The sequence below is a fragment of the Rhizobacter koreensis genome, from assembly GCF_013366375.1.
Taxonomy (GTDB): Bacteria; Pseudomonadota; Gammaproteobacteria; order Burkholderiales; family Burkholderiaceae_C; genus Schlegelella_A; species Schlegelella_A koreensis.
Genome location: NZ_JABWMJ010000002.1, coordinates 111,423 through 169,093, shown reverse-complemented (window position 1 = coordinate 169,093; position 57,671 = coordinate 111,423). Strand labels below are relative to the sequence as shown.

Genomic DNA, 57,671 nt, shown 5'->3' with positions numbered 1-57,671 from the left:
CGGGCTCGGCTCGATCGCGGCGTCGCAGACGAAGAAGCTCGAGTTCCCGGCCGGTACCCTGCTGATCCAGCTCGGTGGGCCCGGCATGCGGATCGGCATGGGCGGCGGCGCGGCGAGTTCGATGGCGGCGGGCGCGAACGCCGCCGAGCTCGACTTCGACTCGGTGCAGCGCGGCAACCCCGAGATCGAGCGGCGCGCCCAGGAGGTCATCAATCATTGCGCCGCGCTCGGCGAGTCGAACCCGATCCTCGCGATTCACGACGTCGGCGCCGGCGGCCTCTCGAACGCGTTTCCCGAGCTCGTCGACGGCGCCGGGCGCGGTGCGCGCTTCGACCTGCGCCGCGTGCCGGTCCAGGAGCGCGGCCTCGCGCCGAAGGAGATCTGGTGCAACGAGAGCCAGGAGCGCTACGTGATGGCGGTGGCGCCCGAGTCGCTGCCGCTGTTCGACGCCATGTGCGTGCGCGAGCGCTGCCCTTACGCGGTGGTCGGCGTCGCGACCGACGAACGTGAACTCGTCCTCGGCGACATCGACATCGGCGTCGCGGCGGGCGTCGACGGCACCGGCACACCGGCGGCCGAGCGCGCCGCCGCGCAGGTCGCGTCCGAGGGAGCCAGCGACAGCGGCCGCGTCATCGACATGCCGATGGACGTGCTGCTCGGCAAGCCGCCGAAGATGACGCGCGACGTCCGCCGGCTCGCCGTCGACGTGCCCGCGTTCGACCTCACCGGCGTCAAGCTGGCGCGCGTCGCGTTCGACGTGCTGCGTCACCCCACCGTCGCGAGCAAGCGCTTCCTCATCACGATCGGCGATCGCACCGTCGGCGGCCTGTCGCACCGCGACCCGATGGTCGGGCCCTGGCAGGTGCCGGTCGCCGACTGCGCCGTCACGCTCGCCGACTTCAGCGGCTTTCGCGGCGAAGCGATGGCGCTCGGCGAGCGCGCGCCGGTCGCCGCGCTGGACGCGCCGGCGTCCGGCCGCATGGCGGTCGGCGAGGCGATCACCAACCTTCTCGCCGCGCCCATCGAGCTCGAGCGGGTCAAGCTGAGCTGCAACTGGATGGCTGCGTGCAGCGACGACCCGGCGGCGCCCGGCGACGACGCCGCGCTCTACGACACGGTGCGCGCGGTCGGCATGGAGCTCTGCCCGGCGCTCGGCATCAGCGTGCCGGTCGGCAAGGACAGCCTCTCGATGCGCACGCGCTGGAAGGACGACTCCGGCGCCGCGCGCCAGGTCACGGCGCCGGTGAGCCTCGTCGTCACCGCCTTCGCGACGCTGGCCGATGTGCGGCCGACGCTGACCCCGCAGCTGCTGCCCGGCGACACGACGCTGGTGCTGATCGACCTCGGCGCGGGCCGCATGCGGATGGGCGGGTCGATGCTCGCGCAGGTGCTCGGTCAGGTCGGCGGGGCGACGGTGCCCGACCTCGACGACGCGGCGCCGCTGAAGGCGCTGGTCGCTGCCGTCAACGAGCTGCGCAGTGCCGGATTGGTGCTCGCGTACCACGACCGCAGCGACGGCGGGCTCTGGGCGGCGGTCTGCGAGATGGCGTTCGCCGGGCATCTCGGCGTCAGCCTCAATGTCGACCTGCTGGTCACCGAGAGCGACGGCATCGCAGACAGCCGCGCCGAATACGGCGACTCGAAGAACTGGGCCGGACAGGTCAGCGCCCGCCGCGACGAGCTGACCCTGCGCGCTCTCTTCAACGAGGAGCTCGGCGTCGTGCTGCAGGTGCCGACCGCGCGCCGCGACGAGGTCATGCAGACGCTGCGCAAGCATGGCCTCAGCCGCCACAGCCACGCCATCGGCAAGACCAACCCGCGCGGCGTGGTCGAGGTCTGGCGCGACGCCAAGCCGGTGTTCAGCGCACCGCTCGTCGATCTGCATCGGGCCTGGGACGAGGTGAGCTGGCGCATTGCGCGGCTGCGCGACAACCCGGCGTGCGCCGACGCCGAGCACGCGGTGGCGGGCCGGCCCGACGACCCCGGGCTGCACGTGCACGTCGTGGTCGACGGCCAGGTGCAGGACGCCGACGCGCCGCCGCTCGCGGCGCCCATGCCCGGCGGACGGCGCCCCAAGGTCGCGATCCTGCGCGAGCAGGGCGTCAACAGCCACGTCGAGGTCGCGTACGCGATGGATCGCGCCGGCTTCGAGACCTTCGACGTCCACATGAGCGACCTGCAGGCCGGCCGGGCACGGCTCGACATGTTCCAGGGCTTCATCGCGTGCGGCGGGTTCAGCTATGGCGACACGCTCGGTGCCGGCGAGGGCTGGGCGCGCTCGATCCTGTTCGATCCGCGCCTCGCGGACCAGTTCGCGGGCTATTTCGGCCGCCCGGACACGTTCGCGCTCGGCATCTGCAACGGCTGCCAGATGCTGGCTGCGCTCGCCTCGATGATCCCCGGTGCCGACGCCTGGCCGCGCTTCACCCGTAACCGGAGCGAGCAGTTCGAGGCGCGCGTCAGCCTGGTGGAGGTGCTGGCGTCGCCGTCGATCTTCTTCGGCGGCCTCGCCGGCAGCCGCCTGCCGATCGCGACCGCGCACGGCGAGGGCTTCGCCGACTTTTCGCAGCGCGGCGACGCCGCGCGGGTGCAGGCGGCGCTGCGCTTCGTCGACCACCACGGCCAGCCCACCGAGGCCTACCCGGCGAACCCGAACGGCAGCCCCGGCGGGCTCGCCGCGGTGACGACCGCCGACGGCCGCTTCACCGCCGTGATGCCGCACCCCGAACGCGTGTTCCGCAACGTGCAGCTGAGCTGGACCTCGGGGGCGCGCGACGCGCCGAGCCCCTGGCTGCGGATGTTCGAGAACGCGCGGCGCCGGGTCGGCTGAGCGGTCCCGCGGCTTCGGTACGACCTGGGCACCGGCGCGACGGCCGGCGAGCGCGCGCTGCGCCATCGTTGCGCAGGCTGACTCGATCGAGGTTCCGGCGGCGGATCCCGAGCGTCGCGGGTGCAGCCGACCCCCGGACTCAGCTTCGGCAGTGTGAGTCGCCGCCGTGCAGCGCGGCGTCCACCGTCTCCACGATCTGCTCGACCGGCGCGGGTTTGCGCACGAACGCGTCGTAGGCGCCGAAACGCTGGCTGACCGCCGCCTCGGGTAGCGAAGTGTGCAGAACCACCTTGACGCCGGCGGTCTCGGGCTCGGCACGCAGCTGGCGCGCGACCTCGAGTTCGGCGGGCTCGGGCTCGATGGGCAAGTCGAGCAGCACGACGTCGGGAACGTCGGCGTGGATCTGCGCGCGGGCCGCCTCGGCGCTCGACGCCGTGCTGACGCGGAAGCCCGATACGCGCAGGCTCATGCCGAGCAGCTCGAGCGTGTCGGTTTCGCGGTCGACCAGCAGGATGTGGACCGCGTCGGGACGTGCGCCGGTCACGGCCGCGTCGCGGTCCTGCCTGTTGCCTGGTTGCCCCGTCACCTCGATCACCTTCCGAATGCGTGATCCAAAGGCAAGCCGCGCGCCTGCGCGGCATGGCCGTGAGGTAGATTCCCGCCATGACCGGAACATCCCGTACGGACGCCGACGTTCTGCTCACGGTGTTCACGCAGTCGCACGACTACGCCGTGATCCGCATCGACGTCGACGGCCGCATCGAGGGCTGGCTCGGCGCCGCCGCGCGGATGTTCGGCTACGCCGCCGACGAGGCGATCGGGCGCGACTTCTCGAGCCTCTTCGTCGAGGAGGACGTGCGCCTCGGTCTCGATCGCCAGGAGATCGCCGTCGCCACGGCGAGCGGGCGCTCCGAGGACGATCGCTGGCACATCCGCAAGGACGGCAGCCGGTTCTGGGGCAGCGGCGTGCTGCAGGCGGTGCTCGACAACGACGGCAGCCCGGTCGGCTATTGCAAGATCCTGCGCGACCGCAGCGACTGGCGCACCCGCACCAAGACCCTCGAGAACGAGGTCGAGCAGCTCTCGGCCGACCTGCGGCGCCGCACCGAGTTCATCGTCTCGATGATCCACGAGCTGCGCAACCCGCTGGCGCCGATCTCGGCGGCGATCCACCTGCTGGACGTCTCGCGCGAACCGGCGGTCATCGAGAAGGTCGGCGAGGTGCTCAAGCGCCAGATGGGCGTGCTGACGCGCCACCTCGACGATCTGTATCAGGCGTCGCAGGCGGCAGTGGCCACGATGAGCCTCAAGCTCGAGCCGGTGGTCGTGAACGCGGCGCTCGCGGCGGCCGTGAACGACGAGCGCCAGGCGGCTCTCGACCGCGGGCTCGACCTCAAGCTGGTGCTGCCTGCGGGCGAGATCGTGATCGACGCCGACCCGCAGCGGCTCCAGCAGATGATGCAGAACCTGCTGAGCAACGCGATCAAGTACACGCCGGCGGGCGGCCGCATCGTGGTGTCGCCCACCGTCGAGGCGACCTCGGTCGCGATCCGCGTCGAGGACACCGGCGTCGGCATCGCCCCGGAGATGCTGCCTCGCATCTTCGAGCTCTTCACGCGCGAGGAACAGTCGCAGGGCGACACCGCGCCGAGCGGCCTCGGCGTGGGCCTCGCGATGGTCAAGACGTTCGCCGATCTGCACGGCGGCAGCGTCGAGGCGCGCAGCTTCGGCAAGAACCGCGGCAGCGTGTTCGTGCTGCGCCTGCCGCTGCGGGGCTCGGCCGCCTCCGCTCGCGCGGTCGACGCCGCCCGGCCGAGCGGCGCGGCCTGACGCCGGTCGCGGCGGCTCAGCCGCGCGCCGCGAGCGCGCCCACCATCGCGATCAGCTCGGCCGGCTCGACCGGCTTCACCAGGTGCGCCTGGAAGCCCGCGCGCAGGATTTCGACACGCTCGTGCGGACGCGCGAGCCCGGTGAGCGCGATCGCGGCGAGCGGCTGGTGCGCGAGCGAGCGGTCGGCGCGCAGCTCGCGGATGAAGACGTAGCCGTCCTTGCCCGCCATGTGGATGTCGGAGAGCACCACCTGCGGCGGCTCCGTGCGGATCATCGCCAGTGCCTCGTCGGCGGTGGCAGCCGCGCGCACGCGCGCGCCGGCGCCTTCGAGCAGGCGCTGCATGAAGCCACGGGTGTCGGCGTCGTCGTCGACGAGGACGACCCCGGTGGCAGCGAGCGGCAGCGCGGCGGGCGCGGCCACCGGCGGCGTCGGCGCGCGTGCAGGCGGCGCAGCGACCGCGCTGACGGCGATCGGGAACTCGACGCTGAACCGCGACCCCGCACCGCGGCCGGCGCTCTCGGCACGCAACGTTCCGCCGTGCAGCTCGACCAGGCTCTTCACGATCGACAGGCCCAGCCCGAGACCCGTTCGCTCGCGCTGCGCGATCGTGGCATCGGCCTGCCAGAAGCGGTCGAACAGGTACGGCAGGTGTGCCGGGTCGATGCCCGCGCCATCGTCCGCCACCTCGATGTGCACGCGCGAGCCGGCGCGCGAGAGGCGCACCTCGACGCGGCCGCCCTTGGGAGTGAATTTGACGGCGTTCGAGATCAGGTTCCAGACGATCTGCTGCACCCGGGCCGGGTCGGCGTGGACGATGCCGGCGCGGTCGTCGAGCGCGTGGGCCAGGGCGATGCCCTTGGCGAGCGCGGAAGGACGCGCGGTGTCGAGCGCCGCCTCGACGATCGGCGCGAGCTCGACCGGGCGCGGGCTGACGCGCATCTTGCCGCTGACGATGCGCGAGACGTCGAGCAGGTCCTCGATCAGCTGGCCCTGGATCTGCGCGTTGCGCGCCACGGTGTCGAGCGCGCGCTCGCGCAGCACCGGGTCGGCTTCGGTGCGCGCGAGGCGGGTCCAGCCGGTGATCGCGCTGAGCGGCGTGCGCAGCTCGTGAGACACGAGCGCGAGGAACTCGTCCTTCGCGACGGTCGCCGCTTCGGCGGCGCGCCGCGCCTCGACCAGCGCGGCTTCGAATTCCTTGCGGTGCAGCATCGTCATGACCGCGCAGTGGTTCAGCGGCTCGGCGCCGCCGATCTCGCGCGCCGCGCTCAGCAGCACCGGCAGGTCGTTCCCCGACGCGCTGCGCAGCAGCAGGTGCACCTCGTCGGCGCGGCCGTGCAGCTTGAGCAGCGGAAAGAGGTGGGTGCTCTGGAACACACGCGACGCCGGCGCGAGCAGGCGGTCGACGTGCATGCCGACGAGCACGCCGGCGGTCATCTCGAGCCACTCGTGCAGGCGCCGGTTGGCCTGCCGGATCGTGCCGTCGTCGGCGAACGTCAGAAGGCCGACCGGCGCGTGGTCCGCGGCGTGCAGCGCGGCGGCGTCATTCAGCGCCGTTCCCCTGCGCCAAAAAGTCGCGGATCGCGTCGATCGTCGGCTCGGGGTGGCTCATGTGCGGGCAGTGACCGGTCACGTCGAGCACGACGAGCTCGCTGTTCGGCAGGTGCTCGCGCATGTAGCTGCCGACGGAAAGCGGCGCCACCGCGTCGTCGCGCACCTGCAGGATGAGACTCGGCACCTGGCCCTTCGGCAGGTCGGCGCGGTTGTCGGAAAAGAAGGTGGCGCGCGCGAACGCCTTCGCGGCGATCGGGTCGGTCGAGCAGAAGCTTGCCTCGAGCTCCCGGGTGAGCGCCGGGTTCTCGGGATTGGCCATGACCACCGGCGCCAGGTACGAGGCCCAGCCGATGTAGTTGTGGTCCATCAGGGAGAGCAGGCCCTCGATGTCGGCGTGCTCGAAGCCGCCGACGTACGCCCCGTCGTTCAGGTAGCGCGGCGAGGGCGCGACCATCACCAGCTTGGAGAAGCGGGCCGGGTTCCGGATCGTCGCGAGCAGGCCGATCATCGAGCTGACCGAATGCGCCACCAGGGCCGCGCCGTCGAGGTCGAGCGCGTCGGCGACGTCCAGCAGGTCGTGCGCATAGCCGTCGAGCGAGCCGTAGCGCAGCGCATCGAAGGCCGCGAAGTCCGACTTGCCGCAGCCGACGTAGTCGAACAGCACCGTGCGGTGCGTGGTCGCGAACGCCGGCTGCACGAAGCGCCACATGTTCTGATCGCAGCCGAAGCCGTGCGCGAACACCATGGTAGGCCCGTCGGCGTTGCCGCCGACGCGCACGTTGTTGCGAAAGAGAACGGAGTCGTTGACGAGCATCGGCTTCCTGGAGGCGGAGGGGCGGGACGAGCCGCAGGGCCAGAGCCGCGCGTCGACCGGTGATGGTAGTCCCGCGCCGCACCGAACCCGGCGATGCCCTTACCGCCTGAGGACGAGCGGTCGGCCGACGCGGGCGCGCCTGGCGGCATTCGGCGTGCGGCACGGCGCTGCGCCGCGATAATCGTCGCTTTTCAACGCACGAAAACCGCCATGAGCCTGACTCGCCGCGACTGGATGACTTACACGGCCGGCCTCGCCTGGGCCGGCCTGGGCCACGCCGCCGACCGCCGGTTCGACCCGCAGCCGAGCGCCTGGCGCGGTTTCGAGCTCACCACCCGCATCGAGCTGGCGCGCGCCGAGGGCGGCTCGCAGGTCTGGCTGCCGGTGCCGTCGATCGAGAGCAGCTGGCAGCGCTCGGGCGAGAACCGCTGGACGACCAACGCGGTCGAGGCGGCGATCGTGACCAGCGACGCCAACGGCGTGCGCATGCTGCACGCGAGGTTCGCCCCGGGCAGCGTGCCCGTCGTCGAACTGGTGAGCCGGTTCGAGACACGCAACCGTGTCGCCGACGCGGCGCAGCGCGGCAAGGCCGACGCCGACGTGGCGCGCTGGAAGCAGCCCACCGCGCTGATGCCGACCGATGGGGTCGTCGCCAGGACGGTCGCGCGGATCGTCGATGCCAGCGACAGCGACCTCGTCAAGGTGCGCAAGATCTACGACTGGATGGTCGCCAACACCTACCGCGAACCGTCGGTGCGCGGCTGCGGCGACGGCAACGTCAAGGCGATGCTCGAGACCGGCAACTTCGGCGGGAAGTGCGCCGACCTCAATGCGATGTTCGTCTGCCTGTGTCGTGGCGCCGGCGTCGCCGCACGCGACGTCTACGGCATCCGCATCGAGCCGTCGGCGTTCGGCTACCGCGAGCTCGGCGCCTCGTCGAGCAAGCTGCAGGGAGCCCAGCACTGCCGCGCCGAGGTGTTCCTGCAGGATGCCGGCTGGGTCGCGATGGACCCGGCCGACGTCGGCAAGGTGATGCGCCAGGAGACCAGCGACTGGATTCGCGACGCCGGCCATCCGCTGGTCGCGCCGGTCCGGAAGGCGCTGTTCGGCTCGTGGGAAGGCAACTGGGTCGGCTTCAACAGCGCGCACGACGTGGTGCTGCCCGGCTCGGCCGACCGCACGCCGCTGCCGTTCCTGATGTATCCGCAGGCCGAGGACGCCGCCGGCCGCTGCGACGCGCTCGACGCCGACGCGTTCCGCTACACGATCAGCGCGCGCCGCGTCGATGCCTGATCGGGCGAGCCGGCCGCGTTCGGCGCGCGGCGATCGCCGCGCCCCGGAGCCGCGCGCGTGAGTGCGGCGCCCGCCGAGCGCCGCGACCTCGAAGGCCGGCACATCGTGCTGGGCCTCTCGGGCGGCGTCGCCTGCTACAAGGCGGCCGAGCTGACGCGCGGCCTCGTCAAGGCCGGCGCGACCGTTCAGGTCGTGATGACCGAAGCCGCCGAACACTTCATCGGCGCGGCCACGATGCAGGCGCTGTCGGGGCGCCCGGTCTACACGAGCCAGTGGGATGCGCGCGAGCCGAACGGCATGGCGCACATCAACCTGACTCGCGAGGCCGATGCGGTGCTCGTCGCGCCGGCGAGCGCGGACTTCCTGTCGCGTCTCGTCACCGGCGCCGCGCCCGAGCTGCTGAGCCTGCTCTGCCTGGCGCGGCCGATCGAGCGCTGCCCGCTGCTCGTCGCGCCGGCGATGAACCGCGAGATGTGGGCGCATCCGGCGACCCAGCGCAACGCGGCGCAGCTGCGCGCCGACGGCACCGCGATCCTCGGCCCCGGCAGCGGCGACCAGGCGTGCGGCGAGGTCGGCGACGGCCGGATGCTCGAGCCCGAGGAACTGCTCGACGCGCTCGTCGCGCAGTTCCAGCCGAAGCTGCTCGCGGGCCGCAAGGTCCTCGTGACCGCCGGCCCAACCTTCGAGCCGCTCGACCCGGTGCGCGGCCTCACCAACCGCTCGAGCGGCAAGATGGGCTTCGCGATCGCGCGTGCCGCCGCCGAAGCGGGCGCCGACGTGACGCTGGTCGCCGGGCCGGTCGGTCTCGCGACGCCGGCGGGCGTGACCCGCATCGACGTCGAGACCGCGCAGCAGATGCACGACGTCGTGGTGCCCGCCGCCGCCTCGCACGACGTGTTCGTCGCGACCGCGGCGGTGGCCGACTGGCGCGCCGTGAACGCCGCCGAACACAAGATCAAGAAAGGCACGGGCGGCGTGCCGGCGCTCGCGCTGGTCGAGAACCCCGACGTGCTGGCGGCGGTCGCGCGCTTGCCCAAGCCGCCGTACTGCGTCGGTTTCGCGGCCGAGACCGAGCACGTCGTCGAGAATGCACGCGCCAAGCTGGCGCGCAAGAACATCCCGATGATCGTCGCCAACGACGGCCCGGCAGCGTTCGGCAGCGACGCCAACCGAGTCACCCTGGTCGACGCGCATGGCTCGCGCGAGCTGCCTGCCGCCGACAAGCTGACGCTGGCGCGTCGGCTCGTCGGCGAGATCGCGGCGCGACTCGCGTGAGCGGGCGCCGCTTCTCGTGGGCGGGGCGCCGGGCGTTGCCGTCGGCCGCAACGCGTCGTCGCGGGCGCAGCGCCACCTGATTCCGCACCCGGCGGCAGCGCCGGGCACCGAGCTCGAACCGCATCCGGCTGCAGCGCCGCCCTCCACGATGACCCGCGTCGACGTCCGCATCCTCGATCCCCGCATGGCCGATCAGCTCCCGGCCTACGCCACGACCGGCAGCGCCGGGCTCGACCTGCGCGCCTGCCTCGACGCGCCGCTCGAGCTGCGCCCCGGCGACGCACACCTCATCCCGACCGGCATCGCCGTGCACATCGGCGACCCGGCGCTCGCCGCGATGATCCTGCCGCGCTCGGGGCTCGGCCATCGGCACGGCCTCGTGCTCGGCAACCTGGTGGGGTTGATCGACTCCGACTACCAGGGGCCGCTGATGGTGAGCTGCTGGAACCGCGGCAGCGCGACCTACACCGTGCAGCCGATGGAACGAATCGCGCAGATGGTGATCGTTCCGGTGGTGCGCGCCACCTTCCGCGTGGTCGACGCGTTCGACGCGTCCGATCGCGGCAGCGGCGGCTTCGGTTCGACCGGACGCGGGCTTGCCAGCGCGACGGGAAGCGACGCGTGACAGCAAACGGGCGCCCGCAAGGCGCAAACCGCAGACATGGCGGCAGCTATGGCGCGGACTTGCAACGCGGCGGGCGCCCGTGGGCTGATCACCCTGCGGGCCGAGGCGGCGCGTGGCTTCCCGTCGCGCTGACAGGCCCTAGCTGACCGACGGCGCGCCTCCTCTCACGAAATCACCGGTGGCCGCGCGCCACCCACAGGCAGAATCGGACCTCCATGAAGAAGTCGGTCCTGGCGGCGATCGCCGTCGTCGCGCTGGTCGCCATCGGCGCCGGCTATATCGTGTCGCGTCAGGACCCGACGGTGACGGCCAATGCGCCGGGCGCGGCCGGGCGGGGTGCTTCGGGCGCGGCCTCCGGCGCCGGCGGTGCCGCGGTCAGCGTGACCACGGTGCGTGCCCAGCAGCGCGACGTCGACGTCCAGCTCGAGGCCACCGGCACCGTCACCGCGCTCAACAGCGTCGACGTGCGCCCGCAGGTCGCCAGCACCATCACCAAGGTCCACATTCGCGAGGGCCAGTTCGTCAAGGCCGGCCAGCTGCTGTTCACGCTCGACGCGCGCGCCGACGAGGTCAACGTCACGCGCGCCAGGGCCCAGCTCGCCAAGGACATGGCGGCGCTCGCCGACGCGCAGCGCCAGCTCGCGCGCAGCAAGGAGCTGTTCGCGCAGAACTTCGTCTCGCAGGTCGCGGTCGACACCAACCAGACGCTGGTCGAATCGCAGCAGGCGGTGGTCGCCGCCGACCGCGCGGCGATCGAGGCGGCGCAGGTGGGCCTCTCGTACACGCGGATCGCCGCGCCGTCGGCGGGGCGCGCCGGCGCGATCAACGTGTTCGCCGGCAGCAGCGTCGCGCCGACGGGCAACCCGCTCGTCACGATCACCCAGCTCGACCCGATCGCCGTCGCGTTCAGCCTGCCGCAGCGCCACCTGAGCGATGCCTTGCAGACGCTGCGCAGCGGCGGCGGCCGCGTCGAGGCGGTCGTCCCCGAGGGCCGCGGCACGCTGGTCGGCAAGCTGCAGTTCGTCGACAACGCGGTCGATGCGGCGTCGGGCACGGTACGCGTGAAGGCGCAGTTCGCCAATGCCGACGAGCGGCTCTGGCCGGGCGCCTTCGTCAACGTCCGCCTCGCGGTGCAGACGCTCAAGGGCGCGATCGTGGTGCCGCAGGCGTCGGTGATCACGAGCCCGACCGGTCGCATCGTCTACGTGGTCGAGGCGAGCGGCAAGGCGGCGGCGCGCCCGGTCGAGCTCGTGTACGCCGCCGGCGAAGACGCGGTGGTCACCGGCGTCAAGCCCGGCGAGCGCGTGGTGCTCGAAGGACGGCAGAACCTGCGGCCGGGCAGCAACGTGGTCGAGCGCGGCGGCGCCGGCACGCGCGGCGGGCGTGGCAACGGTGCCGCGTCGGGTGCGGCCGGCGGTCGTGGCGACGGCGGCGCGCGCGTCGGCATGGCCGCGGGTGGTGCCGGCGGCCCCGGTAGTCGCGGTCAGGCCGGGGCGCCGAACGCGACGTCGCCGACCACCGCCCCGTAACGAGGAGGGCGCATGAACCTCTCGGAGCTGTTCATCCGGCGGCCGGTGCTCACCGTGCTGCTGAACGCGGCGATCGTGCTCGCCGGGATCATCGCGTACACGCGCATCCCGGTCGCCGCGCTGCCGAGCTACAACACGCCGGTCATCAACGTGACCGCGCGCCTGCCGGGCGCCAGCCCCGAGACCATGGCGACGTCGGTCGCGCTGCCGCTCGAGAAGCAGTTCGCGACGATCCCGGGGCTGAGCATCATCAGCTCGAACAACACCCTCGGCAACACGTCGCTGACGCTCGAGTTCGAGGAGGGCCGCGACATCGACGCCGCGTCGGTCGATGTGCAGGCGGCGCTGCTGCGGGTGCAGCGCGACCTGCCGCAGGACATGACCGCGCCGCCGGCCTACCGCAAGGTAAACCCCGCCGACGCGCCGGTGCTGTTGCTGGCGCTGACGTCGCCGTCGCTGAGCCTGTCGGACCTCAACGACTTCGCCGAGCACCTGATCGCGCCGGGCCTGTCGACGCTGAACGGCGTCGCCCAGGTCAACATCTACGGCCAGAAGCGCTACGCGGTACGCGTGGGCGTGAACCCGGAGGCGCTGTCGGCGCGCGACATCAGCCTCGACGAGCTGACCAACGCGCTGCGCGCCGCGAACGCGAACACGCCAGTGGGCACGCTCGAAGGGCCGCGTCAGACGCTGACGCTGCAGGCCAACCGGCAGCTGCGCAACGCCGCCGAGTTCGCCGACCTCATCGTCAGCAACCGCAACGGCAATCCGGTGCGGCTGCGCGACGTCGCGCGGGTGGAAGACAGCTTCGAGACCACCAAGACGTCGGCGACCTTCAACGGCGAGAACTCGATCACCCTCGCGGTGCTGCGCCAGCCCGACGCCAACACGGTGCAGGTGGTCGACTCGGTGCGCGCGGCGCTGCCGGGGTTCCAGGCCCAGCTGCCGCAGTCGGTGCGGGTCGACCTCGTCAACGACCGTTCGGTGTCGGTTCGCGAGGCGCTGCACGACGTCAGCCTGACGCTGCTCGGCACGATCGTGCTGGTGGTGCTGGTGATCTTCCTGTTCCTGCGCCGCTTCGTCGCGACGGTGGTGCCGACGCTCTCGCTGCCGGTGTCGCTGCTCGGTGCAGTCGCGCTGCTCTGGGGGTTCGGCTACACGCTCGACAACATCTCGCTGCTCGGCATCACGCTCGCGGTCGGCCTGGTTGTCGACGACGCCATCGTGATGCTCGAGAACATCATGCGGCACATCGAGCATGGCGAGAAGCCGTTCCAGGCGGCGCTGCGCGGCTCGCGCGAAGTCGGCTTCACGATCATCTCGATCTCGACGTCGCTGGTGGCGGTGTTCATCCCGATCTTCTTCATGCCGGGCGTGATCGGCCTGCTGTTCCACGAGTTCGCGGTCATCGTGTCCCTGGCCATCATCGCGTCGGCGTTCGTCTCGCTGACGCTGGTACCGATGCTGGCGAGCCGGTTCCTCAAGGACGAGGCGACGATGAAGCGGCCGGGCGCCATCGTGCGCTCGTTCGAGCGCGGCTTCGACAAGCTGCTCGGCGGCTACACCCGGAGCCTCGACTGGGCGCTGGCGCGGCGCAAGCTCGTTGGCTTCGTCGCGCTGCTCACGTTCGTCGCGACCGGCGTCCTCTTCGTCATGATCCCCAAGGGCTTCTTCCCGCAGGAGGACATCGGCCAGATCTCGGTCAGCACCGAGGCCGCCGAGGACACCTCGTTTCCGGCCATGGTTCAGCTGCAGAACCGGGTCGTCGAGATCATGCGGGCCGACCCGAACGTCGCGACGGTCAACTCGTTCAACGGCGGCAGCGGCGCGCAGAACACCGGCCGCATGTTCCTCAACCTCAAGCCCCGCGGCGAGCGCGCCGAGATGAAGGAAGTCATCGAGGGCCTGCGCCGGAAGCTGCGCGACGTGCCGGGCATCACCGTCTTCATGCGGCCGATCCAGAACCTTCAGCTCGGCGGGCGCCAGAGCAAGGCGCAGTACCAGTTCATCCTGCAGAGCGTGAAGGCCGACGAGCTGAGCGACTGGGCGGCGCGCCTGATGGAGCCGATGCGCAGCGACCCGAAGTTCCGCGACGTGACGAGCGACTCGCAGCTGCGGGGCCTGCAGGCATCGCTCAAGATCGACCGCGACCGCGCCAACACGCTCGGCGTGTCGATCGAGGCGATCCGCTCGGCGTTGTTCAGCGCGTTCGGCGAGCGCCAGGTCTCGACCATCTACACGCCGGTCGACAGCTACCAGGTGATCATGGAAGTGGCGGCCGACGCCAAGCAGAACGAGAGCGCGTTCAACAACATCTTCGTGCGCTCGAGCACCGGCGCGCTGGTGCCGCTGTCGAGCTTCACCACGGTGGATCGCAGCGTCGGGCCGACCTCGATCAACCACGTCGGGCAGCTGCAGGCGGTGACGCTCTCGTTCAACCTCGCACCGAACGTCGCGCTCGGCGACGCCACTGCGGCGATCGAGCGGTACCGCGAGCAGATCGGCCTGCCGGCCTCGATCATCACGCGCTACGGCGGCGACGCCGCGGTCTTCAAGAGCTCGCAGGGCAGCCAGGCGATCCTCATCATCGCGGCGCTGCTCGTGATCTACGTGCTGCTCGGCGTGCTCTACGAGAGCTATGTGCACCCGCTGACGATCCTCGCCGGGTTGCCGTCGGCGGCGGTCGGTGCGCTGCTGATGCTGAAGTTCTTCGGTCAGGACCTCACGCTGATCGCGATGATCGGCATCCTGCTGCTGATCGGCATCGTGAAGAAGAACGCGATCATGATGATCGACTTCGCGCTCGACGCGCAGCGCACGCAGGGCATGTCGGCGCCCGAGGCGATTCGCGAGGCCTGCGTGCTGCGCTTCCGGCCGATCATGATGACGACGCTGGCGGCACTGATGGGCGCGCTGCCGATCGCGCTCGGCCTCGGCGCCGGTGCCGAGCTGCGGCAGCCGCTCGGCCTCGCGGTGGTCGGCGGCCTGGTGTTCTCGCAGGCGATCACGCTCTACATCACGCCGGTGATCTACCTCGCGCTCGACCGCTTCAGCGGCAAGGGTCCGGTCACGACGCCCGAGGGCACCACCGAAGCCGCCGGAGTCGCGGCGTAGCCGGGCGACGGGCGAACGCTGCCGGCCGGCACGCGCCAGCCGCGCGGGTCAGTGCAGCAGGCCGCGTTCGGCGGGGTGACCGCCGATGCTGAACGTGGTCTGACCCACCGAGCGGGCGTCGATCTCCTCGTCGGTTGCCTCGCGGATGTCGCGCAGCACCAGCGACAGGCGCAGCGCGATGCCCGCGAGCGGATGGTTGCCGTCGAGCACCACGTGGTCGGGGTAGACCTCGGTGACGGTGTAGATCGCGTCTGGCGGCATGTCGGGCGTCTTCGCGCCTTCGGGCGGGCCTTCGAACTGGATGCCGGGCTCGACGTTCTCGGGGAAGAGCGCGCGGTCCTCGAAGAACACGAGGTTGGCGTCGTACTCGCCGAACGCGTGCTCGGGCTCGAGATGCAGGGTGCTCTCGAAGCCGACCTCCTGGCCGTCGAGCGCCTCCTCGACCTTCTCGAGGAGGTCGTCGCCGCCGAAGAAGAACTCCACCGGCTCGGTCAATTCGTCGATCAGGTTGCCCTGCGCATCGTCGAGTCGCCACGTGAGGGTGACGACACAGGGTGCGGTTACATGCATCGATCGATGATCGCACAATCGCCCGATGGACATCACCCGCCGGACGGCGCTGCTCGGCGGACTGGCGCCACGCACCTTCATGCGGCGCCATTGGCAGAAAGCGCCTTTGCTCGTCCGCCAGGCGATCACCGATCTGGCGGAATTGCCCGACCGCGACGCCCTGTTCGAGCTTGCCGGCCGCGACGGCGTCGACGCGCGCCTGGTGGTGCGCGGCGCACGCTGGCGCGTGCGCCAGGGGCCGTTCGCGCCCGGCACGCTGCCGTCGCCGAGCAAGGCCGGCTGGACCGTGCTCGTCAACGCGGTCGACGAGCATTCCGATGCGGCGCGTGCGCTGCTCGACCGCTTCCGCTTCATCCCCGACGCGCGCGTCGACGACCTGATGCTGTCGTACGCGACCGATAGCGGCGGCGTCGGTCCGCACGTCGACTCGTACGACGTGTTCCTGCTGCAGCTGCACGGCACTCGGCACTGGCGCATCGGCCCGGTCGCCGATCCGGCGCTCGAGCCGGGTTTGCCGCTGAAGATCCTCGCGACGTTCGAACCCACCGCCGAATGGCGCCTCGAGCCGGGCGACATGCTCTACCTGCCGCCCGGCTGGGGCCATGACGGCATCGCCGAAGGCGAGTGCATCACGGCGTCGATCGGCTTTCGTGCGCCGAGTCGCAACGCGCTCGCCAACGAGCTGATCGAGCGCATGCTCGACGCCGCCGAGGACGACGACGATGCCGCCTACGACGACCCGGCACAGCCGGCCACGGTCGAGCCCGCGCGCGTGCCGGAGCGGCTCGCGCGCTTTGCCGACGCGGCGATCGAGCGCCTCGTCGGCGACGCCGAGGCGCGCGCCTGCGCGCTCGGCGAGATCCTGAGCGAGCCGCGGCCGAGCGCCGTCTTCGAGCCGGGGCGGCCGCCGCGCCGCGGCACCGCGCGCCTGCGCAACCCGGTGCAGCTCGACCGCCGCACCCGGATGCTCTACGACGACTGGCACGTGTTCATCAACGGCGAGTCGTTCCGCGCCGCGGGCCGCGACGCCCGCCTGATGCGCGCGCTCGCCGACCACCGTGAACTGGTCTCGGCCCAGGTCGCCGCGTTGAGCGACGAGGCGCGAACGTTGCTCGACGACTGGATCGCCCACGGCTGGGTCAAGCTCGGCCACCACGGACCTCCCGGAGACTGACCGCATGGACGAGCAGCACGTCACCCCGATCGCCTCGCGCGGCGAGTTCCAGCAGGCGATTCGCAATGCCATCGCCGCAGCGGCGCGCGAGGGCGCGCGCGAGCTCTGGTTCGCCGATTCGACGTTCGCCGACTGGCCGCTGTCGGAACCGGGCGTGATCGAGAACCTCGGCCGCTGGGCGGCGTCGCATCGCAAGCTGACGCTGATCGCGGAGACCTTCGACGAGGTGGCGCGGCGCCATGCGCGCTGGTCCGAGTGGCGGCGGCCGTGGTCGCACATCGTCGAGTGCCGCAGCAACGACGAGCTCGAACGCGGTCAGATGCCCTGTCTGCTGCTCGCTGGCAACCTGCTCGCCGTGCGGCTCGTCGACCCGGTGCACCACCGCGGTACGGTGTCGCGCGACGTCCCCGATCTGGTGCGCTCGCGGGAGCAGATTGATGCGGTCCTGCAACGATCTTCCGAGGCGTTTCCGGTAACCATGCTCGGGCTCTAGGGAAACCACCTAACACGGCTATACTCGCGCGTTAGGCACGGGAATGCTTCGGCTTTCCTTGTCTTTGAACGAAGGGACTCCTTGAGGAGGGCTCCCGGTCACGTAAACCAAAGAATTGAGGACAAGTATGAGAAAAGCACTTCTGATCGCTTCCATGGTCGCCGCTGTTTCGTTCGCGGCCTGCACGAAGAAGGAAGAGACGACCACCGTCGTTCCGTCGACCCCGCCGGCTGCCGACACCACGACCACCACGCCGCCCGCTTCGACGACCACTATCGTCACGCCGCCGGCTACTTCGGGTGCGTCGGACGCGTCGGCTGCCGTCGGCGCCGCCAACAGCGCCGCGATGTCGGCGTCGGCTGCGGCTTCGGCCGCCGACTCGGCCGCTTCGGCCGCGATGGGCGGCTCGATGGGCTCGACCGGTGCTTCGGCCCCGCGCTGATCCCTTCGTGCCTCGACAGAAAGCCGCCCTCGGGCGGCTTTTTGTTTGCCGGTCCGCCTCGAAGCCGGCGCCACCATTTCGCGCCGGCGCAGCCCTCGACGGCGTTTGACCCCGACCGTACGTTCAGCGCCGGATCACGCGCGCTGCGCTACGGGGGCTTCTAGCTCTCCAGTCGAAGCTGGCTTTCCGATTCGGGACGACGGGCGATCCCGGCGCCGAGCTCGCTGCGCTCAGCCGACGACCAGCCAGTCGAAACCGGTTTGCGGGTCCGCGATCACGATGTCCGCCGGCCGCGAACCCCAGGTATCGGCAAGCGCGCGACGCGCCAGATCGGGGCTGTTGTTCTCGCGGCTGAGGTGCGCGGCGACCAGCCGGCCGAGGCCGTCGTGCATGCAGGCGGCCAGGATCTCGGCGGCGGTCTCGTTGCTGAGGTGGCCGAAGCGGCCGCCGATGCGGGCTTTGAGCGACGGCGGGTAGCGCGACGCTGCCAGCAATGCGCGGTCGTGGTTGCACTCGAGCAGCAGGGCGTGGATGCCGGCGAGGTGCTCGAGCATGTGCGGCGTGATGGAGCCCGCGTCCGTCAGCACGCCGAGCAGCGCGGCGCCGTCGCTGCAGCGCAGCTGCAGCGGCTCGGCGGCGTCGTGCGCGACGGTGAACGGCTCGAGCAGCAGGTCGCCGACGACGATGGCCTCGCCGTCGCGCGCGAAGCGCAACGTGCCCGGGGACTCGGCCTCGCCGAGCGCACGCCAGGTGCCCCGGCTCATCCAGAGGTCGATGCCGTGGCGCCGGGCGAGGGCGACCGAGCAACCCACGTGATCGCCGTGCTCGTGGGTCACGAAGATCGCGTCGAGGTCGCTCGGCGCGAGTCCCGCGCGCTGAAGGCGCGTCTCGAGGTCCTTCTGCGAGAAGCCGCAGTCGATCAGCAACCGGCTCACCGTGGAGCCGGAGCGCGCCTCGACGAGCGTCGCGTTGCCGCTGCTGCCGCTGCCGAGGCTGCAGAACCGGAGCGTCACCCGGCGCAGCCTATTTCAGGTCCTCGAGCAGCAGGCTGACGATGCGCTGGCCGGTGGTGCCGTTCTCGGGCGCGCCCTGCGCGTTCTGCACGGTCACGGTGCTCGTGGCGCCGTCGCTCGCCACGTGGACGCGATAGCGGGCGAGGCTGGTGTCGTCCTTGCTCGCGCGGCCGAAGCTGAACATGCGCGCCAGGAACCCCGGCTCCTCACGGCGCACGACGTCGGGGTCGACATAGCGCACGTAGTAGAGGCCCTGGGCGCGGTCGCGGTCCTCGACCGTGAAGCCGCTGCGGTCGAGCGCGAGGCCGACGCGGCGCCAGGCGCGGTCGAAGTTGTCGTCGACCTGCAGCGTCGCCGCCGGGCGCCCGCTGACGAGGCGCGCGCGCGCCGGGCCGGCCGGTGCGGCCGCGGCCGCATCGACGGTCGCACGCGCGACCTCTTCCTTCTGACCGAGTCGCACCATCAGGCGGCTCAGGAACTCGGCCTCGAGCTGCGGGTCGGTCGGGCGCGCCTGCCAGACCGTACTCTCGCGGCGCTCACCCTGATACACCTCGACCATGCCGCGGTGCGTGATGTAGACGTCGCTGCCGGTCGGCGTGCGCTCGATGCGGGTGCGGAACTTGTCGAGCTCGCCAGTCGAATACAGGCCGTCGAACACGCGCCCGATCGTCGAGCGGATGAAGTCGCGCGGCAGCTTGGCCCGGTTCTCGGCCCAGTTGGTCTCGAGCACGCCGGCGTCGGGCAGATCGGTGACCAGCGTGAAGCCGGCGTCGCGCCAGAACGAGCGCACCTGCGGGTAGAGCTGCTCGGGCGGCAGCGTGGTGCTCAGCCAGCGCTCGTTGCCGAGGCGCTCGATGCGAAAGTCGCCGACCGCCTTGGGCGCGACCGCGGCGCCGGTCGGTGTTGCGCTCAGCGGCGGGGCCGACGCGGCCGTCTGGTAGGTCGACGCGCTGACGGTGCCGCCGGGCGCCTGGAAGCGCGTGTCGCGCGAGAGCTGCGTCAGGTCGGGCGGCACTTCGAGGCCGTTGGTGCGCTCGGCGCCCGATCGATAGTCGACCTTGTCGCCCGCCATCAGGTCGGACAACGACGAGCAGCCCGAGAGCGCCGCGCACACGGCAAGCAGCGCCGGCAGCGCGCGGAAGGGAAGAGAACGGGTCACGAGGGAAGTCTCCGATGAAGAGGTGCCGCGCCGGCGCGGCTGGGCGCGCCCGGCGTCACGTGAGGCGAGCGGGGCGGCGCGCCCGGGTCACAGCAGTTCGGCTTCGCGCAAGGCGGCTTCGACGATCGCCTGCCCGGCCGGGCTGAGCGGCGTGATCGGCAGGCGCAGCCCGCTGCCGCAGCGGCCGAGGCGCTCGAGTGCCCACTTGCTGGCGGTCGGGCTCGGCTCGACGAACAGCGCCTGGTGCAGCGGCATCAGGCGCAGCTGGATCGCGGCAGCCTTGCGCGCGTCGCCCGCGAGCGCCGCGGCGCAGAGATCCTGCATGGCGCGCGGCGCGACGTTCGCGGTGACGCTGACGTTGCCGTCGCCGCCGAGCAGCATCAGCGCGACCGCGCTGCTGTCGTCGCCGGAATAGACCGCGAAGCCGGACGGGCGCCGCTTGATCAGCGTGCAGGCGCGGCCGATGTCGCCACTGGCTTCCTTGATGCCGACGATGCCGGGCACTTCCGCAAGCCGCAGGGCCGTGTCGGGGCTCATGTCGGCAACGGTCCGGCTCGGCACGTTGTAGAGCACCATCGGCACGTCGACCGCTTCGGCGATCGCCTTGAAGTGCCGGTAGATGCCTTCCTGCGACGGCCGGTTGTAGTAGGGCACCACCGACAGCGTGCAGTCGGCGCCGACCTTGAGCGCGAAGCGCGACAGCTCGATCGCCTCGGCGGTCGAGTTGGCGCCGGTGCCGGCCATCACGGGGATGCGGCCGGCGGCGTGCTCGACGGCGACCTGGATGACTTCGCAGTGCTCGTCGACGGTCACCGTCGGCGATTCACCGGTCGTGCCGACCACCCCCAGGCACTGCGTGCCTTCGGCGATGTGCCAGTCGATCAGGCTGCGCAGGCCGGCGTAGTCGATGCTGCCGTCCTCGAGCATCGGCGTGACGAGCGCGACGATGCTGCCAACGATGGTTTTCATGCGAGGTCCTCGGAATCGGCGGATTTTAGCCGGCCGGCTGCGGCTCCGGCCGCCGCAGGTGATGCCGCGCGGGTGCGGGTGCCTCCGCGGCCTCGCGCACCGCCACGATGCGCTGCACGAAGCGCTCCGGCGCTTCGAGGAAGCCGTCCTCATAGGCGACCACGCGCAGGCCCGCAGTCAATTCGATCAGCTCGCCCGGCGCGAGCAGGAACGCCGGACTGCGCGGCCGTCCGACGCTCTCGTGGCCGGCCGCGAACGTCTCGTGGATCAGCACGCCGCTTTCGGCCAGCGCGCCCAGCAGGGTGGGCATCAGCGGCCGCCAGAGGTAGTTGGTGACGACGACCGCGTCGAAGCGGCGCCCCTCGAATGGCCAGGCGCCGTCTTCGAGGTCGGCCACGATGCCTTCGATCGGGCTCGGGAGCGCCGCGACCGCCGCGGCGTCGACATCGACCGCCGTGACGCGCCAGCCCCGGCGCGCGAACCAGCGCGCGTGGCGACCGCCGCCGCAGGCGACGTCGAGCACGCTGCCGCCGGGCCGCACGAGGTGCGCCCAGCGCGTCACCCACGGCGACGCCTCGCCGCTGCCGGGGCCGTGCGGCACGGGCGCGCTCACGCGCCGCCTTCGCGGTTCAGCGCCTTGAGCGCCAGGCGGTCTACGTAGCCCGGCGCGACCAGCTTGAGCCAGCGCCCGAGCCTGCCCTTGCCGGACATCACGATGTCGCGCCGGCGCCGCTCGGTGCCTTCCACGATGAGGCGGGCGCAGGTCTCGACCGGCATCGCGTCGCGCTCGTCGAGGCCGCTCCTGCCGGCCGCGCGTCCGCTCGCGTCGAAGCCGCGCCGGCGGATCTCGGTCGCGACCACGCCCGGGTACGCGATCGTCACGCTGACGCCGCCTTCCAGCAGCTCGGTGCGCAGCGACTCGAAGAATCCCACCATCGCGAACTTGGTTGCGCTGTATGCGGTGCGGCCGGGCACCCCGACCAGCCCCGCCAGGCTCGCCACGGCGACGATGCGGCCCCGGCTTGCCAGCAGGTGCGGCAGCGCGGCGTGCGTGCACCAGACGCTGCCCCAATGGTTGATGCGCATCAGCGTCTCGTACCAGTCGAGGTCGCCCACGTCGGCAAGGTTGGCGTGCGCCGACATGCCGGCGTTGTTGACCAGCGTGTCGATGCGGCCGAAGGTGTCGACCGCCGTGCCGATCAGCGCGCGGCAGTCGGCCGCGTGGGCGACGTCGCAGCGCTGCACCCGCACCTGCGAGCCGTTGGCGCGGCAGGACGCTGCCACCGCCTCGAGCTTCTCGACGTTGCGGGCGGCGAGCACCAGCGCGATTCCGCCGCGCCGGGCCGCCGACCACTGGCGTGCCATCTCGGCGCCGATGCCGTCCGACGCTCCCGTGATGACGATCACCGTCGGGCTCGCCGGGGCCGTTGCCGCGGCGTTGCCCGGCTCCGTGGCAGCGGCGCCGGTGCGCTCGTTCGGCTCGTTCATGCGCGCGACTGTAGCCAAACGGGGGTGTCCGGACCGCGCGGAGGGGCGGTCCGAAGGGCTCCGGGCGCTGCCGCCCAGGCTCCTAGAATCCCGGCCGATGGCAACCAAGGCAAGCGCGACTCCCTACGGCGAGGCATCGATCCGGGTGCTCAAGGGCCTCGAGCCCGTGAAGCAGCGGCCCGGCATGTACACCCGCACCGACAACCCGCTGCACGTCGTGCAGGAGGTGATCGACAACGCGGCCGACGAGGCGCTCGCCGGGCATGCGAAGACCATCGCGGTGACGTTGCACGCCGACGGCTCGATCAGCGTGGTCGACGACGGCCGCGGCATTCCGTACGGCCTGCACCCCGAGGAAGGCGTGCCGGTCATCGAGATCGTCTATACGCGTCTGCACGCCGGCGGCAAGTTCGACAAGGGTGCCGGCGGCGCCTACAGCTTCTCGGGCGGGCTGCACGGCGTCGGCGTCAGCGTCACGAACGCGCTTGCCAGGCGGCTCGAAGTGAGCGTCTGGCGCGGCGGCCAGGTCGCGAGCGTCGCGTTCGCGGGCGGCGAGGTGATCGAGCCGCTCACGCTGCGCAAGCCCGCTGCCGGCGAACGCAAGAGCGGCACCACCGTGCGCGTCTGGCCCGATCCGCGCTACTTCGACAGCCTCGACCTGCCGCGCGGCGAGCTGGTCCACCTGCTGCGCAGCAAGGCGGTGCTGATGCCGGGCGTCACCGTGAGCCTGGCGGTCGAGAAGGCCGGCCGCGACGAGGTCGAGCAGCAGGTCTGGCTGTACCGCGGCGGGTTGGCCGATTACGTGATGCAGGCGGTCACCGCCGACCCGCTGATCCCGCTCTTCGAAGGCGAGCACTATGCCGACGGCGGCGAGAGCGAGGACGTCGCCGAGGGCGAGGGCGCGGCCTGGTGCGTCGCGTTCACCGACGAGGGCTCGCCGGTGCGCGAGAGCTACGTCAACCTGATTCCGACGGTCGCCGGCGGCACCCACGAGTCGGGGCTCAAAGATGGCCTCTTCAACGCGGTCAAGGGCTTCGTCGACATGCACAGCCTGCTGCCCAAGGGCGTCAAGCTGATGCCCGAGGACGTGTTCTCGCGCGCGAGCTTCGTGCTCTCGGCCAAGGTGCTCGACCCGCAGTTCCAGGGCCAGATCAAGGAGCGCCTGAACAGCCGGGAGGCGCTGCGCCTGGTCTCGGGCTGCACGCGGCCGGCGTTCGAGCTCTGGCTCAACCAGCATGTCGAGCACGGCAGGAAGCTCGCCGAGCTGGTGATCCGGCAGGCGCAGACGCGCCAGCGCGCCGGCCAGCGCGTCGAGAAGAAGAAGGGCTCGGGCGTGGCGGTGCTGCCCGGCAAGCTGACCGACTGCGAGAGCCGTGACCTCGCGTCGAACGAGCTGTTCCTGGTCGAGGGCGACTCGGCGGGCGGCAGCGCGAAGATGGGCCGCGACAAGGAGACGCAGGCGATCCTGCCGCTGCGCGGCAAGGTGCTCAACGCCTGGGAGGTCGAGCGCGACCGCCTGTTCGCCAACAACGAGATCCACGACATCGCGGTCGCGATCGGCGTCGACCCGCACGGCGCGGCCGACTCGCCCGACCTCTCGGGGCTGCGCTACGGAAAGATCTGCATCCTCTCGGACGCCGACGTCGACGGCTCGCACATCCAGGTGCTGCTGCTGACGCTGTTCTTTCGCCACTTCCCCAAACTGATCGAGGCCGGCCGCATCTTCATCGCCAAGCCGCCGCTGTACCGGATCGACGCGCCGGCGCGCGGCAAGAAGCCGCCGGCGAAGATGTACGCGCTCGACGATGGCGAGCTGCATGCCGCGATCGACCGCCTCAAGAAGGAAGGGGCGCGCGAGGGCTCGTGGAGCGTCAGCCGCTTCAAGGGCCTCGGCGAGATGAACGCCGAGCAGCTCTGGGACACCACGCTCAACCCCGAGACGCGGCGCCTGCTGAAGGTCGACTACAGCGCGCTCGGCCTCATCGGCACGACGGCGTCGCTGACCAAGCTGATGGGCAAAGGCGAGGCGCAGGCGCGCCGCGACCTGATGGAACTGCGCGGCAACGCGGTCGAGGTCGACGTCTAGTCGGCGCCGCACCATGACGCTCATCACCGACGGCGCGCAAGGCGAGGCGGCGCGAGCCGCCCGGCCGACGCCGCCGCTGCGCCTTCGGCCCACCATGCTGTCGGACCTCGACTTCGTGATCTCGGTCGAGGAGGACCCGGCCAACCGCCCGTTCATCACGCCGTGGGAGCGCACCCAGCACGAAGGGGCGGTGCGCTTTCCGGACTTCCGGCACTTCATCATCGAGGCCGGCGAGCGCTGGCCGTCGGCCGGCTTCGTGATTCTGCAGGGGTGCCGCAACCCGCACCGTTCAGTCGAGCTCAAACGGCTGGTGCTGCAGCCCAAGGGGCAGGGGCTCGGGCGCGGCTGCGTGCGCCTGCTTGCCGACATGGCGTTCCGCGACCTCGGCGCGCACCGCTTCTGGCTCGACGTGAAGTCGCGCAACGTGCGCGCCCAGCAGCTCTACCGCAGCGAGGGTTTTGTCGAGGAAGGGCGGCTGCGCGAGAGCGTGCGCACCGACGACGGCTACGACACCCTGATCGTGATGTCGCTCCTCGAGGCCGAGCACCGGGCGCTGCAGCGTGCGCGCGCCGGCGGCGCGTCCGTGACCTGAGGCGTACCGGCACGTCCGGCGTGCCGCCACCTCGCCATTTATGAACCGGCTGCGCGACCCGAGCCGCGCGGCGCCCCGACCCTGAACCCGACTCCATGATCGATCTCTTCACGCCCGACCCGGCCGACGCCGACGCGGTGGCGCTGGCCGAATACGCCGAGCGCGCCTATCTCGAATACGCGCTCTCGGTGGTCAAGGGTCGCGCGTTGCCGGACGTCTCGGACGGCCAGAAGCCGGTGCAGCGCCGCATCATGTACGCGATGGCCCGCATGGGCCTGGCGTTCACGACCGCGAACGGCCCGAAGGCGGTCAAGAGCGCACGCGTCGTCGGCGACGTGCTCGGCCGCTTCCACCCGCACGGCGACCAGGCCGCGTACGACGCGCTGGTCCGCATGGCGCAGGACTTCGCGCAGCGCTATCCGCTGATCGACGGCCAGGGCAACTTCGGCTCGCGCGACGGCGACGGCGCCGCCGCGATGCGCTACACCGAGGCGCGCCTCGCGCCGATCACGCGGCTGCTGCTCGACGAGATCGACGAAGGCACGGTCGATTTCGTGCCGAACTACGACGGCTCGACCGAGGAGCCGCGCCAGTTGCCGGCGCGCCTGCCGTTCGTGCTGCTCAACGGCGCGAGCGGGATCGCGGTCGGCCTCGCGACCGAGGTGCCGAGCCACAACCTGCGCGAGGTCGCCGCCGCCGCGGTCGCGCTGATCAGGGACGAGTCGCTCACCGACGACGCGCTCGCCCAGCTGATCCCGGGCCCCGACTACCCCGGCGGCGGGCAGATCATCAGCGCGCCCGAGGAGATCCGCGCGGCCTATGCGTCCGGCCGCGGCAGCCTCAAGGTGCGTGCGCGCTGGAAGATCGAGGACCTCGCGCGCGGCCAGTGGCAGCTCGTCGTCACCGAGCTGCCGCCCGGCACCAGCGCGCAGAAGGTGCTCGAGGAGATCGAGGAGCTCACCAACCCCAAGGTCAAGCTCGGCAAGAAGGCGCTCAGCGCCGAGCAGCTGCAGCTCAAGGGCAGCGTGCTCGGCGTCGTCGACGCGGTGCGCGACGAGTCGAGCAAGGACGCGCCGGTGCGGCTCGTGTTCGAGCCGAAGACGCGCACCACGCCGCAGCAGGACCTCGTCAACGTGCTGCTCGCGCACACCAGCCTCGAGAGCTCGGCGCCGATCAACCTGACGATGGTCGGCGCCGATGGCCGGCCGACGCAGAAGAGCCTGCGCCGCATCCTCGTCGAGTGGATCGGCTTCCGGCTGCGCACGGTGCAGCGGCGCTCCGAGCATCGCCTCGCGAGGGTGGCCGACCGCATCCACGTGCTCGAGGGCCGGATGCTGGTGCTGCTGAACATCGACGAGGTGATCCGCATCATCCGGGCTGCCGACGAGCCGAAGCCGGCGCTGATCGAACGCTTTGGTCTGACCGATCGGCAGGCCGAGGACATCCTCGAGATCCGGCTGCGCCAGCTCGCGCGCCTCGAGGCGATCCGTATCGAGACCGAGCTCAAGCAGCTGCGCGAGGACGAACGCAAGCTTCAGGAGATCCTCGGCAGCCCGGCGGCGCTCAGGCGCACCGTGGTCAAGGAGATCGAGGCCGACGCCAAGACGCACGGCGACGACCGTCGCACCCTGATCGAGCCGCAAAAGCGCGCCGCCGCCGAGATCCGCATCGTCGACGAACCGGTCACGGTGGTGGTCAGCCTCAAGGGCTGGATCCGCGCACTCAAGGGGCATGAGGTCGACGCCGCGACGCTGACGTTCAAGCCGGGCGACGGCCTCTACGGCACGTTCGCGTGCCGCAGCGTCGACCCGCTCATCGTGTTCGGCAGCAACGGACGCGTCTACTCGACGCCGGTCGCGCTGCTGCCGAGCGGGCGCGGCGACGGCCAGCCGGTCACGTCGATGATCGACGTCGAGACCGGCACCCAGCCGGCGCACTACGTCGCCGGCCCGGTCGCGACGACGCTGCTGCTCGCCGGGACCGGCGGCTTCGGTCTGCTGGCCAGGCTCGGCGACCTGGTCGCGCGCCAGCGCGGCGGCAAGTCGTTCCTGACGCTCGTCGGCGACGAGAAGCCGCTGCCGCCGAGCATCGTCGGCACCGCTGCGACGAAGGTCGGGTGCCTCACGCTGAACGGTCGGCTGCTCGTGTTCGGTCTCGACGAGCTCAAGCTGCAGCCAGGCGGCGGACGCGGCCTCACCCTCATCGACCTGGAAGAGGGCGACGCGCTGGTCAGCGTCGCCGCGTTCGGCGATGCGCTGCGCGTGGTCGGCAGCGGGCGCGGCGGCAAGGCCAGGGAAGAGGTGCTGAGGAGCGCCGGCCTCGCACCTCACGTCGGTCGGCGCGCACGCAAGGGACGGGCTCAGGACGCGATGCAGAAGGCGAGTCGCATCGTCGCGGAAGGCTGACGCCGGGGCCGTGGCGCACGTGCGCCGCGCGCGTCGGCGCGTGGCGGCCCGCGGGGGTGGCGCGCCGCTGGCCGACTACCATTCGAACGCCTTACCGCGCGCGGCGCGCGGCAGCAGACAGGAAACGAAACAATGAAGAAGTCAGGTCCCGAGGCAGCCGGCGCATTCGAGCAGCGGCTCGCCGCCTTGCGTGCCGCGCACGCGCCGCAGTTCGAGATCGATGCCGCCGTGGCGGTGTGCGAACGTTTGCGCACCGCGCGCGCGGTGTGCGACGCGGTGCTCGCCGACAGCTACTCGGAGTCGGCCGTGCTGACCGTGCTGGACGCCCTGTCGGACGAGGTCGCCGCATTGCAGCAGTACGCGTTCGACGCCGACCCGCCGCCGAAGGGCTTCGCGCAGTAGCGCCGGCGGTCCGCCGCGCGCATCGGGCTCGTCAGCGCCGCGCCAGACGCGCGACGCGGCCCTGCAGCGCGAGCACGCGCACCAGCAGCAGCGCAAGGATCACGAACGCCGCGAGGCTCCAGAAGTCGTAGGGGATGCCGAGCAGGTCGACCGCCGCGTCGGCGCAGCTCGCACGGGCCGCGAACACGTCCGGCAGCGCACTGTCGAGGCGCAGCGCGCCGACGATGCGATCCGCGAGGGTGAGGTTGCACGATGCCGACGCCGCCGCGACGAAGTGCTGCCAGAGCGCGGCGGCGATGCCTCCGAGCGCGAGCAGCAGGCCGAGCCCGCCCATCAGCGAGCGCAGCGGCGCACTGCGCAGCAGCAGGCCGAGCAGCGCGGCGATGCCGATCGCGACGAAGATCGCGCGCTGCAGCACGCACCACGGGCACGGGTCCATGCCGAACACGTGCTGCGAGACGAGCGCGGCGCCGACCGCGCCGAACGCGAACAGCGCGCCGACGGCGAGCAGCAGGCTCGAGCGGCGGCGCGGGGCGTCGGCGGCGGTCGAGCGCGAGGGCAGGCGCGTGCTCATCGCACTTCGGCGACGAGCTCGATCTCGACACAGGCGCCGAGCGGCAGCTGCGCCACGCCGTACGCGGCGCGTGCGTGCGCGCCGCGCTCGCCGAACACCTGGCCGAGCAGCTCGGAGCAGCCGTTGGTGACCAGATGGTGCTCGGTGAAGTCGGGCGTGCTGTTGACGAGGCTGGTGACCTTGACGATGCGCTCGACCCGTTCGAGGTCGCCGAGCGCCGCCTGCAGCGTGCCAAGCAGGTCGACGGCGACCGCGCGCGCCGCCTGCTGGCCGGTCGCGGTGTCGGTGTCGCGGCCGAGCTGACCGACCCAGGCGCGGCCGTCGCGCTTGGCGATGTGGCCCGACAGGAAAACGAGGTCGCCGGTGCGCACGAACGGCACGTAGGCACCCGCCGGCGTGGCCTGCGGCGGCAACGCGATCTGCAGTTCGGCGAGGCGGTCTTGGATCGAAGGCATGGCGGCGTGCGGTCGGGGCAACGGCAAATCCTACACTGCGACCATGCAGCGACGAGACACCGGCTGGCGCCTGGGCACAGGGGCGCTCGGCTGGCTCGGCGGCACCGCGCTGCAGCTGCAGGAAGCGGCGTTGAACCGGGCGCCGGCGTACGCGGCCGCGCTCGCGGCAGGGCTGATCGGTCTGATCGTTCTGGGTGTGTCCGCGCGGCGCCGCACTGCGCCGCGCCCCGGGCTCCGCGCCGACGGCGCCCGCGCTGGATCGCCACCTGAGGACGCCCGCAAGCTGCACGGCACGCTCGCGGTGCTGGCGACCGGCATGGCCGCGGCCGCACTCGCCTGGGGCGTCGCCGGCCTGCACGCGGGCGTTCTGCTCGGCAATGCCTTGGCGCCGGCGCTCGAAGGGCAGGACCTCGTCGTCACTGGGGTGGTCGCGAGCCTGCCGCAGCGCAGTGCGGCGGGCGTGCGCTTCCGCTTTCGCGTCGAGGAGGCGGAGAGCAGCGGCAGCGCGGTCGTGCTTCCGCGCACGCTCGCGCTCGGCTGGTACCAGGGCGTGCATCCCGATGCGGCAGCATCGCAACCGCAGCGCGAGCTGCGTGCCGGCCAGCGCTGGCGCTTCACGGTGCGCCTGCGCCGGCCGCACGGCAGCCTCAACCCGCACGGCTTCGACTACGAGCTCGCGCTGTTCGAGCAGGGCGTGCGCGCGACCGGCTACGTGCGCGACGCGCCGGCACGCCTGCTCGATGCGAGCGCCGGCTTCCCCGTCGAGCGGCTGCGCCAGCGCGTTCGCGACGCCATCGACGCGCACGTCGCCGACCGCCGCGCCGCCGGCGTGCTGGCCGCGCTCGCCGTCGGCGACCAGGGTGCGATCGAGCGCGACGACTGGGAGCTGTTCCGCAGCACGGGCGTCGCGCACCTGATGTCGATCAGCGGGCTGCACGTCACGATGCTGGCGTGGCTCGCCGGCGTCGCCGCGCGCGCGCTGTGGCGGCGCAGCGGCCGCGCCGCCTTGCGCATCGCGACGCCGCACGCCGCCTGGACCGTGGGCCTCGTGGTGGCGTTCGGCTACTCGGTTTTCGCGGGGTGGGGCGTGCCGGCACAGCGCACGGTGCTGATGCTTGCGGCGGTCGCGCTGCTGCGCCTGGGCGGCGTGCGCTGGCCGCTGCCGCTGGTGCTGCTCGGCGCCGCCGTCGTGGTCACCGCACTCGATCCGTGGGCGTTGCTGCAGCCCGGGTTCTGGCTCTCGTTCATGGCGGTCGGGCTGCTGCTGGCGTCGAGCGGCGGCAATCGCGACGAGCGAGCCCAGCCCGCCGCGCCGTTCGCGTGGCGATCACCGCGCAGCTGGCTCGCGCCGGGCACCCGCGCGGTGCGCGGCGGCGTTCGCACCCAGCTCGTCGCGACGGTCGGCCTCGCGCCGCTCACGCTGGTGTTCTTCCAGCAGATCTCGCTGGTCGGCTTCGCCGCCAACCTGATCGCGATCCCGCTCGTCACGCTGGTCGTCACGCCGCTGGCGCTCGCCGGCGCGCTGCTGCCCTTGCTGTGGCAGCTCGCTGCGCTGGGCGTCGTCGCGCTCACCCGGGTGCTGGAGGCGCTCGCGTCGCTGCCGATCGTGGTGTGGAGCGTCGCGGCGGCGCCACCGTGGGCCGCGCTGGCCGGCCTCGTCGCCGCGCTGCTCCTGGTGCTGCCGATCCCGTGGCGGGCGCGCCTGCTCGCGCTGCCGCTCGGTCTGCCGCTGCTGCTGCCGCCGCACGAGCGACCGCCCGAGGGCAGCTTCGACGTGCTCGCGCTCGACGTGGGGCAGGGCACGGCGGTGCTGGTTCGCACGCGCGGTCACACGCTGCTCTACGACGCCGGACCGCAGTATTCGAGCGAGAGCGACGCCGGCCAGCGCGTCGTCGTGCCGCTGCTGCGAGCGACCGGCGAACGGCATATCGACCGCCTGGTGCTGAGCCATCGCGACAGCGACCACGTCGGCGGCACCCGCGCCGTCGTCGGCGCGGTCGCCGTCGGCGGCGTGCTGACGTCGCTCGAGCCGACGCACCCTCTGCACCCGCTGCTGCCGACGCCGATGCGCTGCACGGCGGGCGCGACCTGGCTCTGGGACGGCGTGCGCTTCGACGTTCTCGCGCCGCCCGCGGCCGCGTACGACGCCGGCCTCAAGCCGAACGCGCTGTCATGTGTGGTGCGCGTGAGCGCCGGTGGGCGCAGCGTGTTCCTTGCCGGCGACATCGAGCGTGCGCAGGAGGGTGCGCTGGTCGACGTGCACGGCGCGGCCCTTCGCAGCGACGTGCTGATCGCACCGCATCATGGCAGCCGCACGTCGTCGACCGAGCGCTTCATCGACGCGGTGCGCCCCCGAGTGGTGCTGTTCCAGGCCGGTTACCGCAATCGCTTCGGCCATCCGGCCCCCGACGTCGTCGAGCGCTATCGCGTGCGGGGCGCGCTGCCGATCGCGACCCCGGCATGCGGTGCGTGGCTCTGGCGTGCCGACGACGCGCTGCCGGGCCGATGCCAGCGCGACCACGCGAGGCGCTACTGGCACTCGCCGGTCGCACCGCCGTGAGACTCGTGGAACGCGGTTTGCTAACCTGACACAGGGGGAGACGTTACCGATGAGACCAGGGTTCGACGAGATGCGAGCCACCGAGGCGGTGGTGCGCGAACATTACCGGGACTACGACCGCTGGCTGGCGAATCAGCCGCCGTCGGTGATGCTGTCGAGACGCGAGGAAGCCGAGGTGATCTTCCGCCGCGTCGGCATCACCTTCGCGGTGTACGGCGTCAAGGACGACGATCCCGACGGCGGCAACGGCGGCACCGAACGACTGATTCCGTTCGACCTGATCCCCCGCGTGATCCCGGCCCACGAATGGAGCGAGCTCGAGCGCGGCCTCACGCAACGCGTCACCGCGCTCAACCGCTTCATCCACGACGTCTATCACGACCAGGAGATCCTCAAGGCGGGCGTGGTGCCTGCCGACCAGGTGCTCAAGAACGCGCAGTACCGGCCCGAGATGCAGGGCGTGCAGGTCACCGAGAACGTGTACTCGCACATCGCCGGCGTCGACATCGTGCGTGCCGCCAACGCCGACGGCAGCGGCAGCTACTACGTGCTCGAGGACAACCTGCGCGTGCCGAGCGGCGTGAGCTACATGCTCGAGAACCGCAAGATGATGATGCGGCTGTTCCCCGAGCTGTTCAGCCAGCACCGGGTCGCGCCGGTCGCCCACTATCCCGACCTGCTGCTCGAGACGCTGCGCTCGGTCGCGCCGTCGTCGGTCAGCGAGCCGACGGTCGTCGTGCTGACGCCCGGCATGTACAACAGCGCGTATTTCGAGCACGCCTTCCTGGCCCAGCAGATGGGCGTCGAGCTGGTCGAGGGGCAAGATCTCTTCGTCAAGGACAACTTCGTCTTCATGCGGACCACGCAGGGGCCCAAGCGCGTCGACGTCATCTACCGGCGCCTCGACGACGACTTCCTCGACCCCACCGCGTTCCGGCCCGACTCGACGCTCGGCTGCGCCGGCCTGCTCGAGGCGTACCGAGCCGGCAACGTGACGCTCTCCAACGCCATTGGCACCGGGGTCGCCGACGACAAGTCGATCTACCCGTACGTGCCGAAGATGATCGAGTTCTATCTCGGCGAGCAGCCGATCCTGGCCAACGTGCCGACCTACCTCTGCCGCGAACCCGACGACCTGGCGTACGTGCTCGCGCACCTGCCCGAGCTGGTGGTCAAGGAAGTGCACGGCGCCGGCGGCTACGGCATGCTGGTCGGACCCGCCGCGAGTCAGCAGGAGATCGAGAACTTTCGCGCCGCCCTGGTCGCCGACCCGGGCCGCTACATCGCGCAGCCGACGCTCGCGCTGTCGACGTGTCCGACCTTCGTGGAGAGCGGCATCGCGCCGCGCCACATCGATCTGCGACCGTTCGTGCTCTCGGGCAAGTCGGTGCAGATGGTGCCGGGCGGGCTCACGCGCGTCGCCCTCAAAGAAGGCTCGCTCGTCGTCAACTCGTCCCAGGGCGGCGGCACCAAGGACACGTGGGTCCTCGAAGCATGAACGGCAGGAGCGATCAGATGCCTTGTACGGTCAGGCAGTTGTCCAGGCGCGCGCCAGCGCGCTGCGGTGTTTTCGGCCTGTTGGAGAACCCCGATGCTGTCTAGAACCGCCGATCACCTGTTCTGGATGGCGCGCTACATGGAGCGGGCCGAAAACACCGCCCGCATGCTCGACGTCAACTACCAGATGTCGCTGATGCCGCAGTCGGACGAGGCGGCCGAGCATGGCTGGCGCGGGCTGCTGGGCATCAGCGAGCTGAGCGGCGACTTCGCCGAGCGCTATGGCCCGGTGACGGCGCAGAACGTGATCGCCTACATGGTGAGCGACGCCGCCAACGGCTCCAGCATCCGCAACTGCCTGAAGGCGGCGCGCGAGAATGCGCGCGCGGTGCGCGGCACCCTCACCACCGAGGTGTGGGAGACGCAGAACCAGACCTGGCTCGAGTTCCAGCGCATGGTCGCGAGCGGCGAGTTCGAGAAGAACCCGGGCGCGGCGTTCGAGTGGGTCAAGTTCCGTTCGCACCTCTCGCGCGGCGTCACCGTCGGGACGATGCTGCAGGACGAGGCATTCCGCTTCCTGCGCATCGGCAGCTTCCTCGAGCGCGCCGACAACACCGCGCGCATCCTCGACGTGAAGTTCCACGCGCTCGACACCGAGTTCTTCGGCCTGGTCAACGGGGTGCCGCGACGCCGTCGCAGCAGTTCGTCGAGCCAGGCGCAGAGCCAGACGCAGACGCAGACCCAAGGGAGCCCGGCCGAGGGCAGCATCGAGCACGCGCAGAGCGCCGCGCAGGGCGGGCGCGACATCGAGTACGACTTCTATCACTGGTCGGCGATCCTGCGCTCGGTGTCGGCGTTCGAGATCTACCGCCGCGTCTACCGCAACGTGATCCGGCCGGACAAGGTCGCCGAGCTGCTGATCCTGCGCACCGACATGCCGCGCTCGCTGGCACGCTGCATGTACGAGGTGGTGTCGAACCTCGAGCGCGTGGCCAACGCGCAATCGGGCGACACCCAGCGCATCGCCGGCCGCATGTACGCCGAGCTGCAGTACGGCCGCATCGACGAGATCCTCGCGACGGGCCTGCATGCCTACCTCACTCAGTTCCTCGAACGCGTGAGCTCGCTCGGCGTGGGCATCAGCCGCGACTTCCTGGTTCCGGTGGAGGCTTGAAGCAGCTGGTACCTTCATCACCGTCGGCGCGCGCTCGGCGACGGTTCGCCGCTGCGCCGCCCGCACCCCCTCATCGCCCCTGAGCGTTCCGATCCGACGCGAAGCACCCGCATCATCCGTTCCGAATCCCGAAAGCCTCGCATGTCGATCCACGTTGCCCTCAACCACGTCACGCACTACCGCTACGACCGGCCGATCAACCTCGGCCCGCAGGTCGTGCGGCTGCGCCCGGCGCCGCATTCGCGCACGCGCATCCTCAGCTACTCGATGAAGGTCGAGCCCGCCAAGCACTTCATCAACTGGCAGCAGGACCCGCAGTCGAACTACCTCGCGCGGCTGGTCTTTCCCGACCTGACCACCGAGTTCCGCATCGAGGTCGACCTCGTCGCCGAGATGGCGGTGATCAACCCGTTCGACTTCTTCCTCGAGCCCGATGCCGAGAAGTTCCCGTTCAGCTACGAGCCGGAGCTCGCGAGGGAGCTCGAGCCGTTCCTGCAGAAGCTGCCGCTGACGCCGCGCTTCGAGGCCTACCTCGCGGACATCCCGCGCACGCCGACGCCGACCAACGATTTCCTGGTCTCGCTCAACCAGCGCCTGCAGCAGGACATCAAGTACCTGATCCGCCTCGAGCCCGGCGTGCAGACGCCCGAGGTGACGCTCTGCAACGCCAGCGGCTCGTGCCGCGACTCGGCCTGGCTGCTGGTGCAGCTGCTGCGCCACTCGGGGCTCGCCGCGCGCTTCGTCTCCGGTTACCTGATCCAGCTCAAGGCCGACGTCAAGTCGCTCGACGGCCCGAGCGGTACCGAGGTCGACTTCACCGACCTGCACGCGTGGTGCGAGGTCTACCTGCCGGGCGCGGGCTGGGTCGGCCTCGACCCGACCTCGGGCCTGTTCGCCGGCGAGGGTCACATTCCGCTGGCGGCATCGCCCGACCCGTCGTCGGCCGCGCCGGTGAGCGGCCTCATCGACGAGTGCGAGACGACGTTCGAGCACCACATGAGCGTCACCCGCATCTGGGAGGCGCCGCGCGTCACGCTGCCCTACACCGACGAGCAGTGGGAGGCAATCGATGCCATGGGCCGCGAGGTCGATGCGGACCTGAACCGCAGCGACGTCCGCCTCACGCAAGGTGGCGAGCCGACCTTCGTGTCGATCGACGATCGCGAGGACCCGGAGTGGAACACCGCCGCGATGGGCCCCAACAAGCGGCGCCTCAGCGCCGAGCTGATGGAGCACCTGCGGGCGAAGTACGGGCAGGGCGGCCTGCTGCACTACGGCCAGGGCAAGTGGTACCCGGGCGAGCAGCTGCCGCGCTGGTCGCTCAACCTGTTCTGGCGCAGGGACGGCGAGCCGATCTGGCGCGATCACACGCTCTTCGCGGACGAGAAGGCAGACCTTGGAGCGACCGAGGCCGATGCGGCGCGCTTTCTCGAGCGACTCGCCGAGCGCCTGGGCGTCGGCAGCCGCCACGTCTTTCCGGCGTACGAAGACGTCGCGTACTTCCTGTGGCGCGAGCGGCGCCTGCCGGTCAATGTCGATCCGAAGGACTCGCGCCTTGCGGACCCGCTCGAGCGCGCGCGTCTCACGCGTGTGTTCGGGCAGGGGCTCGACACGCCGGTCGGCCACGTGCTGCCGCTCGCCCCAGACCTGCGCCGGCCGGGAGCGTGGCGCTCCAGCTCGTGGTTCCTGCGCGGCGAGCACTGCTACCTGATTCCCGGCGATTCGCCGATCGGCTTTCGCCTGCCGCTCGACGCGATCGCGTGGGTTGCCGAGAACGACACGCCGTGGGTTCATCCCGTGGACCAGACGCAGACGTTTGCGCCGCTGCCACGCCACGTGGCCCTGCTCGACGCGGGCGCCGGCGCGTCGCCTGCGCACTCGGCCGACGCGCCGGCCGAGGACCGTGCGCCGCGCGCGCCGGCGCGCTTCGAATCGGCGACCGGCGTGGTGCGCACCGCCCTCAGCGCCGAGCCGCGCCACGGGCGCCTGCACCTCTTCATGCCGCCCACGAGCGAGCTCGAGGACTACCTCGCGCTGATCGCCGGCGTCGAAGCGACCGCCGCCGAACTCGGCATCCCGGTCGTGATCGAGGGCTACGAGCCGCCCAAGGACCCGCGCCTCGCGCTGCTGCGCGTGACGCCCGACCCGGGCGTGATCGAGGTCAACATCCACCCCGCCTCGAGCTGGGAGCAGCTGGTCGAGCAGACCACGCACCTCTACGACGCGGCGCACCGCACGCGCCTCTCGACCGAGAAGTTCATGCTCGACGGCCGCCACACCGGCACCGGCGGCGGCAACCACTTCGTGCTCGGCGGCGCGACCGTCGCCGACTCGCCGTTCCTGCGCCGGCCGGATCTGCTCGCCAGCATGATCGCGTACTGGCACAACCACCCGGCGCTCAGCTACCTGTTCTCGGGCCTCTTCATCGGCCCGACGAGCCAGGCACCGCGCATCGACGAGGCGCGCAACGACGCGGTCCACGAGATCGAGATCGCGTTCGCCGAGCTCGACCGGCTCACCGCCAGGGGCCGCGACGGCTGCCCGCCGTGGCTGGTCGATCGGCTGCTGCGAAACCTCTTGACCGACGTCACCGGCAACACGCACCGCGCCGAGTTCTGCATCGACAAGCTGTACTCGCCCGACAGCCCGACCGGGCGCCTGGGCCTGCTCGAGATGCGCGGCTTCGAGATGCCGCCGCACGCGCGCATGAGCCTCTTGCAGCAGCTCCTGATGCGCACGCTGGTCGCGCGCTTCTGGAACGAGCCCTACCGGCCCGGGCGCCTGGTGCGCTGGGGCACCGAGCTGCACGATCGCTTCATGCTGCCGCACTTCGTCTGGCAGGACATGGTCGACGTCGTCGACGACCTGCGCGCGGCGGGCTACCCGATCGAGGCCGACTGGTTCGCGCCGCACCTCGAGTTCCGCTTCCCCAAGCTCGGCGACTTCGCGGCCTCCGGCGTCGAGGTCGAGCTGCGGATGGCGCTCGAGCCGTGGCACGTGCTCGGCGAGGAGAGCGGCGGCGGCGGCACCGCGCGCTATGTCGACTCGACGCTCGAGCGGCTGCAGGTGCGTGCGACCGGGCTCGTCGGCGAGCGCCACGTGATCACCTGCAACGGGCGGCGCCTGCCGCTGCAGCCGACCGGCAAGGTCGGCGAGTTCGTCGCCGGCGTGCGCTACCGCGCGTGGACCGCGCCGTCGTCGCTGCACCCGACGATCGGCATCCATGCGCCGCTGACGATCGACCTCGTCGACAGCTGGTCCGAGCGCGCGATCGGTGGCTGCCAGTACCACGTCGCCCATCCGGGCGGCATGAACTACGTGACGTTCCCGATCAACGCGCTGGAGGCCGAGTCGCGCCGTCTCGGCCGCTTCTTCCGCATGGGTCACACCCCGGGCCGCAGCGGCGTCCCGCCGGTCGAATCGAACCCCGAGTTCCCGCACACCCTCGACCTGCGCCGACCCGTCGCCTGATCGCGCCCGCGGCGATGCGACGATGGCGGCGATGCTGAAGTCCCTGCTCGACGGCTATTCGGCGCTGCCCGGCCGTTACGACGAGCTGCTGGCGGCCCCGGGCAAGCCGCGCCCGCAATGGGAGGCGTTCCTGCGCGGTCTCGACGCGCCCGGGCGGGCGCGCATCAGCGACACGCTCGCGCTCACGGAAAGCCAGATCCGCGAGCAGGGCATCACCTACAACGTCTACAACGACGCCAAGGGGATCCAGCGGCCGTGGGAGGTCGACCCGCTGCCGCTGATCCTCGGCGCCGACGAGTGGGAGCACATCGAGGCGGCGATCGCGCAGCGCGCCGACCTGCTCAACCGCGTGCTCGCCGACATCTACGGACCGCAGGAGCTGCTGCGCTCGGGCGCGATTCCGCCGCCGGTGATCTTCGGTCACCGCGGCTTCCTGCACCCGGTGCTCGGCACGCGTCCGCCGGGCGGGCTGCACCTGCTGCAGTACGCGGCCGACCTCGCGCGCTCGCCGAACGGCCATTGGTGGGTGGTGAGCGACCGCACCCAGGCACCGTCGGGCGCCGGTTACGCGCTCGAGAACCGGCTCGTCGTGTCGCGCGTGTTCCCGCAGCTGTTCCGCCAGCTGCCGGTGCAGCATCTGGCGTCGTTCTTCGAGGCGTTCCGCGACGCCCTGCTCAACCTCGCCCCGCGCGGCGACGGCCCGCCGCTGATCGCGCTGCTGACGCCAGGCCCCTATAACGAGACCTACTTCGAGCACACGCTGCTCGCGCGCTACCTCGGCTTCACGCTGGTCGAAGGCACCGACCTGACGGTGCGCGACGACCGCGTCTGGCTCAAGACCATCGACGGCCTGCGTCGCGTCCACGCGATCGTGCGGCGCCAGGACGACGACTACTGCGACCCGCTCGAGCTGCGCTCCGATTCCGCGCTCGGCGTGCCGGGCCTCACCGACTGCGCGCGGCGCGGCAACGTGCTGCTCGCCAACGCGCTCGGCTCGGGCGTGCTCGAGTCGGGGGCGCTGCTCGGCTACCTGCCCAAGCTGAGCCGGCGCCTGCTGCGCGAGGAGCTGCTGATGCCGTCGGTCGCCACCTGGTGGCTCGGCGAACCGGCTGCGCTCGCCGACGCGTGGCGGCGTCTCGACAAGCTGATCGTCAAGCCGCTCGAACGCTCGGCCGACGAGCCGCCGGTGTTCGCGGCCGACCTGACGTCGGCGCAGCGCGAGGAGCTGCGGGCGCGGGTCACCGAGCGGCCGCATCGCTACGTCGCGCAGGAGTGGGTCCACGTCTCGCAGGCGCCGGTGCTCGAGCGCGGCGACCGCGAGTCGTTCGCCGCCCGCACGGTGGGCCTGCGCGTGTTCGCGGTCGCCACGCCGAACGGCTGGCGCGTCATGCCCGGCGGGCTCACGCGCGTGGCGGGCAACATCCATTCGCGGGTCATCGCGATGCAGCGCGGCGGCCGTTCGAAGGACACCTGGGTGCTCTCGGACGGACCGGTCAACTCGGCGTTCACGCTGCTCACGTCGACCGTGAGCCCCGAGGACCTCGCCGCGTCGCGGCCGGCGGTGGCCTCGCGCAGCGCCGAAAACCTGTTCTGGTTCGGACGCTACGCCGAGCGCTGCGAGGCGACCCTGCGCCTGCTGCGTGCCGCACTGACCGAGAGCGTCGACGTGACGGTCGACCCGGCGAGCGGACCGCCACCGGCTGCGCTGCTCGCCGCGCGTCTCGGTCTCATCGACGGGCCCGACGCCGGCGCGCCGGCCTTGCTGGCGGCGGCGACGGCCAGGGACGGCGCGATGCACGCGCACCTCGACCAGCTCGCGCGCGTCGCCTTCACCCTGCGCGACCGCATGTCGACCGACCACTGGCGCACCCTGAACCAGCTCACGCGCCACCCGGTGTTCCGGCGTCCGGCGACGCTGCCCCAGGCGCTGCTCTACCTCGACCGAGCGATCACCGCGACGATGACCGCGTCGGGCTTCGTGCTCGACGGCATGATGCGGGGCATCGGCTGGCGCTTCCTCTCGATCGGGCGCCGCCTGGAGCGCGTCGCCACCCTGTGCGGCGCGCTGCAGGTCGCGATCGACGAGGGCGCCGCGCACGGCCTCGACTGGCTGCTCGATCTCGCCGACTCGACGGTGAGCTATCGCTCGCGCTACCCGGTCGCGCCGGAATGGCTGCCGGTGCTCGACATGCTGGTGCGCGACGAGACCAACCCGCGCTCGCTGGCGTTCCAGGTCAAGGGTCTGACCGAGTTCGTCGCCAAGCTCGAGGTCACGCACGGCCGCTTCGCGAGCGATCTGCTGACGCCGGCGCAGTCGGCGCTGCACGCGCTGCGTGCCGACGATCTGCGGCCCGAAAGCGTGGCGCTGCGCCGCCTGCTCGGCCAGCTGCAGCGCGGCGCCTTCGAGCTGTCCGACCGCCTCTCGCTGAAGTTCTTCGCGCACGCCGAGCCGCGCAGCGTGATGTCGCTGGTGGCCTGAGCGATGGCTGCCGAGCACTACAGCGTCGAGCACGAGACGCGCTACGCCTACCCGGCCCCGGTCGCGCAGTCGTGGCAGCTCGCGCACCTCACGCCGCGCGGCCTGCCATGGCAGCGCCTGCTCGCGCACGAGCTCGCGATCGAGCCGGGGCCCTCGTCGTGCCGCAGCGGTCTCGACAGCTTCGGCAACGTCGCGACGCACTTCAGCCTGCACGGCGCGCACCGCCTGCTGCGCGTGCGCATGACGTGCGAGGTCGAGGTGGGCCTTCGCCCGGACGCGCGCGACGCGCCCGGCAAGGCGCTCGGCTGGGAGGCGGTGCGCGACACGGTGCGCCGCGACCCGAGCCTCGACGACCTCGGCGCCGCGCGCATGGTCGAGCCGACCCGCCTCGTGCCGTGGTCGGCGGCGGCGCGCGACTACGCGTGCGAGAGCTTCGTGGCGGGCCGTGGCTGGCTCGAGGCGACCACCGAGCTGATGCACCGCATCCGCGACGAGTTCACGTTCGACCCCGAGGCGACCACCGTCACCACACAGGTGGACGAGGTGCTCGAGCATCGCCGCGGGGTGTGCCAGGACTTCGCCCACCTCATGATCGCGTGCCTGCGGGGACTCGGCCTGCCGGCGCGCTACGTGTCGGGTTACCTCCTCACCCAGCCTCCGGAGGGACGCCCGCGCCTGCTGGGCGCCGATGCCACCCACGCCTGGGTCGCCGCGTACTCGCCGGTGCACGGCTGGGTCGAGTTCGACCCGACCAACGACACGCTCGCCGACCAGCGCTACATCACCCTCGCCTGGGGCACCGACTTCGAGGACGTGGTGCCGCTCCGGGGGGTGATCGTCGGCGGGCGGCGCCAGGCCATGTCGGTCGAGGTGACGGTGATCCCCGCGAGCGAGCGAGCCGGCGCCTGAGCGGCCCCCCGCCGCGCGCCCACTGCGCGGGGCACCGGCCGCGCCGTCGTCCGCGGGATGGCCCGCAGCACGCCGCGAATCGAGACTGAAGGCTCCACACGACGGAGCCGACCATGCAAGCAGCCAGCCTCGAACTCGCACTCGTTCCCATCGAACCGCCGGTGCGCGCGATGCCCCCGAAGACAGCCGGCGCGCGTGCGACCCACGCCCGGCGCCACGACGCCGAAGCGAGCGAGCGCGCCGCCAGCGCGGCGGTGGAGGGCCCGGGCTGGTTCATGTCCAGCTGGGAGCTCCAGCACGGCCTCGAGGTGCGCGAAGGCTGGCCCGGCGACACCGGTCTCAACGAGTGGATCGACGGCTTCCTGCGCGTCTGAGCCGCACGGTGCGCCGCGCGCGCAACAGCCGCGCGGTCTAGCGAGCGGCGGCGAGCGCGGCCCGCTCGCGGGCGACCGCCTCGCCGAGTTCGATCACCGCCATCGCGTAGTAGCTCGACCAGTTGTAGCGCGTGATCGCGTAGAAGTTGGTGGTGCCGGCGACGTAGCTCGGCGCGGCGGCGCCGTTCTGCAGTTCCACGAGGGCGAGCTTGCCCTCGTGCGCCATCGCCGTGAGGTCGAGCTGGGCGCCGCGCTCGGTGAACTCGGCGGCCGTGAAGGTCGGCAGGATGTCGGGCGCCAGCAGCGCCGCGCGGTCGGTGGTCTCGACCGGAGCGCGCACCTCGAAGCGGGTCGGCTGGCCCCGCTGCCAGCCAAACTCGGCCAGGTAGTGCGCGACGCTGCCGATCACGTCGGCGCTGCTGTCCCGCAGGTCGACCCGGCCGTCGCCGTCGAGGTCGACCGCGTACTTGTTGAAGCTCGAGGGCATGAACTGCGGCATGCCGATGGCGCCGGCGTAGCTGCCCCTGACCGACGCCGGGTCGATGCCCTCGCTGCGCGCGAGGATGAACAGGTTCTCCAGCTCGTCGCGGAAGAAGGCGCTGCGGTCCTTGCGGCCGCTCGGGAAGTCGAACGCGAGCGTGGCAAGTGCGTCGATCACGCGGAAGGTGCCGGTCTGCTGGCCGTAGATCGATTCGACGCCGACGATGCCGACGACGATCTCGGGCGGCACGCCGTACAGCGACTCGGCCATCGCGAGCCACTTCTCGTTGGCGCGCCAGAACGCGAGACCCGCGCGGATGCGGATCGGCTCGACGAAGCGGCTGCGGTAGGCGGCCCAGTTCTTCGCGACACCGGAAGCGGGCGGCATGACGAGGCGCGCGACCGTCGGGATGAAGCGCGCCTTCTCGAGCGCCGCTTCGACCCACGCGCGATCGAGCCCGCGCCGCTCGGCGACTTCGCCGGCGAAGCGCATCACGTCGTCGCGCCGGCCGTAGGTGACGACGTCGGGCGCCTCGTCGGCAACGACGACGCTGCGCGCCTTGGCGGCCGGCTTGCGCCGGGCGTGGTCGCCGGCGGCGCTCGCCGGCAGCGGTGCGGCGAGCGCACACGCGGCGCTCGCGATCACGAAGGAAGCGGCAAGGCGGATCGGCATCACGGAAGGCGAGGGCTGTGCGGGCGCGGCGGCGTGCCGACGGAAGGTGTGGAGCGCAGGGGGCTGCGCGGCTGCCGGATTATCGAGCGGCACCTCGCCACGCCGGCCGAAGCGCTCTGGCGCGCGCGGTGAATTCGCGCGTCAGCGCGCGGTCGGGGCGCTCGCTCGCGCCGCGGCCGTAGCGCTGGCGCTCCAGATCGTCCAGCAGGCGCACGAGCGGCTCGGCGTCGGCGCCGAGGCGCGCGCGGGCGCGCGCCGCCAGCGCGCGCGGTGGCTCGTGCGGCTCGGCGGCGATTCCGAGCCGGCGCAGCTCGGCGCGCAGCCTCTCGAGCTGGCGCACCCAGGGGTCGACCCGGTGTCGGTCGAACCACGCCCACAGCGCGCCCGCGAGGGCGAGCACGCTGAGCGCGCCGATCAGCAGGAACGCGAGGTCCTGCCAGCTCGGCGAGCTGAAGCCGAGGTTCCTGAGCGCGTCGAACTGCTGTCCCCGCGAGTAGTTCAGCACCCACTGGTTCCAGCGGTTGTTGAGCGCTTCCCAGCCGTTGCGCAGGCTCGCCATCAGCTCGGGGCTGACGTTGCCGAGCGCCTCGGCGACGAAGCCGGGCGCGGCGACCAGACGATTGCTGCGGCCGATGCGGTCGGGCGCGACTGCCGCCGTCGGGTCGGCGCGGACCCAGCCGATGTCGGCCTGCCAGTACTCGGCCCACGCGTGCGCCGAGCTCTCGCGCACGATGTAGTAACCGTCGACCGGCTCCGGGTCGGCGCCCTGGTAGCCGGTGACGATGCGCGCCGGCACGCCCAGCGCCCGCATGATCACGACGAACGACGCCGCGAAGTGCTCGCAGAAGCCCTCGCGGCGGTCGAGCCAGAACTCGTCGACGGCGTCGCGCCCGTAGGTCGACGGCGCCAGCGTGTAGCTGAAGCCGGCGCCGCGGATGTGCTGCAGCAGCGTGCGCGCCCAGGTCGCGGCGTCGGCGCCGGCGTAGCGCGGGTCACGCCGGAGCGCTGCCGCCCACGCCAGCGTGCGCGGGTTGAAGCCGTCCGGCAGGTGCAGGCTCTCGCCGAGGTCGCCGGGGCGCCGCATCGGGCCGAGCGTGTAGTCGAGATAGGCCTCGCCGGTGAAGCGGATGCGCTCGTAGATCGGCCGGTCGGCGAGCACCTGCAGATCGCCGCGCAGGCCGATGCCGTAGCCGTCGACGCGCGGCGGGACCCGGGTCGCCTCGAGCATGGGGATCGTCGCGAGGCGCAGCGGCTCGACGGTCGCCTCGTAGCGGATCGGTCGGCCGCGCGGCCGCAGCGTGCTCTCGAGCGGCGCGAACAGCGGAACCGGTCGCCACTCGACGCCGTCGAAACGCGTCAGCACCGGGCCGCGGAAGTAGAACGCGTCGCGCGGCGGCACCGGCCCGTCGAACTTCACGCGCATCGCGATCGCCTCGCTGAGCGCCACCTGGGCGACCGAGCCCATCCGCATGGTGTTGGAAAGGCCGCTCTTCGAGACGCCGTCGTCCGGCACGCCCCACAGCGGCGAGACGCGGGGGAACAGCACGAAGAGCAGCGCCATCACCGGCGCGCCGAAAAGGGCGGTGCGCGCCGCGAGAGCGCCGGCGCGCCGCAGGCTCGGGACGCCGACCGGCATGTGCGCGAGCACCACCGCGGTGAGCAGGCCCCACACCGACACCACCATGGCCGCGGCCACCAGCAGCGTCTGCGAATAGAGGAAGTGGGTGAGGATGAGGAAGAAGCCGAGGAAGAACACGACGAAGGCGTCGCGCCGCGCGCGCAGCTCGAGCGTCTTCAACGCCATCAGTGCGACCACCATCGCGATGCCGGGCTCCTTGCCGAGCAGCGTGCGGTACGAGAGCAGCGTCAGCCCGATCGCGATCGCGAGCACGCCGACCAGCACCCAGCGTCCCGGCAGGCTCTCGTTGGCGATCGCCAGACGGCCGCGCCAGAGCAGCACGATCAGCGTCAGCACGCCACACCATGCCGGCAGCTGCGCGAGGTGCGGCGTGATGGTCCAGGCGATCACCGCGAGCAGGAACAGCGTGTCGCGCGCCTCGCGCGGCAGGTGACGCCAGCCGGGCCACGCGGGCAGCAGGCGCAGGGTGAGCGGCCGCTCGGCCGTGCTCGCGCGCGTCACGCCCACAGCGCGAGCGCCTCCAGGCAGCGCCGGCGCTGCACGTCGCCGGCGTCGGGTGCGATCTCGCGCCCCGGCAGGCGCAGGCCGTAGTCGGCGCCGGCGCGTGTCGCCGCGAGCGTCCACGCCGTCAGCCGCGAAAGGCGCGCCTCCGGCGCCAGGCCGGCGCAGTCGGCCCAGTCGAGCCAGAGCTCGTGGCGCGCCGACGCGCTGGTGTCGCGGCTGACCAGCTCGGAGCCGGTCTCGAGCGCCTGCGCGGCCTTCTTCCAGGCGACGAGCTTGAGCGGATCGCCGCGCCGGTAGGCGCGCACGCCCTCGATCTCGCCGCCCTGCGTCTGGCGCGCGTGCCCGGGGCCGCCGGCGAGCGCGCGTGCCGCCGGCAGCTTGGGCGCGTCGGCCTCGATGCGCGGGTAGACCAGGAGGCGCGACGCCGGCCGCCACACCGTCCAGGCCCGGAAGAGGCCGAGCGGGAAGCGCGTCTCGGCGGTGAGCGCCGGCAGCTGCTGCAGGCCGCGCTGCTCGGGAACGAAGCGCAGCTGCAGCGCGGCCTGGCCGCGCGCCGGCACGTCGATCCACGACAGCGTCGAGAGCGGCGCGTCGAGCACCCTGAGGCCGATGCCGAAGCGCTCGCGGTCGGGGCTGCTCAGAACGACGTCGAGCACCGCCGGCGCGCCCGCGAACGCCGGCGCCACCGGGCGCAGGTGCAGCGTGAGACCGCGCAGCGTCGCGTGCGTCAGGTGCATCGAGACGATGCCGCTGCCGGCGAGCAGGAAGGTCAGCAGGTAGCCCAGGTTGAGCTGGTAGTTGATCGACGCGAGCAGCAGCACCACGAGCGTGAGCGCGAACATGAAGCCGGCGCGCGTCGGCAGGATGTAGACGTTGCGCTGCGTCAGCAGCTGGCTGTCGGTGAGCGGGACGCGGGCCTGCCACCAGCGGCGAAAGCGCTGGCGGACGAGCGCGGCGGGGCGGGCGCCGACGCGCCCGGTGTCGTCGTTCGCCGGCCTGGGCGGTGAAGCGGTCGCGGGGCTCGCCGCGCTCGACCGGTTCGCCCGCGACGCCGCGCCGGCTGCCGCGTTGGCACTCACCCGGCCACCGCTTGCGCTGCGCGCGTCGGGACGAGCGCTCGGGGGTCGCCCGGCGCGCTCACGGCAGCGGCACCGCCTCGATCATCGCCCGCACCTGCTCGAGTCGGCCGCGCCCCGCGCCGGCGACCGGCACGAGGCGGTGCCCGATCGTCTGCGGCAGCACCGCCTGCACGTCGTCCGGCGCCACGTAGTCGCGCTCGCCGAGCAGCGCGCGCGCCTTGGCGGCGCGCAGCACCGCAATGCCGGCGCGCGGGCTGAGGCCTTCGACGAACCAGGCGCCGGAGCGCGTCGCCTTGATCAGCGCCTGCAGGTAGTCGAGCAGCGCGGCCGACGCATGGACCTGCTGCACCACCTGCTGGGCCGCCATCAGGTCCGCGGGCGTCATCACCGCGCCGAGCCGGCCGATCGCCTCGCGGCGATCGATGCCGGCGAGCAGGGCACGCTCGCTCGCCTCGTCGGGGTAGCCGATCGTGATGCACATCAGGAAGCGGTCGAGCTGCGACTCCGGCAGCGGGTAGGTGCCGAGCTGGTCGGTCGGGTTCTGCGTCGCGATCACGAAGAACGGCTTGGGCAGCGGCCGGGTCTCGCCCTCGACGCTGACCTGGTGCTCCTCCATCGCCTCGAGCAGCGCACTCTGCGTCTTGGGTCCGGCGCGGTTGATCTCGTCGGCGAGCAGCACCTGTGCGAACACCGGGCCGGGGTGGAACACGAACGCCTCGCGGCTGCGCTCGTAGACGCTGACGCCGATCAGGTCGGACGGCATCAGGTCGGCGGTGAACTGGGTGCGCGAGAAGCGCAGGCCGAGCGACACCGCGAGCGCGTGCGCCAGCGTCGTCTTGCCGACGCCGGGAACGTCCTCGATCAGGAGGTGGCCGCCCGCCAGCATGCAGATCACGCAGTCTTCGATCTGGGCGCGCTTGCCGACGATGATGGTGCCGATCTGCTCGACCAGATCGTTCAGCTGCTGGGCCAGGGGCTTCTTCATGCATTGACCTTACCAGCGTCGCTGCGGGCACGTTCGCGCTCGCGGCCGAGCGCGCGCCACCGCGCGCAGCGCGTCACGAAAGCGCCTCGGCGGCCGCGTCCGCACGCGCGGTGGCGACCGTGGCGGCACGCCGACGCCCGCTTGCACGGACCACCCGCGGCGCCGCGCGAACGCGATCTGCGCCGACAATGGCGCGAGCATGAAGACCGCGTTCTACAGCCACCCCGATTGCCGGCTTCACGACATGGGACGGGGGCATCCGGAGTGCCCGCAGCGCCTCGACGCGATCGACGACTACCTCATCGCAAGCGGCGTCGACGCCGTGATCGAGCGCGAGGTGGCGCCGCTCGCCGACGTCGCGGCTCTGGAGCGCGCGCACAGCCCGGCGTACGTGGCGGCGATGACCGAGCAGCTGCGGCAGGTCGCGGCAAACGGCGAGCGCCGCGCGATCGACCCCGACACCATCGCCGCGCCGAAGACGCTCGACGCGGCCTTGCGCGCCGCCGGTGCCGCCGTGGCGGCCACCGATGCGGTGATCGACGGTCTCGCGAGCAACGCGTTCTGCTCGGTGCGCCCGCCCGGCCACCATGCGACGCGCGATGCCGCGATGGGGTTCTGCTTCTTCAACAACGTCGCCGTCGCGGCGCGCCACGCGCTCGACGTGCGCGGCCTCGAGCGCGTGGCGATCATCGATTTCGACGTCCACCACGGCAACGGCACCGAGGACATCATCGCGAACGACCCGCGGGTGCTGATGGCAAGCATCTTCCAGCACCCGCTCTACCCGTACAGCGGCACCGAGCCCAAGGGCACCAACATGGTCAACGTGCCGGTGCCGCCCTACACGCGCGGCGTCGAGGTGCGGGCGCTGATCCAGACTCACTGGATGCCGCGCCTCGAGGCGTTCCGGCCGCAGATGCTGTTCGTGTCGGCCGGCTTCGACGCGCACCGCGACGACGACCTCGGCCAGCTCGGCCTCGTCGAGGCCGACTACGAGTGGATCACGCTGCGCCTCTGCGACCTCGCCGAGCGCCACGCCAACGGGCGCATCGTCTCGTGCCTGGAGGGCGGCTACAACCTGCGCGCGCTCGCCACCAGCGTGGCGGCGCACCTGCGCGTGCTGGCCGGTGGCTGAACCGCCAGTGGCGCGCAGCTTCGACCCGGCGACGTTCGACGAGCTGGTCCGCTCGTTGACGCAGCGCTCGGCGGCCGCCGAGCTGCTCGCGATCGCCGGCTGCCTGGTCCTCGCGTGGCTGATCGTGCGGCTGCTGCGCGGGCGCGAGCGGCCGGTCGGCTCGGTGTGGTTCGGCAACCGCATCGTCGACGGCGTGCTGTTCCCGGTGCTCGCACTCGCGCTGGCGTTCGCGGCGCGGGTCACGCTCGAGAACACGATTCGCCCGGCGGTGTTTCGCGTCGCGATACCGATCCTGGTCTCGCTGGCGGTGATTCGCCTCAGCGCGCGCGTGCTGCGCGCGACCTTTCCGCAGAGCCGCTGGGTGACGGCGGTCGAGCGCAGCGTGTCGTGGCTGGCCTGGATCGCGGTGGTGCTGTGGGTCACCGGCATCTCGCCGCAGTTGCTCGACGCCATGGACGAGGTGCGCTGGAAAGTCGGCGCCACCCAGATGACGCTGCGCAACCTGGTCGAGGGCACCATCACCGCGAGCTTCGTGCTGGTGCTCGCGCTCTGGGTCTCGGCGGCGGTCGAGCGCAAGCTGCTCGCCGGCAGCGGCCACGACCTCTCGATCCGCAAGATGATCGCCACGATCGTGCGCACCCTGCTGCTGTTCGTGGGGCTGCTGCTCGCACTCAGCGCGGTCGGCATCGACCTCACGGCGCTCTCGGTGTTCGGCGGCGCGGTCGGCGTTGGCCTCGGCTTCGGGTTCCAGAAGATCGCATCGAACTACATCAGCGGCTTCGTGATCCTGGCCGAGCGGAGCCTGCGCATCGGCGACATGGTCAAGGTCGACAACTTCGAAGGCCGCATCACCGACATCCGCACCCGCTACACGCTGATCCGTTCGCCCAACGGCCGGCAGGCGATCGTGCCCAACGAGACACTGATCACGCAGCGCGTCGAGAACGCGTCGCTCGCCGACCCGCGTCTGGCGCTCACCACGAGCGTGCTGGTCGCCTACGGCACCGACGTGCGCGCGGTGCAGACCTTGCTGTGCGAGGCGGTCCGGCCGGTTCCGCGCGTGATCGACGACCCCGCACCGATCGTCATGCTGTCGGCGTTCACGCCTGACGGCATCGAGCTCACCGTGCAGTTCTCGATCAACGACGCCGACAAGGGCCAGGGCAACGTCAAGTCGGCCGTCAACCTCGCGGTGCTCGATGCGCTGAACGCCGCCGGTGTCCGCATCGCGCAGCCGCAGCGGGTGCTGCAGGCAGGCGAGTCGCTTGCGGGGGCGGTCGCGGCGTGGGGGGAACGGTCCGGTGCGGTGTCGCCGCCCGGGCCGGCTTCAGCGTAGGCGGCCCACCATCAGCCGATGGCGGGATCGAGCAGCGCCGCCAGCTCCGCATCGCTGAAACCCGCCGCGCGCCGGGCCTCGGTGTTGAACGGCGGGCGCGGGCGCGGTGCCGCGTGGCGCTCGGCGAGCTCGCGGTAGGTCGCGAGCGAGTCGACGCCGCGCTCGCGGCAGAGCCACGCGTACCAGCGGTTGCCGGTCGCGACGTGCCCGATCTCGTCGCGCAGCAGCACGTCGATGATCGCCGCGCCCGCGGCATCGCCGATCGACAGCAGCTTGGCCTTGACCTGCGGCGACGCGTCGAGGCCACGCGCTTCGAGCGTGCGCGGGACCAGCGCCACGCGCGCCAGCACGTCGGCGCGGGTGCGCTCGGCCATCTCCCAGAGCGCGCGGTGCGCCGGGAAGTCGCCGTACGCGAAGCCGAGCGTCGCGAGGTGGTCGCGCAGCAGTGCGAAGTGCTGCGCCTCCTCGCGTGCGACGACGAGCCAGTCGCGATAGAACGCGTCGGGCAGGCCCGGGAAGCGCCAGATCGCGTCCAGCGCCAGATCGACCGCATTGAGCTCGATGTGCGCGACCGCGTGGATCAGCGCGGCATGGCCCTCGCGCGTCTTCACCGAGCGCTGCTTGAGCACCGCGTGGTCGACCAGCTCGGGGCGTTGAGGCCGCCCGGGGATGCCGGGCGGCTCGGCGAGCTCGAGCCCGCTGCCGATCGGTGCCGTGTCGAGCTCGCCGCGAGCGAGGCCGTCGATCTTGCGCTGCGGGTCGCGGGCGACGAGCAGGTCCAGCGCGTGCTCGCGCAGCGAGCGCGAAGCGTCGATCGTGCGGTGAACGGGCGATGCGGGCAGCGCCTCGAAGCGTGCCGGGCTCGGGCCGGTCACGTCAGGTTCATCGTCACGCGGCCGAGCGTGCCGAAGTCGGCCTCGTAGCTCGCCGCGTGCGGCAGCGCGTCGGCGAGCGCGCAGCTGCCGGTCGTCACGATCTGGCCGCGCTTCAAGCCGCCGTAGCCGGGCGGCTGCGCGTTGGCGAGCAGCACCAGCGCACCGAGCGGGTCGCCGCCCAGCGTGGCGCGACCGGTGCCGTGCGCGAGTTCGCGGGTGCCGGTGGCGTCGCTCGCGCGCAGCACGACGGCGTGGTTCGCGAAGTCGATGCCGCGCCAGTCGTCGACCGCAGGGCCGACCACGAATCCGCCGTTGTTGAAGGCGTCGGCGATCTCGGCGAGCACGCCGCTGCCGCGCGGAATGCGGCGGTCGACCAGCTCGATGACGACGCGCAGGGTGCCGACGGCCGCGTCCACCTCCTCGCGCGAGTAACCGCCGTCGCGTGGCGGCAGGTCAGCGCCGAGCTCGAACGCGAACTCGCATTCGACGATTGGCGTGCTGAATGCATGGCGCCGCCAGCTCGCCGGCGACCCGGCGAACCAGGGCTCGAGCAGCGGGCCGGCCACGGCCGTTCCAATGCCGGTTTCGGCCTGCACCGCCGGTGCGAGCACGCCGACCTTCCAGCCGCGGACGGCGCCGAGCTGGTCGGCGACCGCGCGCTGCAGCCGGTACGCGGCGTCGAGGTCGCGCGGCTGCCAGGCTTGCGGCAGGGCGTCGAGGGGCCGGGTGGCGCGGCGGGCGCTCGCGAGTGCGCGTGCGGCGTCGTTCAGGTCGCGGTTGATGTTCATCCAGGCACGTGGTTCAGCGCAGGCGCTGCCCGCACGCTTCGCAAAAGGCATCGCCGGCGGCGCAGGTGGCCTTGCAGCGCGGGCATTCGACCGTTGCAGCACCGGCGCTCGCGCTTTCGCGCGGCAGATCGAACTCGAGCTCGCGCGTGACCGGGGCAGCGGGGCTGCCGCGCGCACCGCCGGCGGGCGGTGCTTCCGCTGCGGGCGAGGCGGCTTCGAGCGTGGGGTCGGGCCTCGTGAACGGTACGAAGGTGTCGGCCGCGCTCGCCGGCTCGGCCGCTGGCGCCATCGGTGGCTCCGCGCCGGCGGCCGAACCGCTGCCGGGCGCCGGCGTTGCGTCGTTCGTGGACGCGCCGCCGAGCGCCGCCGACGGCTGCAGGCGGGTGGCGAACGGCTGCGGGGCCGGCGGCTCGTCGTCGATGGACGGCGGCAGCGTCGTCTCGAAGGCGTCGTCGAACGGCTGCGTCGGTCGGAAGTCGGGCTCGCGGCTGTCGCGGCCGGCGCGCAGTGACGCGGCCGTGCCCGCGTCGTACCCGGGGTCGTCCGAACCCGTGGCTCCGGCGGCACCGGCGGCGCCCGCGCTGCCCGCCGCACCGGCCGCACCGGCCGCACGCGAGACGCCGGTCGCCGGCGCGCTGTCGATGCTGCCTCCCGTGCGCGCAGCCGCACCGGCCGCGAACGCTCTCCGGCCCGCTGCGTCGCCGCCGTCGCCCAGCGAGCGGGCGCCGAGCGCGGCGCCAGCCGCTCGCGCAATGAGCCCGGATGCCCGATCGGGTGGCGTCTCCGTGGGTACGCGGCGCGCCGCGGGCCGATCGGCCGATGCGGAGCTGTCGACGGCCGCCGGCCGAGTGCCCGGTGCCACCGGATCAGCGGCCTGAGGGCGAGCGGTGGCACCGGGTTCGTCGGTCGTGGCGGAGCGATCGTCCGCTCGCGACCGCTCCGCCGCCGCCGCTTCATCCGAAGCCGTCGAGCGATCGGCCGCCGGCTGTTGCAACGGCGTGGAGTCGGCGAACATCGCCGGGCGCTCGACGGCGCCCGCCGGCGTCGCCGATCGATCCGGCACGTCGCCGGCAGAGGTGCCGGCCGAGGCTTGGGCGGCCCGTTCGCGTGCCGCCGCGGCCGCCGCCCGCGCCTTGTCGGCGATCCCGGCGCCGCGTTCGCGCGCGCTGTTCACGGTCTGCTGCAGGGCGGCTTCGGCGCTCTCGACGTCGAGGCCATGCGTCACGCGCAGGTAGACGCGGTTGAGGCCCTGCAGGTAGACCTGCGCGATCACCGCGAAGGCGATCGCCCACAGCACCATCAGGCCGATGCCGGCGGCCGCCGCGCGGCCGGCGCCGACGCCCTGCATCAGGTCGCCCATGAACGCCGACCCGACCATCGCGTCCATGCCGAAGATCGGCACCGACATGGCGACCGTGGGCACGATGCCGCTGCCGATCACGCTGAAGAGGATCAGCGCCACCGCAAGGCAGAGCAGGCCGACGACGAACAGCAGCAGCAGCGCCTCGACGAAGCGGCTGCGCACGATGGCGAGCGTCTGCGCGATCGCGCGCGCGATCGGTGCGCCGTCCCAGATCGCCGGCAAGGCGAGCAGCCAGCCGAAGAAGAGGGCGGTGAGCGTCACGCCGGCGAGCAGCACCGACACCGGGAACACGACGACGTAGAGCAGCGCGCCGAGGTAAGGAATCTTGCAGACGAAGAGCGCGATCGCGATGAGGATGAAGACCGCGATGGCCACCGCGAGCAGCACGAGGCCGAGCACGATCATCCTCGGCACGCAGGCGAGGCCGTGGGCGAGCGCGTCGGCGAGGCTGCGTGGGGCAAGGCCGCGCGCCTGGTCCATCTGCAGCGATCCGGCGGCATTGACGCCGGTGCCCGCGACCACGATGAAACCGACCGCCGACAGGAGCGCGGCGAGGCCGCCGATCACGACCGCGAGCATCGAGAGCAGCGCGCCGACAAGGACCGCGGCGACCCAGCACCCCATCAGGGCGACGACGGCGCGCCCGTTGCGAAGGCCGTCGACGGCCTGGAACATGCCGGCGAACGAATCGGCGCTGATGGCGCGCGGCGCGGCTGCAGTGTCGGTGGGGGGCATCCCGGTCCTTCGTCAGTAGGCGTTCTGGCGCCGTTCGGCGTCTTCGCGGTAGCGCCGGCACACCGGGTCGCTGGCGCGACTCGACTTGCGGCACTCGCCGGCCTCGCAGAGGCCGCGCGCGAACGGATTGTTGCCGCCGCAGACGTCGCTGACGGATTGAGCGCGGCGCGCCGCTGGAGCGGCGGGTGCGGGCGGCTGCACGGTCGGCGTCGCCGGTGGAGCGGGGCGCGGCGGCGCCTCGTCGGCGCGTCGCCGCGCCGCATCCTGCTCCGCCGCGACACGGGCCTGCTGTTCGCGCTGCTCGGCAGCCGCTTGCGCGCGCGCGGCACGCTCGCGGGCGCGGCGTTCGTTCGCCACGCGCTGCGCGTCGGCATCCGCCGGGAGAGCGGTGACGGGCGGCGTGCCGCGCTCGGCGGCCGGCGGTGCGTCGCGTGGCGTGGCCGCGGTGGCCGGTGCATCGGCGTTGGTCGGCGGCGCCTCACGGGGCTCGATGGGGATGTCGGCATCGGCCTGACGCGCCGGCGCGGACGCGACCGGCGGTGCGACTGGAGGAACGGTCGCCTCGGGGTGCCCGGGCGGGATGACCGGGGGCTCGGCCCGGGTCTGGAGGAACCACCAGGCGACACCCGCGGCGATCAGCAGCGCGAGCACGACACCGGCGATCAGCGCGGTGCGGCTCGACGACGACGTCGGCGGAGCGGCCGCAGACTGGGCGGCGGCGCCGACCGCGACGCGCTGCCGCGTCGCGTCGATCGCGACGCGCGGGTCTGGCACGTCGGGCGTTGGCAGCTCGTCGTCGGCTGCCGCGCTGCCGGCTGCGCGGCTCGGTGCGGGCGGCACCGCGATCGGCGGGTACCCCGCCCGGCTCCCCGGCGACGCGCCACTGCCCGGCGCGGCCCGGGCGGCGGTCGCGCCGAGCGGTGCGCCGCAATTGCCGCAGAAGCGTGCGCTCGCGCTGTTCTCGGCCCCGCAGGCGACACAGGCCTGCATCGGCGGCTTGCCCGGCGGCGCGGCGGCGATGCCGGCCGGCAGCGTCAGCGGCGTCGGCTCGTCGCTCGGCGGCGGTGCCCCGCGATGCGACGAGGGTGGCGGGCTGCCGCGCCGCTCGGGCACCTCGGGCGCGACGCGCGGCGGCGTGGTCGTGGAGCCGCGTCGGTCGAGCGGTTCGGGAACGCTGCTTGGCGACGCCGGCGCGTCCGCGCCACTGCGACTGCCCGGCACCTCGGGTGCGACACGGGGTGTGGTCGCCGCAGTCGCTCCGGGTCTGCCTGCGCTGATGAACGCCGTGCCGCACCCCCTGCAGAAGCGCGCATCGTCCCGGTTCTCGGTGTTGCAGGTCGGGCAGACTTTCGCCATCGCGGGGTTCTCCGTCGTGCAGGATGCGGCTCGTGCAGGGTGACCGAATCGACCGCGCCGCCTCATCGCGCCAGGGCGTCACCGATGAACGGCGGAGGACGATACCGCGCTTCATAGAGTGCAGCAATCGAACCGCCGGCCGTGCAGTATCGTCGCCGCTTCACCGGAAAGGACCCGCGTGCTCTACCCGCTGCTGAAGACGATCCATCTGCTTGGCATCGTCGCCTGGGTGGGCGGCATGTTCTTCGCCCACGTGTGCCTGCGCCCCGCGCTCGCCGGCTTCGACGCGCCGGTCCGGCTCGAGGTGATGGGCGCGACGCTGCGCCGCTTCTTCCTCGTGGTCGCGATCGCCGCCACGCTGGTGGTGGCGACCGGGGTGGCGCTGATCGCGCGCGCGTCGATCGCTCAGTGGCGCGCCGGAATCCCGTTCACGATGGCGGTCGACTGGTACGTGATGACGATCATCGGTTTCGTCATGGTCGGCGTGTTCGTGCACATCCGCCTCGTGCTCTGGCGCCGCATGAAGCGCGCCGTCGATGCCGGCGACTGGCCGTCCGGCGCACGCGCGCTGGCGTCGATCCGTCGCGCCGTGCTCGTCAACCTGGTGCTCGGCGTCGTCGTGATCGTCGTGACGCGTTTCAGCGGCGCCGCCTGAGCGGGCCCGCCGCCGACGAAGGGCGCGGCACGCGCGAGCAGGGCGGCAGGGCGACGACGCGTCGGCGCCGTCTCTCGGGTGAACGTCGCTCCCGCGACGCGACCCGGTCAGCGCTGCGGCGCCGCGAGCTGAACGTAGATCTCGTTCGGCTTGATCATCCCGAGCTCGAAGCGTGCGCGCTCCTCGACCATCTCGAGACCTTCCTTGAGGTCGTTGAGCTCGGCGGTCATGCGGGCATTGCGCTCGCGTGCGGTGTCGTTGGCGGCGCGCTGGGTCCGCAGCTTGGTCGAGAGGTCGACGACGCGCGAGACGCCGCCGCTGCCGAACCACAGCTCGGCATGCACCAGCGCCAGCAGCGCCACGAGGACGAGAGTGACGAGGCGCATGCCGGGGCTCAGCGGGTGCTGTAGAACGCGGCGCGGCCGGGGTACGCAGCGACGTCGCCGAGGTCTTCCTCGATGCGCAGCAGCTGGTTGTACTTGGCGGTGCGGTCCGAGCGGCTCATCGAGCCGGTCTTGATCTGGCCGGCGTTGGTGCCGACCGCGATGTCGGCGATCGTCGCGTCTTCGGTCTCGCCCGAGCGGTGGCTGATCACCGCGGTCCAGCCGGCGCGCTTGGCCATCTCGATCGCCGCGAACGTCTCGGTGAGCGTGCCGATCTGGTTGATCTTGATGAGGATCGAGTTGGCGATGCGCCGCTCGATGCCTTCCTTCAGGATCTTGGTGTTGGTGACGAACAGGTCGTCGCCGACCAGCTGCACCTTCGAGCCGAGGCGGTCCGACAGGATCTTCCAGCCATCCCAGTCGTTCTCGGCCATGCCGTCCTCGATGCTGATGATCGGGTACTTGTCGCACCAGCCGGCGAGCACGTCGCACCAGGCGTCGGCGGTCAGCACGCGGCCTTCGCCTTCGAGGTGGTAGAGCCGGCTGCCGCCCGCGTCTTCCTTGTAGAACTCGCTCGCCGCGCAGTCGAGGCCGATCGCGATCTGAGAGCCGGCCGCGTAGCCGGCCTTGTCGATCGCCGCGAGGATCAGCTCGATCGCCGCCTCGTGGCCGTTGACGCTGGGCGCGAAGCCGCCTTCGTCGCCCACCGCGGTGCTCATGCCGCGCGAGTCGATGATCTTCTTGAGCGCCTGGAACACCTCGGCACCGTAGCGCACCGCCTCGCGAAAGCTCGGCGCGCCGACCGGGATGATCATCAGCTCCTGCAGGTCGAGGTTGTTGTTGGCGTGCGCGCCGCCGTTGATGACGTTCATCATCGGCACCGGCATCTGCATCGCGCCCGAGCCGCCGAAGTAGCGGTAGAGCGGCAGGCCGCTCTCCTCGGCCGCGGCGCGCGCGACCGCCATGCTCACGGCGAGCGTGGCGTTGGCGCCGAGCCGGCTCTTGTTCTCGGTGCCGTCGAGGTCGATCAGCGTGCGGTCGAGGAACGCCTGCTCGCTCGAGTCGAGGCCGAGCACCGCCTCGCTGATCTCGGTGTTGACGTACTCGACCGCCTTCAGCACGCCCTTGCCGCCATAGCGGCCGGCATCGCCGTCGCGCAGCTCGATCGCCTCGCGGCTGCCGGTCGACGCGCCGGACGGCACTGCGGCGCGGCCCATCGTGCCCGACTCGAGCAGCACGTCGCACTCGACGGTCGGGTTGCCGCGGCTGTCGATGATCTCCCGGCCGACGATGTCAACGATCGCACTCATGCATTCACCTTCTGATGTTGGAATCTCTTGCGTGCCACCGGCGTGGCGCCGCGCGCGACGTGCGGGATCGCCGGCGTCACGCGACGCCTTCGACGACGACCATCCGCATGTCGGCAGCGCCGGCGCGAGCCTCGCGCGCGGCGCGGTATTCGGGTGAGTCGTAGAACGCGCGCGCTGCGGCGACGTCCTTGAACTTGAGCACCACCACGCGCTCGGGTTGCCAGTCGCCCTCGAGCAGTTCGACCGCGCCGCCGCGCACGCAGACCTCGGCGCCGTGTGCCTGCATCGCGATCGTCGACAGGCGCTTGTAGTTTTCGTATTGCGCCGGGTCGGTGACGTGGACGTTGGAGATGACGTAGGCGCTCATTGGTCTGACCTTTCAGCAGGCGAAGTCGTTCTCGAGGAAGGGCCGCGACTTGACCGCGCGGTCGAGCTCGACGAGTTGTTCGAGGAGGGCGCGCATGCGCTTGAGCGGCACCGCGTTCGGGCCGTCGCTCAGCGCGTTGGCGGGGTCCGGGTGCGTTTCCATGAAGACGCCTGCGACGCCGACCGCGATGGCGGCGCGCGCGAGCACCGGAACGAACTCGCGCTGACCGCCCGACGAGGTGCCCTGGCCGCCCGGCAGCTGCACGGAATGCGTGGCGTCGAAGACGACCGGGGCGCCGGTCTCGCGCATGATCGCGAGGCTGCGCATGTCGGAGACGAGATTGTTGTAGCCGAAGCTCGCGCCGCGCTCGCAGGCCATGAAGCGGTCGTCGTCGAGGCCCTTCGCGCGTGCTGCGGCGCGGGCCTTCTCGATGACGTTCTTCATGTCGTGCGGCGCGAGGAACTGGCCCTTCTTGATGTTGACGGGCTTGCCGCTCTGCGCGACCGCGGTGATGAAGTCGGTCTGCCGGCACAGGAACGCCGGCGTCTGCAGCACGTCGACCACCGCCGCGGCAGCGGCGATCTGGCGCTCGTCGTGGACGTCGGTCAGCACCGGCACGCCGAGCTGGCGCCTGACCGTCGCGAGCACCTCGAGGCCTTCCTCGATGCCGGGGCCGCGGAACGAGGTGCCGCTCGAGCGGTTCGCCTTGTCGTAGCTCGACTTGAAGATGAACGGGATGCCGAGCGCGCCCGTGATCTCCTTCAGCCGGGCGGCGACGTCGACCTGCAGCGCCTCCGACTCGATGACGCAGGGGCCGGCGATCAGGAAGAACGGCCGGTCGAGCCCGACCTCGAAACCGC

General features: G+C 72.0%; 47 protein-coding genes (2 of these 47 cut by a window edge). 23 read left to right on the top strand and 24 right to left on the bottom strand.

The features are described from left to right. A protein-coding gene (gene purL / locus HQN59_RS04635; protein WP_217703897.1) for a phosphoribosylformylglycinamidine synthase crosses the window boundary here: on the top strand, positions 1-2,830 show its 3' portion. The gene continues 1,304 nt to the left of window position 1, outside the view; 2,830 of the gene's 4,134 nt are visible here — the last part of the coding sequence; its start codon lies off the left edge, out of view; it ends in the stop codon at positions 2,828-2,830. 139 nt (positions 2,831-2,969) lie between these two features. Here purL and HQN59_RS26665 read toward each other — a convergent pair whose 3' ends face one another. Next, entirely contained in the window at positions 2,970-3,374 is a 405-nt protein-coding gene (locus tag HQN59_RS26665) for a response regulator (protein WP_176066592.1), read from the bottom strand. 119 nt (positions 3,375-3,493) lie between these two features. On the opposite strand from HQN59_RS26665, the gene HQN59_RS04625 reads away from it, so the two are divergent. After that, on the top strand, positions 3,494-4,660 hold the full coding sequence (locus HQN59_RS04625) for a PAS domain-containing sensor histidine kinase (protein WP_176066590.1): 1,167 nt from the start codon (positions 3,494-3,496) through the stop codon (positions 4,658-4,660). A 16-nt stretch (positions 4,661-4,676) separates the two neighbouring features. Here HQN59_RS04625 and HQN59_RS04620 read toward each other — a convergent pair whose 3' ends face one another. Then, entirely contained in the window at positions 4,677-6,095 is a 1,419-nt protein-coding gene (locus HQN59_RS04620) for a hybrid sensor histidine kinase/response regulator (protein ID WP_176066588.1), read from the bottom strand. Positions 6,096-6,201: 106 nt separating this feature from the next. After that, on the bottom strand, positions 6,202-7,026 hold the full coding sequence (locus HQN59_RS04615; RefSeq protein ID WP_176066586.1) for an alpha/beta fold hydrolase: 825 nt from the start codon (positions 7,024-7,026) through the stop codon (positions 6,202-6,204). A 210-nt stretch (positions 7,027-7,236) separates the two neighbouring features. On the opposite strand from HQN59_RS04615, the gene HQN59_RS04610 reads away from it, so the two are divergent. The 5 genes from HQN59_RS04610 to HQN59_RS04590 all read left to right on the top strand — a co-directional run bounded on the left by HQN59_RS04610 (position 7,237) and on the right by HQN59_RS04590 (position 14,862). Further along, positions 7,237-8,319: a transglutaminase-like domain-containing protein gene (locus tag HQN59_RS04610; RefSeq protein WP_217703844.1), complete on the top strand. Its 1,083-nt coding sequence runs from the start codon at positions 7,237-7,239 to the stop codon at positions 8,317-8,319. Positions 8,320-8,376: 57 nt separating this feature from the next. Further along, positions 8,377-9,594, top strand: coding sequence for a bifunctional phosphopantothenoylcysteine decarboxylase/phosphopantothenate--cysteine ligase CoaBC (gene coaBC, locus HQN59_RS04605; protein WP_176066584.1), 1,218 nt, complete (start codon positions 8,377-8,379; stop codon positions 9,592-9,594). A gap of 148 nt (positions 9,595-9,742) precedes the next feature. Beyond that, a complete protein-coding gene (dut, locus tag HQN59_RS04600; protein WP_176066582.1) occupies positions 9,743-10,219 on the top strand; it encodes a dUTP diphosphatase in 477 nt (158 codons plus the stop codon). 215 nt (positions 10,220-10,434) lie between these two features. Beyond that, positions 10,435-11,748, top strand: a complete 1,314-nt coding sequence (locus HQN59_RS04595; protein ID WP_176066580.1) for an efflux RND transporter periplasmic adaptor subunit — start codon at positions 10,435-10,437, stop codon at positions 11,746-11,748. Between the two features lie 12 nt (positions 11,749-11,760). After that, positions 11,761-14,862 (top strand): efflux RND transporter permease subunit, encoded by a 3,102-nt coding sequence (locus tag HQN59_RS04590; RefSeq protein WP_176066578.1) that lies wholly within the window; start codon positions 11,761-11,763, stop codon positions 14,860-14,862. A 48-nt stretch (positions 14,863-14,910) separates the two neighbouring features. Here the strand turns inward: HQN59_RS04590 and HQN59_RS04585 are convergent, their stop codons facing one another. After that, entirely contained in the window at positions 14,911-15,432 is a 522-nt protein-coding gene (locus tag HQN59_RS04585; protein ID WP_176066577.1) for an FKBP-type peptidyl-prolyl cis-trans isomerase, read from the bottom strand. 25 nt (positions 15,433-15,457) lie between these two features. Between HQN59_RS04585 and HQN59_RS04580 the strand changes: the two genes are divergently transcribed. Both HQN59_RS04580 and HQN59_RS04575 read left to right on the top strand, forming a co-directional pair. Then, complete coding sequence (locus tag HQN59_RS04580) at positions 15,458-16,606, top strand: cupin domain-containing protein (protein WP_176066575.1); 1,149 nt, start codon at positions 15,458-15,460, stop codon at positions 16,604-16,606. A gap of 4 nt (positions 16,607-16,610) precedes the next feature. Continuing rightward, positions 16,611-17,099: a hypothetical protein gene (locus HQN59_RS04575; RefSeq protein WP_176066573.1), complete on the top strand. Its 489-nt coding sequence runs from the start codon at positions 16,611-16,613 to the stop codon at positions 17,097-17,099. Between the two features lie 18 nt (positions 17,100-17,117). Here HQN59_RS04575 and HQN59_RS04570 read toward each other — a convergent pair whose 3' ends face one another. The 6 genes from HQN59_RS04570 to HQN59_RS04545 form a co-directional block, all read right to left on the bottom strand. Further along, positions 17,118-17,618, bottom strand: a complete 501-nt coding sequence (locus HQN59_RS04570; protein ID WP_176066571.1) for a hypothetical protein — start codon at positions 17,616-17,618, stop codon at positions 17,118-17,120. Positions 17,619-17,771: 153 nt separating this feature from the next. Continuing rightward, positions 17,772-18,554 (bottom strand): MBL fold metallo-hydrolase, encoded by a 783-nt coding sequence (locus HQN59_RS04565; protein ID WP_176066569.1) that lies wholly within the window; start codon positions 18,552-18,554, stop codon positions 17,772-17,774. A gap of 10 nt (positions 18,555-18,564) precedes the next feature. Continuing rightward, positions 18,565-19,713, bottom strand: a complete 1,149-nt coding sequence (bamC, locus tag HQN59_RS04560; RefSeq protein ID WP_342451122.1) for an outer membrane protein assembly factor BamC — start codon at positions 19,711-19,713, stop codon at positions 18,565-18,567. 87 nt (positions 19,714-19,800) lie between these two features. Then, positions 19,801-20,682: a 4-hydroxy-tetrahydrodipicolinate synthase gene (gene dapA / locus HQN59_RS04555; RefSeq protein ID WP_176066567.1), complete on the bottom strand. Its 882-nt coding sequence runs from the start codon at positions 20,680-20,682 to the stop codon at positions 19,801-19,803. 25 nt (positions 20,683-20,707) lie between these two features. After that, entirely contained in the window at positions 20,708-21,295 is a 588-nt protein-coding gene (locus HQN59_RS04550; protein WP_176066565.1) for a methyltransferase domain-containing protein, read from the bottom strand. Next, complete coding sequence (locus HQN59_RS04545; protein ID WP_176066563.1) at positions 21,292-22,170, bottom strand: SDR family oxidoreductase; 879 nt, start codon at positions 22,168-22,170, stop codon at positions 21,292-21,294. The genes HQN59_RS04550 and HQN59_RS04545 overlap by 4 nt, the downstream gene beginning before the upstream one ends. 97 nt (positions 22,171-22,267) lie before the next feature. Here HQN59_RS04545 and HQN59_RS04540 point away from each other — a divergent pair, with 97 nt between their 5' ends. From HQN59_RS04540 to HQN59_RS04525, 4 genes are all read left to right on the top strand, one after another. Further along, positions 22,268-24,256 (top strand): DNA topoisomerase IV subunit B, encoded by a 1,989-nt coding sequence (locus tag HQN59_RS04540; RefSeq protein WP_176066561.1) that lies wholly within the window; start codon positions 22,268-22,270, stop codon positions 24,254-24,256. 13 nt (positions 24,257-24,269) lie between these two features. After that, positions 24,270-24,848, top strand: a complete 579-nt coding sequence (locus HQN59_RS04535; protein WP_176066559.1) for a GNAT family N-acetyltransferase — start codon at positions 24,270-24,272, stop codon at positions 24,846-24,848. A gap of 95 nt (positions 24,849-24,943) precedes the next feature. After that, complete coding sequence (parC, locus tag HQN59_RS04530; protein WP_176066558.1) at positions 24,944-27,253, top strand: DNA topoisomerase IV subunit A; 2,310 nt, start codon at positions 24,944-24,946, stop codon at positions 27,251-27,253. 132 nt (positions 27,254-27,385) lie between these two features. Beyond that, a complete protein-coding gene (locus HQN59_RS04525) occupies positions 27,386-27,655 on the top strand; it encodes a hypothetical protein (RefSeq protein ID WP_176066556.1) in 270 nt (89 codons plus the stop codon). Between the two features lie 31 nt (positions 27,656-27,686). Here HQN59_RS04525 and HQN59_RS04520 read toward each other — a convergent pair whose 3' ends face one another. Both HQN59_RS04520 and HQN59_RS04515 read right to left on the bottom strand, forming a co-directional pair. Further along, positions 27,687-28,229, bottom strand: a complete 543-nt coding sequence (locus tag HQN59_RS04520; protein ID WP_176066554.1) for a disulfide bond formation protein B — start codon at positions 28,227-28,229, stop codon at positions 27,687-27,689. Continuing rightward, positions 28,226-28,684: a RidA family protein gene (locus HQN59_RS04515; protein WP_176066552.1), complete on the bottom strand. Its 459-nt coding sequence runs from the start codon at positions 28,682-28,684 to the stop codon at positions 28,226-28,228. The genes HQN59_RS04520 and HQN59_RS04515 overlap by 4 nt, the downstream gene beginning before the upstream one ends. A 43-nt stretch (positions 28,685-28,727) precedes the next feature. Here HQN59_RS04515 and HQN59_RS04510 point away from each other — a divergent pair, with 43 nt between their 5' ends. From HQN59_RS04510 to HQN59_RS04480, 7 genes are all read left to right on the top strand, one after another. Further along, positions 28,728-31,244, top strand: a complete 2,517-nt coding sequence (locus HQN59_RS04510) for a DNA internalization-related competence protein ComEC/Rec2 (RefSeq protein WP_176066550.1) — start codon at positions 28,728-28,730, stop codon at positions 31,242-31,244. Between the two features lie 49 nt (positions 31,245-31,293). Next, a complete protein-coding gene (locus HQN59_RS04505; protein WP_176066547.1) occupies positions 31,294-32,742 on the top strand; it encodes a circularly permuted type 2 ATP-grasp protein in 1,449 nt (482 codons plus the stop codon). A 93-nt stretch (positions 32,743-32,835) separates the two neighbouring features. Then, positions 32,836-33,915 (top strand): alpha-E domain-containing protein, encoded by a 1,080-nt coding sequence (locus HQN59_RS04500; protein WP_176066545.1) that lies wholly within the window; start codon positions 32,836-32,838, stop codon positions 33,913-33,915. 141 nt (positions 33,916-34,056) lie between these two features. Then, entirely contained in the window at positions 34,057-37,386 is a 3,330-nt protein-coding gene (locus tag HQN59_RS04495) for a transglutaminase family protein (protein WP_176066543.1), read from the top strand. A 31-nt stretch (positions 37,387-37,417) separates the two neighbouring features. Continuing rightward, complete coding sequence (locus HQN59_RS04490; protein ID WP_176066541.1) at positions 37,418-39,865, top strand: circularly permuted type 2 ATP-grasp protein; 2,448 nt, start codon at positions 37,418-37,420, stop codon at positions 39,863-39,865. Positions 39,866-39,868: 3 nt separating this feature from the next. Beyond that, on the top strand, positions 39,869-40,774 hold the full coding sequence (locus HQN59_RS04485) for a transglutaminase family protein (RefSeq protein ID WP_176066539.1): 906 nt from the start codon (positions 39,869-39,871) through the stop codon (positions 40,772-40,774). A gap of 113 nt (positions 40,775-40,887) precedes the next feature. Continuing rightward, positions 40,888-41,148, top strand: a complete 261-nt coding sequence (locus HQN59_RS04480; RefSeq protein WP_176066536.1) for a hypothetical protein — start codon at positions 40,888-40,890, stop codon at positions 41,146-41,148. A 37-nt stretch (positions 41,149-41,185) separates the two neighbouring features. Here the strand turns inward: HQN59_RS04480 and mltB are convergent, their stop codons facing one another. The 4 genes from mltB to HQN59_RS04460 all read right to left on the bottom strand — a co-directional run bounded on the left by mltB (position 41,186) and on the right by HQN59_RS04460 (position 46,508). Beyond that, the gene (gene mltB / locus HQN59_RS04475; protein ID WP_176066534.1) at positions 41,186-42,301 is read right to left on the bottom strand and encodes a lytic murein transglycosylase B; all 1,116 of its coding nucleotides are present in this window, start codon (positions 42,299-42,301) and stop codon (positions 41,186-41,188) included. Between the two features lie 79 nt (positions 42,302-42,380). Further along, on the bottom strand, positions 42,381-44,441 hold the full coding sequence (locus HQN59_RS04470) for a transglutaminase TgpA family protein (RefSeq protein WP_342451121.1): 2,061 nt from the start codon (positions 44,439-44,441) through the stop codon (positions 42,381-42,383). After that, positions 44,438-45,523, bottom strand: a complete 1,086-nt coding sequence (locus HQN59_RS04465) for a DUF58 domain-containing protein (RefSeq protein WP_176066532.1) — start codon at positions 45,521-45,523, stop codon at positions 44,438-44,440. The genes HQN59_RS04470 and HQN59_RS04465 overlap by 4 nt, the downstream gene beginning before the upstream one ends. A gap of 58 nt (positions 45,524-45,581) precedes the next feature. Continuing rightward, a complete protein-coding gene (locus tag HQN59_RS04460) occupies positions 45,582-46,508 on the bottom strand; it encodes an AAA family ATPase (protein ID WP_176066530.1) in 927 nt (308 codons plus the stop codon). Between the two features lie 199 nt (positions 46,509-46,707). Here HQN59_RS04460 and HQN59_RS04455 point away from each other — a divergent pair, with 199 nt between their 5' ends. Further along, a complete protein-coding gene (locus HQN59_RS04455; protein WP_176066528.1) occupies positions 46,708-47,643 on the top strand; it encodes a histone deacetylase family protein in 936 nt (311 codons plus the stop codon). After that, positions 47,636-48,979, top strand: a complete 1,344-nt coding sequence (locus tag HQN59_RS04450) for a mechanosensitive ion channel family protein (protein WP_342451120.1) — start codon at positions 47,636-47,638, stop codon at positions 48,977-48,979. Before HQN59_RS04455 ends, HQN59_RS04450 begins: the two co-directional genes overlap by 8 nt. Before the next feature lie 11 nt (positions 48,980-48,990). On the opposite strand, the gene HQN59_RS04445 is transcribed toward HQN59_RS04450, so the two are convergent. From HQN59_RS04445 to HQN59_RS04430, 4 genes are read right to left on the bottom strand one after another with little or no spacing between them, the layout of a single operon-like run. Then, entirely contained in the window at positions 48,991-49,854 is an 864-nt protein-coding gene (locus HQN59_RS04445) for a ferritin-like domain-containing protein (RefSeq protein ID WP_425342685.1), read from the bottom strand. Next, positions 49,851-50,642, bottom strand: a complete 792-nt coding sequence (locus tag HQN59_RS04440) for a 2-keto-4-pentenoate hydratase (protein ID WP_176066525.1) — start codon at positions 50,640-50,642, stop codon at positions 49,851-49,853. The genes HQN59_RS04445 and HQN59_RS04440 overlap by 4 nt, the downstream gene beginning before the upstream one ends. 13 nt (positions 50,643-50,655) lie before the next feature. Continuing rightward, a complete protein-coding gene (locus HQN59_RS04435) occupies positions 50,656-52,740 on the bottom strand; it encodes a hypothetical protein (RefSeq protein WP_176066523.1) in 2,085 nt (694 codons plus the stop codon). A gap of 12 nt (positions 52,741-52,752) precedes the next feature. Further along, positions 52,753-54,096 carry a zinc ribbon domain-containing protein gene (locus HQN59_RS04430; RefSeq protein ID WP_176066521.1) on the bottom strand — a complete coding sequence of 448 codons (1,344 nt, stop codon included), beginning with the start codon at positions 54,094-54,096 and terminating at the stop codon, positions 52,753-52,755. A 178-nt stretch (positions 54,097-54,274) separates the two neighbouring features. Here HQN59_RS04430 and HQN59_RS04425 point away from each other — a divergent pair, with 178 nt between their 5' ends. Further along, the gene (locus tag HQN59_RS04425) at positions 54,275-54,751 is read left to right on the top strand and encodes a CopD family protein (protein WP_176066519.1); all 477 of its coding nucleotides are present in this window, start codon (positions 54,275-54,277) and stop codon (positions 54,749-54,751) included. Positions 54,752-54,858: 107 nt separating this feature from the next. Here the strand turns inward: HQN59_RS04425 and ftsB are convergent, their stop codons facing one another. The 4 genes from ftsB to kdsA all read right to left on the bottom strand — a co-directional run. Continuing rightward, the gene (gene ftsB / locus HQN59_RS04420) at positions 54,859-55,137 is read right to left on the bottom strand and encodes a cell division protein FtsB (protein WP_176066517.1); all 279 of its coding nucleotides are present in this window, start codon (positions 55,135-55,137) and stop codon (positions 54,859-54,861) included. Between the two features lie 8 nt (positions 55,138-55,145). Continuing rightward, entirely contained in the window at positions 55,146-56,444 is a 1,299-nt protein-coding gene (gene eno, locus HQN59_RS04415; RefSeq protein WP_176066515.1) for a phosphopyruvate hydratase, read from the bottom strand. A 76-nt stretch (positions 56,445-56,520) separates the two neighbouring features. After that, on the bottom strand, positions 56,521-56,811 hold the full coding sequence (locus HQN59_RS04410; RefSeq protein WP_176066513.1) for a DUF1330 domain-containing protein: 291 nt from the start codon (positions 56,809-56,811) through the stop codon (positions 56,521-56,523). Between the two features lie 12 nt (positions 56,812-56,823). Continuing rightward, a protein-coding gene (gene kdsA / locus HQN59_RS04405) for a 3-deoxy-8-phosphooctulonate synthase (protein WP_176066511.1) crosses the window boundary here: on the bottom strand, positions 56,824-57,671 show its 3' portion. Its footprint extends 10 nt past the window's final position; 848 of the gene's 858 nt are visible here — the last part of the coding sequence; its start codon lies beyond the right edge, outside the window — the gene reads right to left on this strand; the stop codon is at positions 56,824-56,826.

Excerpts from the sequence above, each read along its gene's own strand:
- HQN59_RS04625 (WP_176066590.1), top strand. The coding sequence starts at position 3,494 with ATGACCGGAACATCCCGTACGGACGCCGACGTTCTGCTCACGGTGTTC.
- HQN59_RS04620 (WP_176066588.1), bottom strand. The coding sequence starts at position 6,095 with ATGACCGCCGGCGTGCTCGTCGGCATGCACGTCGACCGCCTGCTCGCG.
- HQN59_RS04615 (WP_176066586.1), bottom strand. The coding sequence starts at position 7,026 with ATGCTCGTCAACGACTCCGTTCTCTTTCGCAACAACGTGCGCGTCGGC.
- HQN59_RS04610 (WP_217703844.1), top strand. The coding sequence starts at position 7,237 with ATGAGCCTGACTCGCCGCGACTGGATGACTTACACGGCCGGCCTCGCC.
- dut (WP_176066582.1), top strand. The coding sequence starts at position 9,743 with ATGACCCGCGTCGACGTCCGCATCCTCGATCCCCGCATGGCCGATCAG.
- HQN59_RS04595 (WP_176066580.1), top strand. The coding sequence starts at position 10,435 with ATGAAGAAGTCGGTCCTGGCGGCGATCGCCGTCGTCGCGCTGGTCGCC.
- HQN59_RS04590 (WP_176066578.1), top strand. The coding sequence starts at position 11,761 with ATGAACCTCTCGGAGCTGTTCATCCGGCGGCCGGTGCTCACCGTGCTG.
- HQN59_RS04585 (WP_176066577.1), bottom strand. The coding sequence starts at position 15,432 with ATGCATGTAACCGCACCCTGTGTCGTCACCCTCACGTGGCGACTCGAC.
- HQN59_RS04580 (WP_176066575.1), top strand. The coding sequence starts at position 15,458 with ATGGACATCACCCGCCGGACGGCGCTGCTCGGCGGACTGGCGCCACGC.
- HQN59_RS04575 (WP_176066573.1), top strand. The coding sequence starts at position 16,611 with ATGGACGAGCAGCACGTCACCCCGATCGCCTCGCGCGGCGAGTTCCAG.
- HQN59_RS04570 (WP_176066571.1), bottom strand. The coding sequence starts at position 17,618 with ATGGTGGCGCCGGCTTCGAGGCGGACCGGCAAACAAAAAGCCGCCCGA.
- dapA (WP_176066567.1), bottom strand. The coding sequence starts at position 20,682 with ATGAAAACCATCGTTGGCAGCATCGTCGCGCTCGTCACGCCGATGCTC.
- HQN59_RS04545 (WP_176066563.1), bottom strand. The coding sequence starts at position 22,170 with ATGAACGAGCCGAACGAGCGCACCGGCGCCGCTGCCACGGAGCCGGGC.
- HQN59_RS04540 (WP_176066561.1), top strand. The coding sequence starts at position 22,268 with ATGGCAACCAAGGCAAGCGCGACTCCCTACGGCGAGGCATCGATCCGG.
- HQN59_RS04535 (WP_176066559.1), top strand. The coding sequence starts at position 24,270 with ATGACGCTCATCACCGACGGCGCGCAAGGCGAGGCGGCGCGAGCCGCC.
- parC (WP_176066558.1), top strand. The coding sequence starts at position 24,944 with ATGATCGATCTCTTCACGCCCGACCCGGCCGACGCCGACGCGGTGGCG.
- HQN59_RS04525 (WP_176066556.1), top strand. The coding sequence starts at position 27,386 with ATGAAGAAGTCAGGTCCCGAGGCAGCCGGCGCATTCGAGCAGCGGCTC.
- HQN59_RS04520 (WP_176066554.1), bottom strand. The coding sequence starts at position 28,229 with ATGAGCACGCGCCTGCCCTCGCGCTCGACCGCCGCCGACGCCCCGCGC.
- HQN59_RS04515 (WP_176066552.1), bottom strand. The coding sequence starts at position 28,684 with ATGCCTTCGATCCAAGACCGCCTCGCCGAACTGCAGATCGCGTTGCCG.
- HQN59_RS04510 (WP_176066550.1), top strand. The coding sequence starts at position 28,728 with ATGCAGCGACGAGACACCGGCTGGCGCCTGGGCACAGGGGCGCTCGGC.
- HQN59_RS04505 (WP_176066547.1), top strand. The coding sequence starts at position 31,294 with ATGAGACCAGGGTTCGACGAGATGCGAGCCACCGAGGCGGTGGTGCGC.
- HQN59_RS04500 (WP_176066545.1), top strand. The coding sequence starts at position 32,836 with ATGCTGTCTAGAACCGCCGATCACCTGTTCTGGATGGCGCGCTACATG.
- HQN59_RS04495 (WP_176066543.1), top strand. The coding sequence starts at position 34,057 with ATGTCGATCCACGTTGCCCTCAACCACGTCACGCACTACCGCTACGAC.
- HQN59_RS04490 (WP_176066541.1), top strand. The coding sequence starts at position 37,418 with ATGCTGAAGTCCCTGCTCGACGGCTATTCGGCGCTGCCCGGCCGTTAC.
- HQN59_RS04485 (WP_176066539.1), top strand. The coding sequence starts at position 39,869 with ATGGCTGCCGAGCACTACAGCGTCGAGCACGAGACGCGCTACGCCTAC.
- HQN59_RS04480 (WP_176066536.1), top strand. The coding sequence starts at position 40,888 with ATGCAAGCAGCCAGCCTCGAACTCGCACTCGTTCCCATCGAACCGCCG.
- mltB (WP_176066534.1), bottom strand. The coding sequence starts at position 42,301 with ATGCCGATCCGCCTTGCCGCTTCCTTCGTGATCGCGAGCGCCGCGTGT.
- HQN59_RS04460 (WP_176066530.1), bottom strand. The coding sequence starts at position 46,508 with ATGAAGAAGCCCCTGGCCCAGCAGCTGAACGATCTGGTCGAGCAGATC.
- HQN59_RS04455 (WP_176066528.1), top strand. The coding sequence starts at position 46,708 with ATGAAGACCGCGTTCTACAGCCACCCCGATTGCCGGCTTCACGACATG.
- HQN59_RS04440 (WP_176066525.1), bottom strand. The coding sequence starts at position 50,642 with ATGAACATCAACCGCGACCTGAACGACGCCGCACGCGCACTCGCGAGC.
- HQN59_RS04435 (WP_176066523.1), bottom strand. The coding sequence starts at position 52,740 with ATGCCCCCCACCGACACTGCAGCCGCGCCGCGCGCCATCAGCGCCGAT.
- HQN59_RS04430 (WP_176066521.1), bottom strand. The coding sequence starts at position 54,096 with ATGGCGAAAGTCTGCCCGACCTGCAACACCGAGAACCGGGACGATGCG.
- ftsB (WP_176066517.1), bottom strand. The coding sequence starts at position 55,137 with ATGCGCCTCGTCACTCTCGTCCTCGTGGCGCTGCTGGCGCTGGTGCAT.
- eno (WP_176066515.1), bottom strand. The coding sequence starts at position 56,444 with ATGAGTGCGATCGTTGACATCGTCGGCCGGGAGATCATCGACAGCCGC.
- HQN59_RS04410 (WP_176066513.1), bottom strand. The coding sequence starts at position 56,811 with ATGAGCGCCTACGTCATCTCCAACGTCCACGTCACCGACCCGGCGCAA.